Raw genomic sequence first — 54,275 nt, forward strand, 5'->3', positions numbered from 1 at the left:
CTTGCGTGTGTAGGTGAAGGTGTGCACGTAGGTGGCCAGCCCGTCGGAGGCGAAGTGCATGGTCGCGACGAGCGGAGCGCCGTTCGGGGTGACGACGGCCAGGGCTCCGATCTCCTCGATGCGCAGTAGTTCGACGATCTCTTGCTCGACTTCGGCGGGTGTGGGTTCGTTCAGTGTCATGAGCTGAATTCCTCTGTGTTACTTCGTTGTAGAGGCGATAGCTCCGATGGGGATGAGCAGCACAAGGCCGAGCAGGTACAGCACGGTGCCGAGCCGCATGTTGTCCATTCCGTCGATGACTGCGGACCAGGCGGTGGCGCCCTTCATTCCGTACGCGGTCAGGATCAGTTCCGCCAGGCCCATGAGGATGCACAGGCCGCCGAGAAGTCGGCTCGACCACCGCGTCGCGAGGAGGGCCAGGATTGTCGTGATCAACGCGAGTGCCCAGGCGATCCATCCGAAGAACGCCTGCTGCAACCCGGACGGGCTCTGGCTGGCACCCGCGGCCATCTCCGCGAAGTTCAGGCTTACCGCGGGAATCTGCATTTCGGGTCGGGCGGGAATGTACGTCCAGGCCGGGCCGAGTAGGGCAGCCCATAGTGAGACTGCGCAGAGCAATGCAAGCCGGTGGGAGGGGCGGGCGGTGGCAGTAGGGGTCGTTGTCGTGGGGTAGTCGTCTTTGTCGGCGTTGCGTTCATGGTCGCGTCTGCTCTCGGGTCGATCTCGGTGAGGGCTGAGTCGGGTGTTCGACCTGGGTGGATACGACACACCGCTAGCTCACCAAGTATTATGTAGCGCGATGCGGAACAGTGGTTCGCATCGCGAGCCGTAGATTAGCAAGGGGTGAGCCCGCGGGGGTCGAATTACGCACAATCGAAATCCGCGTGACCGTGAAACGAGTTCGGTGACCTCCGCGTGAACCCGATGGTTCGCGAAGGTCACCGAAAGTGGCTGGTGGTGCAGTGTTGTCGGCTACCCGATCCGGCCGCTGAGTTCGTCCGCGATACGGACGGTGGCCGCGGCGGTCGCCGTCACCCACTCCTGGTCGACGCGCGAACGGGGTGCTGTCACGGAGATCGATGCGCGTGCCCGCCCGGCGCGGTCGCGCACGACGGCGCCGACGGCACTGACATCGGTTTCGCTCTCGGCGTTGTTGATCGCGTAACCCCGGTCGCGCGTCTCGGCCAGTTGAGTGATCAGGGCGGCTCTGCTGTTGAGCGCGGTGTCGGTCGGCGCCTCGAGTTTCTCGTTCGGATACAGCGCCAGTAGGTCGTTCTCGTCGAGTTCGGCCAGCAGCGCTTTGCCGCTGGCGGTCGCATGGGCGGGCAGGGTCCAGCCGATGCGGCTGCCGGTGCGCACGATCTGCTGGCTTTCGATGCTGTCGAGGAACAGCACCTCGGGTCCACGCAGGATCGCCAGATGGACCGTCTCGTTGGTCTCGGTCCACAGCTTGGTCAGCGCACTGCGGGCGATCACTCGGATGTCCATGTTCTGCACGACGGCCAGCCCGATGTCGACCAGGGCCGGTCCTGGCTGATAGGCCCGGGAGAACTCGTCCTGTTCGACGAACTGGTGGTAGCTCAACGTGGAGAGCATCCGGTGCACGGTCGAACGGGACAGGCCCATTTCGCGGCTGACCTCGTTGACCCGAAGCTGTTTGCTGTTCTCGAACAGTCGCAGTAGGCGCAGTACGTTGTCGACCGCTCCGATCAGGCCGGCGGGTCGCTCGTCGGATTCCTCATCCGAATTGTCCGCTCGCGCAGGCCTGGTGGTGCTGTCCGGCTGATCGAGGCGATTGACATTCATGGGTTCACGGTATCCCACAGCCGTGCGATTCCTGGTGGTCGCCACCTGAGCGATGTGATCCAACTCGTTTCACGATAGGGAACAGAGGCCCTCGTAGTGCAACCGATGCCCTTGTGATGCACCACGCATCGTGGCACCATATGGAACATAGTTCCTCATTGTGAGACGCGAGGGCTTTGTGTGAAGTTCCTGCACCCTGCTCGATGTCCTGATCGCTCCAGACGGCCGGGAAGAGGAAGTTCTCGCCGGTTGGATCGCGCACTCCCCCTATATGAAGACTCGGCCGGGATTGATTGCCGCGCAACAACATCGCGGCATATCCGGTAGTCATGTGTTCTTCAATCTGGCGGTGTGGGAGTCGCCTGCGGGTCGCATCGGGCAGTGGACTCATCCGGATTTCGGGAGTTCGTCGTGGACTACCCGGAGGGCGCCGTCTGTATGCGCAGTCTCGTGTGGCCCATCGCCATCCCCGGCATCTGTGTCGCATGGCCGCTGGACCAACCGCTATCGCCGTAGCTTTCTTGCAGTGTGACCCACAGCATGTCATGATGAGGCACAGCGTTCCACATCGTGACACCAACGTAGGAGATTGATATGCCCCTCTTTCTGAGCCTCCATCAGGCCCCCGGACTGTCCGCCGAGGAAGTCGCCGGCTTCGGGCCCGAGGTAGCCAAGGGCGTGCACGCGACGTTCAAGCGGTTGGAAGCCAATACCGATACGGGGTTCATCGTGACCCTGTACGAGGCGGCCGACGCGGCGTCGGTCGAGAAGGAGTTCGAGCGGGTCGGATTCCCGTTCGACTCCATCACCGAGATCGACCTGCCCCTCGATGAGGCGGGTCTGAGCGCGCTGGTCGCGGAATGACAGCGGGAGTGCGGGCGGCGGCCGAACCTCGGATCGAGCGGGACATCACGCTGCAGTTCCGCGCGGACTGGGGCCAGGCGAACATGACCCGCATCTGCGGGTGGCTGGCCCAGGAGATCGGTGACAGGTCCGGCGTCGGTTCACGTTTCGCCACCTGGGCGGGGCGCGGCGGCCGCGATCAGACCGATGCTCTGCTCGCGGGCGAGGTCGACATCACCGTCATGACCCCGGCCCCGGCCATCCGGCTCGTCTTCGACGGATCGGGACCGATCGGGGTCGGCCCGCAGCCGAACCTGCGGGCGCTGGGCTCGATCGCTCACCGTGACTGCTTGGTCATCGCGGTCGATGCGAGCCTGCCGGTGCATACGGTGGCCGACCTCGCGAAGGTGGCCGACCAACTGGTCATCGCGACCTGCGTGGAGGACGGGATCAACACCATCGGTATGGCCGCCCATCATGGGTTGCGGCTGGCCGCGGCGGACCCGGAAACGCTGGTGGCCAACGGCGCCCGTTTTGCCTACTGGGAGCGGCCGTTCCCCGCACTCCACGCTTTCACCACCGGCCAGGCCAATGTGCTGATCAACGAAGCGATCATGATGCCGGTATGGCAGCACATCGCCGACCGGCGGCCGGTCCGCTACCTGGACTGGGGAGACGAAGTCCTGGACGGCTTCGCCGAACTCGGCTGGGGCACGGCCACTGTCGACGCCGGATACCTTCCTGGTCTCGAAAGTGATCTGCGCACACTGGATTTCGCCGATCTGGTGGTGCTGTGCCGCGACGACCTGCCCGACGACATCGCCTACCTGGCGGCCTGGTGCATGGTCCAGCAGCGCAAGGCCCTCGAGGCCCAGTACATGCATATGGCCCCCGACCACACACCGGTCGGCTACCCGCTGGATCCGGCCGCGATGGCGAAGACTCCAGTCCCGCTACATCCGGCCGCTGCGCGGGCATACACCGATCTGGCGCAAGAGAAGCCCGCCACCGACGGGTTGATCTGGAGCTGACCCATGATCGAGACAGACCTGCTGATCACCGGGGCCGGCCCGGCCGGACTGTTCGCCTGCTACTACGCCGGCCTGCGAGGGCTGCGCGTCACCCTCGTCGACAGCCTCCCACATCTGGGCGGGCAGACCGCCGCGCTGTATCCGGAGAAATACATCTACGACATCGCCGGATTCCCGGCGATCCGCGGCAGAGAACTCATCGATCGGCTGGTCGAGCAGGCGAGGACCGCCGACACGACCATTCTGCTGAATCAACAGGCCACCACCCTCGAAGACCAGCCCGACGGTTCGCTGATCATGACCACCGCGACCGGCACCAGCATCCATGCTGGCGCGGTCCTGGTCACCGCGGGCATCGGCCGCTTCACCCCGCGACCTCTGCCGGCGTTGGACGGATTCACCGGGCACGGCGTCGAATACGTCGTCGCCTCGCCCGAGCAATACGCAAACGATCACGTGATCGTCGTCGGCGGTGGAGACAGCGCGGTGGACTGGGCCAATTCCCTTGTCTCGCACGCTCGCTCGGTCACCGTTGTGCATCGGCGCAACCGTTTCCGGGCGCACGAGAGCGCGCTGGCCCAGCTGTCGGCCACCTCGGCGCGGATGATCATCAACAGTGAGATCGCCCAGGTGCACGGCAACGGCTCCCTGCGCGCGGTGACCGTCCGCGATTGCGTCAACGACACCACCGAGCAACTCGACGCCACCATCCTCATTCCCGCCCTCGGTCATATCGCCGCGCTCGGCCCACTGACCCAGTGGGGGCTGCGGATGACCGACAAACAGATCGAAGTCGATACCACCATGGCCACCAGCCGATCTCGCGTATTCGCCGCCGGTGACATCACCACCTACCCCGGCAAGGTGCAACTGATCGCGGTCGGATTCGGCGAGGCGGCCACGGCCGTCAATAACATCGCGGTGACCCTGCGGCCCGGAGAAGCTCTGTTCCCCGGCCACTCCACCGAGATGTCAGCCCAACCGGTGGCCTGAAAGCGCCACCCCAACCGGCGGACAGCGGAACCCAGCCCGGCTAGCGGCCTGAAAGGAGGCCCGACATGGCCTATGTCATCAACGACGCCTGCATCAACGAACTCGACGGTTCTTGCGTCGACATGTGTCCGGTGGACTGCATCTACGAGGGTCTCACCAAGCGATACATCAACCCGAACGAATGCATCGACTGTGGCAACTGCCTGTCCGAATGCCCCGTGTCGGCGATCCAGGGCCCCAAGGACATCACCGACCCGACCTGGCGGCAGGACAATGCCGCGTTCTTCGCATTACCGCTACCCGGTCGCGAAGAAGCCCTCGGCGATCCCGGCGGCGCGGTCGGACTCGGCGCGGTCGGTGTGGACACCCCGCTCGCGGCCTCATGGATCAAGGAGTAGTAAGTCATGCGTGTTCCCTTTCTGATCATCGGCGGCGGCATCGGTGGTATGACCACCGCGTTGGCCCTGGCACGGGCGGGCTTCGCTGTGCACATCGTCGAACAGGCCCTGGAGTTCGGTGAAATCGGTGCCGGTATTCAATTGGCGCCCAACGCGATTCGGATCCTCGATCAGCTCGGGCTGACCGGCGAAATCGAGCGGATCGCGGTCCGGCCGAAAAACCTAGTCTTCCTCGACATCGACTCCGGTGAGCACCTGGCCACCGTCGATCTCGCGGACCAGTTCGTCGAACGCTACGGACAGTCCTACTCGGTGCTGCACCGCGGCGACCTGCTCGACGCGCTGCTCGACGCCTGCCGTGCGCAGACGGACATCACCCTCGAGACCAACAAAACGGTCACCGGGATCGCCAACCGCGAGAACAACACGGTGGTGGTCGATTTCGCTGACGGCACCCAATACGTGTGCGACGCGGTCGTCGGCGCGGACGGCCTGTGGTCCAAAACCCGCACGTTGCTGTCCGACGACGCCCCCATCTGCTCGGCCTACGTCGCCTACCGCGGTGCGCTCCCGATGCGCGAGGTCAGCGTGCCCGTCGAGAACGACGACGAAATCATCTGGATCGGACCGAACAAGCACCTCGTGCAGTACCCGATCCGGGGAGGCGACCTGTACAACCAGGTCGCGGTATTCCGCAGCGATCGTTTCGATCCCGCCATCGCCGGGACCGAGGAGTGGGGCACCCCCGACGAGCTCGACGAGCATTTCGGCACCGCCTGTGGGCAGGTACGCGGGTCCATCTCCCAGTTCAAACGCGAGAAGCGCTGGCCGATGTACGACCGTGCGCCACTGGCCAACTGGACCGTCGGGCGGGTCACCTTGCTCGGCGACGCCGCGCACCCGATGCTGCAATACCTGGCCCAGGGCGCGTGCCAGGCCATCGAGGACGCCGAGTGCCTGACCCGGTTCATGGTCAAGCACAGCGGTGACGTCGACGAAGCCTTCGCGACATATCAGGCCGAACGTAGTCCGCGCACCGCACAGATCCAGTCGGTCGCCCGCATGTGGGGTGAGATCTGGCACACCGAAGACCCCATCGTGCGAGAACTGCGCAACCGGGTCTTCGCCCGCGACACCACCGAGCACTACGCCGACCTGGACTGGCTATACCAGGTCCGCGTCGGATAGGAAAACTGATGAACGACGTTGTGCGCGAGATAGTCCAGGCCAGCGGTGCACTCGCCTTCGCAGGCCTCAGCGACATGGTGTGGGGCCACGCCTCGGTCCGCGACCCCGAAGGCAAGGGCGTGTGGATCAAGGCCTCCGGCTGGGGATTCGAAGAAATCGACGCCGACAAGGTCCACCTCGTCTCGCCCGAAGGTGCGGTGCTGACGGGGGAGGGAAAACGACACCTCGAATTTCCCATCCACACCGAGATCATGGCGCGGCGCACGGATGTGGGCTGTGTCGTGCACACCCACGCACCCGCACTCGCCGCCTTCGCATCGTTGGACGTCGAGCTGCAACCGATTTCGCACGACGCGGTGCCGTTCACCTATCCGCAGCTGCCCCGCTTCGCCGAAACCGGTGCCCTCATCGCGACCCAGGACCTGGGCCGCTCCCTCGCCGAGACACTCGGTGACGCGCACGGCATCTTGATGCCCAACCACGGTGCGGTGACGGTCGGACCTGACGCCGCAAGCGCTGTCATGTACGCGGTACTGCTCGAACGTGCCTGCCGCACACAACTTCTCGCACTGGCTGCGGGTGGACCGAAGGTATGGTCGGATGAGCAGGAGACACGCTTCAAACGGGACCAGATCTGGAACCCGGGTCAGCTGGGTGCCGGCTGGGAGTACCTGGCCAGACGCGCGGCGCTGGCCGATGTCCACTGATCGGCTCCTCGATTGGCTCGGGTCGGAGACCGAACGCCTGCTCGAAACCATCGACGAGTACTGGGAATCGGATTTCAACGAGCAATCCACACTGCCCGGGTGGACCACCGGGGCAGTGGTCACCCACCTGGCAAACCACGCCGACAGCGTGAACAACCAGCTGACCGGCCGCGATTCGGGCCGACGATGGACCATCGACACCGGTGCGGACCGGCCCGGCGCGGTACTGATCACCGACGCGTTCGACTCGGCGGACCGGCTCGCAACGACGGTGTCCGGGCTGCGCGCCGCGGACTGGGGGCGCTTGATCCGCACTCCCACAGGGGAACTGGTCACCGCCACCGGCTTAGTGTGGTTGCGGCTGCGTGAAGTCACCGTCCACCACGTGGACCTGGGTGGTCGCTTCCAAGACCTGCCCACGGATCTGATCGACGAGCTGTTGGCCGCCGCGGTACGAGCGGTACGACACCGAGGTGACTGGCCCGCACTGGTGCTGCGACCGACCGGATCAGATCAGGCATTGCGCACCCGGCCCGGGAACTATCCGGGGCCCATCGAGATCACCGGAAGCCCAGCCGGACTGCTCGATTGGGTGACCGGTCGCAGCGACGGGGGCTTACTCGAAACCCCGGACGGAAGCCTTCCAGCCCGCCCGTTCTGGATCTGACCCATGGAAACGAGAACAATGAAGATCACCCACTTCGGGCATGCCTGCGTGCTCCTCGAGATCCCCGCGCCCGACGCCGAGATCCGCGTCCTCATCGATCCCGGCACCTACTCCACCGGATTCGAAGAACTCCGTGGCCTGACAGCGGTGCTGATCACCCACTCGCACCCCGACCACATCGACATCGACCGATTGACGGCACTGCTCGCGGCGAATCCCACCGCCGACATCGTGGCCGATTCCGCCAGCGCCGCACTGCTTTCGGGCCTCGACCGGACCGTCACCACAGTGAAGCCGGGCGACAAACTGCGGGTCGCCGGTGTACGGGTGGACGTGATCGGCGGCGTGCACGCGTGCATTCACACCGCGCTGCCGAACGTCCTCAACAACGGCTACGTCATCGACGGATCGATCCTGCATCCCGGCGACGACCTCGAGACCTTCCCCGATGGGCATGCGATCGAGGTGTTGCTCATCCCCGCCGGCGGACCGTGGATGAAGATCGGCGAAGGCATCGACTTCCTGCGCCGCGTCGCGCCCCGCGTCGCGATCCCCATCCACCAGGCCGGACTCGCTCGGATTCATCAGCAACTGCACTACCAGCTGTTGAGGAATCTCGGTCCCGACGGTTGCGAGCTCGTCGTTCTGGAACCAGGCACCGCGCACGCGGTCTGAACAAGGCGGAAAGCTATGAGCACCATCGAAAACGTCGACACCGCGACCGCGCCCGACCCGGCGCTGGAGCAGCTTTACCGGGATTTCACAGCCGAACACCTGAACCCGCTCTGGACACAGACCAACGACCTCATGCCGATGACGCCGGCGTCCAAGGCGATTCCCTTCGTCTGGAAGTGGTCCACGCTCTATCCGATCGCACAGCGCGCCGGCGACCTCGTCCCGGTGGGACGCGGCGGGGAGCGGCGAGCGATCGCGCTCGCCAACCCCGGTTTGGGCGGCGTACCGTACGTCACCCCGACGCTGTGGGCCGCGATCCAGTACCTGGGCCCGAAGGAAACCGCACCCGAGCATCGCCACGCGCAGAACGCTTTCCGATTCGTCGTGGAGGGCGAAGGCGTGTGGACGGTCGTCAACGGCGATCCGGTCGCCATGCGCCGCGGCGACTTCCTGCTGACCCCGGGCTGGGCATTCCACGGCCACCACAATGAGACCGATCAGCCGATGGCATGGATCGATGGCCTCGACATTCCGTTCGTCAACTACACCGACACCGGGTTCTTCGAATTCGGTTCCGATGGAGTCACCGACGACGCCACACCGGATATCTCACGCGCCGAACGACTCTGGGCGCATCCCGGGTTGCGCCCACTGGTCGGATTGGGCAGCAAGACCAGCTCACCGATCGCCGCCTACCGGTGGGAGCACACCGACGCGGCACTGCGCGAACAGCTCGCCCTCGAGGACGAAGGCCACGCCGCCACCACCGATCCAGGGCATGCCGCGGTGCGCTACACCAACCCCACCACCGGCGGCGATGTCATGCCGACCATTCGCGCCGAATTCCACCGCCTGCGCGCCGGCGCACACACCCGCCCGCGCCGTGACGTCGGCTCGTCGGTCTACCAGGTATTCGACGGCACCGGACGATTCCACCTGGGTGACAAGGTCTCCGAGATCGGGAAGGGCGACATGATCGCCGTCCCGTCCTGGACGGAATGGTCCATCGACACCGACCACGGCCTGGACCTGTTCATGTTCTCCGACGCCCCGATCGTGGAACGCCTGCATTTCGACCGCACCCAGATTTCCGAAGGAGCCTGAACCTATGCGATTGGCCACTGTGCGTCTGAATTGGAACGTCACCGCCGCAGTCCGGGTGGACAATGACGAATTCGCTACTGTCATCGATGGATACACCGACTTGTCCGAGCTGCTCGCCGCGCCGGACTGGCGGCAGATCGCCGATTCGGCGGACGGTCTCTCGGTCGACCTCGACGGCGTCGAATACGCCCCCGTGGTCCCGAAACCGAGCAAAGTCATCTGCGTCGGCCTCAACTACGCGACCCATATCAAGGAAATGGGGCGGGAACTGCCCGCCTACCCGACCTTGTTCGCCAAGTTCCGGGAGGCGCTGACCGGGCCGTACGACGACGTCATCGTCCCGTCCTACGCCGCGACGCAATGTGATTGGGAGGGTGAGCTCGCCGTCGTCATCGGCAAGACCGCCTACCAGGTGGACGAAGCCGACGCCGAGGCCTGCATCGCCGGTTACTCGGTCATCAACGACTACACGATGCGCGACTACCAAACCCGCACGCTGCAATGGGACCAGGGCAAGTCCTTCGAGAAGACCGCCGGTTTCGGTCCGTTCCTCACCACCACGGACTCGTACACCCTCGGAAGCACGCTCGAGACCAAGCTCGAAGGCCGTACCGTGCAGACCACCACCACCGACGACCTGGTATTCAAGCCCGCCAAGTTGATCGACTACATCTCCCACATCGTCACCCTGCAACCGGGTGACGTCATCTGCACCGGGACTCCCGGCGGTGTCGGCCACGCACGCAAGCCCGAGGTCTACATCCAGAACGGGGAAACCGTCGAGGTCACCATCGAGGGCCTCGGGACCGTCCGGAACAAGACGATCGTCAAATAGGAGTCTCACGCTGATGGGATTCCACGATCTCACTCGCACCGAACAACTGCTTCTCGCCCGCCGTGGCACCGCCTATTTCGCGGAGCGGCTCGCCGCGCTCACCGATGACGAACTCGGGGAACCGACCCTGCTGACGGGCTGGACCCGCCGCCACCTCATCGCGCATGTGAGTTACAACGCGGTAGCCCTCGGTAATCTGCTCGACTGGGCGGCAACGGGTATCGAAACATCCATGTACACCTCGCCCGAGCAACGTGGGCGGGATATCGAGGAGGCCGCCACGATGTCGCCCGCCGCCCTGCGGAACTTGTTCGACCATACGGTCGCGCGGCTCGACGAGAAGTGGCGAAACCTCCCGGACGCGGCCTGGGACACGAAAGTCCGTACTGTGCAGGGGCGTTCGGTTCCGGTCGTGGAGACACTGTGGATGCGCAGCCGTGAGGTGTGGATTCACGCGGTGGACCTCGCCAATGGTGGTCGTTTCGACGTGTTCCCCGACGTGATCTCGAGCAGCCTGCTAGACGATGTCGTCAGTGTCTGGCGCAAACGCGATGTCGGCGCGGGTTTGGCCTATCGGGTCGATGATCGATCGCCGGTCGCTGTTCTACCCGAGAGCTCGACCGATACTACGATCACGGGATCGCTTGCCGCGGTGACTCGCTGGGCGACCGGCCGTGGGGCGATCGGCATCACCACGACGGGTCCGGCGGTTGCCGCGCCCAGCTGGCTCTGAACGCGAAAGGTGCCCAGTGGCAACTGCCAAGAGAATCGCCGAGCGCATCGACATGCCCATCGGTCCAGGCGAGATCGTCGACCACCGCAGCGATGGGATCCGCGAGTTGCTACCGCTGATGCACTGCATGCTGCTATTTCTCGTCGACGTCGCGGACTGCTCGTAGTGCCTGCTCATAGGCTCGAACCAGAGGACGCTCGTCGTTCGCGCGGCGGGCGAGCGCAAAAAGTAGCGGGGGTAGATCGCGGACCGGGCGGAAGGTCACCCCGCCACGGTCGAGCAGCGGGATGTCGCCCGCGGCGGTCAGGATCACACCGAGGCCGGCCGCCAGAGCCTCGTTGACCTCGTCGATACCGGCCACCTCGGCGCCGACGCGGACCGGCCGCCCGGCCCGCTTCTCCATTGCCAGCCAATAGTCCCGCAGTGGTCCCGCTGCGTGCGGCAGGGCCAGGAACGGCTCGTTCAGCAGGTCCGCGAAGTCCAATGCCGTCGTGCCCGCCAGCTGATGTCCAGGAGGCAGCGCGATCAGCCGGGGCTCCTCCGATACCACCGTGGTGGCGTAGCGCTCCGGATCCGGCAGCGGGAGCCGAATGTAGGCCAGATCGCTGCTGCCGTCCGACAGTCCGGCGGTCGGGTCCTGCCAGCCCACCTGACGTAACTTCAAGGTGACTTCGGGGTAGGCCGCGAGGAACCGCGACCGCACCGCCGGCAGCAGTCCGCCGCGCCCCGGGCTGGCGCCCATCCCGATCACGAGGGTGCTGCGCTGGATCGCTCGCGCCTGCTCCACCGCCGCGGTCGCGGCGTCGAGTGCCTCCAATACTGTCCGTGCGTGCGGGAGCAGTGCCTCACCAACGGGCGTGAGTATCACCTGCTGTGGAGCCCTAGTGAAAAGTGGTGCGCCCAAATGTCTTTCGAGTGCCCGAATCTGCTTGCTCAGTGCCGGCTGCGATACATAGAGCCGTTCGGCCGCGCGCGTGAAGTTCAGCTCTTCAGCGACAGCCAGGAAGTAGCGCAGATCGCGTCCGTGCAGGTCCATAACCAATGGTTATCACGACAGGTCTTGGACGCACCCCTGAACCTGGCCGCACGCTGAAGAAATGAACGAGATCTGGATTGTCACAGGCGCCAATTCCGGCTTCGGTCGGGCCATCACCGAGGCGGCCGTCGCCGCCGGGAACATTGTGGTCGCGGCCGCGCGACGACCCGAAACCCTGGACGATCTCGTCGCCGCTCACCCGGATCGGATCGAGGCGCTCAGCCTCGACGTCACCGATCAGACCGCGATCGCGACCGCTGTCGCGGACATCGCAGCCCGCTACGGCCACATCGACGTCCTGGTCAACAATGCGGGCCGCAGCCATATCGGAGCTTTCGAGGAGACCTCCGACGCGGAACTGCGGGATCTGTTCGAACTGCACGTCTTTGGTCCGGCCGCAGTCGTACGCGCCGTCCTGCCGCATATGCGCGCTCAACGATCGGGAGCGATCATCCAGGTCAGCAGCCTGCGCGGCCAGACCTCCCGGGCGGGCTTCTCCGCGTTGAGCGGCAGCAAGTTCGCCGTCGAGGGCATGTCCGAGGCGCTCGCGCGGGAGGTCCGGCCGCTCGGCATCAAGGTGATGATCGTCGAGCCGGGATCGTTCCGCACCAGCCTGCCCGGCAACACCACGGCCAGCGCCGAATTGTCCGACTACGCCGCCACGGTCGGCGGCATGCGCGCTGTCATCGCCGCAGGTGGCGGAGAACAGCCCGGCGACCCGGCCCGCGGCGCGGCCCTCATGCTCGCCGCCCTCGATGTCGATCGGCCACCACTGCGACTGGTGCTCGGCGCCGATGCCGTCGACGGCATCCTCGCCCACCTCGACCAGGTCCGCGACGATATCGAAGCATGGGAGGACGCCTCCCGGGAGACCGCGTTCCAACGCTGCCGAGTTCTGCAATTCGGATGACATGTTCAGCCGTGGACTGAAGGTTTCAGGAATCCGATAGGAAAGAGGCAACGAGATGCGTGCGGTGGGAGGGAGCCCGAGGTGCTGACCGTGAACGACGTACCGGACGCGGTAGTAGGACCGGATGAGGTCGTGGTCGAGGCCGCGGCGGCGGACATGACGTTCCTGGACACATTGCTGCGGTCCGGCGGCGTTGCGACGAAGGTCCGGTGCAACCGCGATACGTGCAGGGTGGCGCAGTAGCGGGCACCGTGACGGGCGTCAGATGTGGAGTCGATCCGAGCCAGATCGGTCGGCGTGTGGCGACGGAAACCGCGGCCAGCAGTGCCGAGGGTGGCGTGCCGACCGGCGGCTACGCGGAAACGCAGTGCATCACGGGACACTTCGTCGCAAACACGGCATCGACGCACACCTCCGACACCTCAGGATGTTCTTCTGTCCAGAATCTATGGTTCGATGGCGGCGACGTCAGTTGTCCAACTCATGGACGAACGGGTCGAACTGTTCGCGGGGCATCCGCCGGTCGCCGGGCCAGGATTCGGCGACCGCGAGGTCGTCGGGCCTCAGGTATAGCTGCGCCAGCGTCTCCCGGCCCAATTGGGCCAGCAAGATCTTCCCGCCGGCCGTGCGTTCGGCGGCGAGCACCTGACCTTGGCGATCGCCGACGCGCAGCTCCTACGGCATCCATCCGCAGCATGACGAACGCCTCGCGGCTTATCTCGCCGAGGCCCTCGGCGGACCCGCGCTCTACAGCGCCGGGTACGGCGACGAGACCTACGTGCAGCGCATTCACGCCGGAATGGGCGTACACATCGAGCTCGACGAGGTATGCCTTCGGCTGTTCGACCAGGCCCTCGCCGACATGGGGATGACCGGTGCGGCGGGCCGTCAGCTGTCACGCTACTTTCGGGATGCGACCGTGGCCATGCGTGCCTACGGTGACAGTGAAGACCTCGTCCCCGAGGGTCTGCCGTTCAACCTGGCGTAAGTGCTCGTTGCGCGTTTCGTCGACTGCCACCATACGGCGCTTCTCTCCGAGGTCAACTGTGTCTGTGCGTTCACTCGCTATGGCGTTGGCGGGTTGGCGACTCGGGACAGCAAGTCGGCGAGCGTGATTCGCTCCTCGGGGGTCAGCCCGGCGAAGATGTCCTGGGCTGCGGTATCGGCCAATTCGCGGGCTGTGTCGAAGGCCGTCCTGCCGGGCTCGGTCAAGCTCAGGTGGTATAGCCGCCGGTCGTGGGGTGACTGGGAGCGGACGATGAATCCGCGGCGGTCCAATTCGTCGACTGTGCGTACCATGCCTGCCTTGTCGCTGCCCAGGTCGGTGAGCAATTGCTTCTGTGTCGATGTGCCGTCTCGGGCGAGCAACAGCAGGACGCCGAAGTGTCGACCACTGAGGCCGAGGGACGCTAACGCCGTTGCCGCGACCGCCGCGGCTCGACGCTGCGCTTGGCGCAGCAGTAACCCCAGACGTAGCTCAACCGAACTCGCATCGCCGCTAGACATTCCGCAATCCTATGATAGATTCATTTGAATCCGATTCATTAGAATCTATATGGAGTTGTCATGACCTCACTGACCAACACTAAGCTCGCGACTTCCGCCCGGGCGATACCGGTTGTACGTCTGGCGGCGGTGCTTACCAGCGGTGTGCTCGCGGGTGCGTTCGCCTATGGGTGGTTGATTGTGTTTCCCACGTTCTTCGATGTTCCCACCGACGTCCAGCTCGAGTTCCGGGTACCGCTGATGAACCGCAACGCCCCACTCATGCCGCCGCTGATGGCAGCAGTTCTGCTCAGTTGTGCGGCCTTGGCGACGATCGGCCGGGGACGGGAGCGGCTGCTCGCAGCGGTGGCCGGTGCATCGGCGCTGGCCTGCCTGCTTGTCACGTACTTCGGCAACGTACCGCTCAATAAGAAGATCAAGACGTGGGACCCGGAAGCGCTGCCGACCAACAGCACGAGCGTGCTGCACCAGTGGAACATCTACAACGATATTCGCTCGATCGCCGCGCTCGCCCCATTCCTGTTGGTCGTAACCGTCCTGCTCCCCGCGATCACGCAGTCCGCTTCCGCCGAGAAGAGCTGAGCGAGCGAAGAAGTCGCGAAGACCACCCCGCGCGAGGTGGCAGTGAGCGGCCAGCGCGGCTAGATCGAGTCGTTCTGCGGCAACTGCCACCTCGCCATCTGGGCTCGGAACGTCGGGCACGTCACGATGTCCTGCTTGCTGCACTGGACGGCGTCGCTGGGCCGTCGGAATCGAATCCCTAACTGCGCCAGCACCTCTTCCGGTGCGGTGCGCGCCCAAGTGGAGATCCCGGCCACCGACGGCATTCCGGCGGCGGCCAGGATCGCGATGGCCAACCGACTCCACAACGGGTAGCGCACCCCGCGACGGGCACGCGGATCGGGCACCGACCGCAGCACTTCCAGCAAATCGGCAGGGACCGAGTCGACAGCGGCATCGACACGCCGACTCAACACCTCCACCGCTGACGGAACAGGCAATACTGGTGCAGCATTCCAAACGGCGTGTCACCCAAACTATTTCAGCAGCTCACAGCGCTACAACCGACAACGCCGTAGCCCTGGGTCAGGAAACTCAGCACCTGCTGTGGCCGGTCCTCGATGAGGCGACCACCCGGTATTGGAGTCCGGGGTCGATTCGATTCAGATTCAGTTGATGCTGCAGGCCATCAGTTTGGTCGGCAGAAAATGATCGGCCGGGACGACGTTCGGGCTGATAGCCTCCGGGAGACCGTGACATCACGCGAGGAGGTGAGACCCATGAACGCTGTATCGATGTGGGTGCTCCCCCTCGTGTCCACGGTTGGGCGATCGACGTAGGTGTCGGCGGGAGTGCCTGAGCAACAAAGCAATCCCGAAAGGCAACAACCTATGAATTCTGTGAACTTCACTTCGGGTATGGGGCAAGCCCTCCGCCGATCGTCAGCGACTCCGGCCCGAACCCGCCCCGCCCTCGGGCGCGAACGGATCGTCGGGGAAGGAGTCGGGATCGGTGTCGGTGAATCCGGCGGCGGTGATGATGGCGTCGCGGGTGGTGACCTCGGTGGCGGCCGATACAAGACCCTCGGGTTGGTGCAGCTGGTCAGGACAGCGGTGGCCTGCACGTCATCGAGGGAGGTGACCGTCACCCCTCACGTGTTGACCCGGTCAACATCTCCCGCCGGGGGATCACACTCGCCCACAAGCACTTTCGATACTCATCCGATGCCCGGCCCCGTTGACCGGATGCCCGTTCGGCCAATCGGGCGCCAGCAGGTATGCGGTGGTCGCCAACCGAACGGTCACCACCGAGGCATGAAGTCGTCGGGCAGGGTCAGCAGCGACGGTGACGATCGAGGTGTCGAAACGCGCGTCTGTGGCTCACCCGTCACCTTCGAAAATCATGCTCGGTTTCGCGCGATCGATCAGCGTGCACATCCCGCTCGGTGTCACCATCATCATGCTTGCCACCGCTGCACCACGATCAAGCCGAGGATGCCGAGGTAGGCCAGAATCGGCCACCAGGGGCCGCGACCGGGCCACCACGCCAGCACGGCTGCGACGACCGAGACCATGACCGAGATTCCGGCGAAGGTCGCGTTCTCCCGATGGGTGTGCAGCGAGGCGTAGGTGCCGGAGAGGAACTGACCGGCGAAGACGGCCTGGTTGAACAACATGATCGCGGCGAACGTGCTCATTATTCGGAACGCCCAGCGCGGCCAGCTCGGCGCGGGCGCGCGTTCGGTGGCGGTGTCCGTTGCTGCAGGTGTTGTCACTGGCGAGCCTCAATCCACTAGATAGATTCAATTGAATCGGATTCATTTGAATCTAACATAGAATGGGAGGGTGGTGAAGCCGCTCGGGGTCAATCTCAAACTCGGTCTATTGCTGCGCCAGTCGCACCAACGTGCCGCTGGATCGCTCAATGACGCCCTATCCGCACTCGGCCTGACCGGCCGGCATTTCGGCGTGATGATGCTGCTGCGCCGCGACGGCGTCTCGACTCAGCGTGACTTGATCCGACAGACCGGCAGCGACAAGGCGGGCATGGTCCGCACTGTCGAAGATCTCGAAACACTCGGCTACCTGAGCCGAGCCCAATCGGCCACCGACAAGCGCGTCGCCCACCTCACCCTGACCGATGCAGGAAACCGGGCGTTCGATACGGCCCAACGCCTCGCCGCGAGCGCTTCTGAAGAACTGTTCGGAGCATTCACCCGAGCCGAACTGGAGACCCTTGAAGCGCTCCTGACCAAGCTTGTCTCACCCGGCAACCGGTCTCCCCCACCCTGATGAGCCACCTCGTCGCCCACGGCCACGAACGCCACAGCCCACAATCCGAACAACTCCTGCGCTACCGCAACGGCAAACCCATCACCAGACGGCGCTACGACCACCTCTGGCACCGCATCAGCCAAGAACTCCCCTGGGTGGCCACTCAGGGCGTCACCACGCATTGGCTCCGCCACACAACCTTGACTTGGGTCGAGCGCACCTTCAGCTACGCCGTAGCCCGCGAATACGCCGGGCACTCAGGCAAGACCGGCGGCACCACCGCCACGTACGTCAAAGCCAATATTCCCAGTGTCGCGAGGGCGTTCTGGGTGGCTTCGGGGATCGTCGATTCCTCCGGCAGCCAGGAGGAGAACGTTTTGCCGGTGGGGAAATTCGCGGTCTTGCGGCGCATACGCCGGGTCGCGGAATCGCGACCGGAGACCTCTTCTGACAGCAGCACCCGCAGCACTTCGGCGGGGTCCCAGCGTTGGGCTCGGGCGGTGGCGATCACGTGGGCGCGGCTTTGCGCAGATAGGGCAGAGAACCTGGCCAGATGATCGAGGATCGAGGCCAGGTCACCGTCATCGAAGCGGCCCGCGACCGCGGCGACACCGAGCGCTTCCTCGACCGCGTCCGTACCGGTGAGCGCCGCGAGCTCGAGGGCGCGGGTCATCTTCGCTCGAATCCGGGCGACTCCGGCCGCGGAGGCTTCGGTCAGCCAGCGGCGAGCACCCTCACCGAGATCGAGGAACGCGATCTCCTCGACGGTCCGCGGGCGAAGTTTGCGCACCCGCGGCAGATCCCCGCCCTCGTGATGCGGGTAGTGCTCGTCGAGGATCCGCGGATTACCCGGCGTCGAGAGCCGATGACGGGCGATCTCGGCCGGCCCCAACGGATTCCGGCCGGTGATCACCAACTCCTCACCGGAGACACGGCACCACACCTTCTGTCCTTGATGCCCGTCCGGGGTCGAATACCGCACCGATCCCCACCGGATCGTCTGATCGTCACCGACGAGCCGTTCCTCACCGAGGGCCATCGCATGCGGTTCGGCGGGCAGCACATGCAGATGCTCCCGCTCGATCCCGAGGCGCACGATCGGCGCAACGCCGGTCTCGCGATGCGGGCGGGCGTTGACCCGCTCGCACCACGACCAGCACGCATCGGCCAGCTCGGCGAACGAGGAATACTCCGGCAGCAGATTCGCCGTCGTCGGCACCAGATCCGCCTTGGCGATCTTCACCGTGTGTTCCGCGCCGCCTTTGGACTCCGGGTCGAACGGCTCACACGTTTCCACCTTGCAGCCGTAATGCCTTCCGGCAGCAATGATTTCCGGATGCCGCACCGGCAACCCAGCGATCCGGTCCACCGTCACCGTTTTCGCGTTGTCGGTCAGCAAATACGTTGGCGCACCACCGATCCGGCGCAACGTCACATCGATCCCGAGCACCAGCGAGCCCAGGGTTTGATCCCACGACGGGATCACGACCCGGAACCGCGACCACGACAGCCACGCGCAGAACAACTGGGTCCGCCGACCATTCACCCGCGGGCCTTCGCCCCAGTCGAATTGCAACCACATCCCCGGCTCGGGCAGCCACGGCCGGTATTTGCGTCGGTGACCAGCCTTGAAGGCCACTTTCGCCTCCGCGACCGCGCGTCGGGTCGAGCGGTCGGTGCCACCGAACCCCATCGCCTGCAACCGCTGATGCACTACATCCGCTCGGATCTTGCCGCCGGACTTGTCGACCCACTCCTCGGGTTGAGTCCAGCAAGATGGTGTACCAGCGGCGTGCTCAGTGCGCCACTACCGAGAGAACTCCTCAGGCTCGAGCGAGGGGTTTCGTTCCAAGAAGGTAATACGGTGCAGCATGAGGCCTCCTTCCATCATGCGGGTATGGCGCCCGCTGGTTGAGTCACTGCGGTTGCGCAGTGACGACTCCGAAGCCGGCGATGAATTCCGGGATCGGCCGGTAGTAGCGGAAGCTCATTTCATAGCGTCCCGCTGCCGCGAGCGCTGCGAAGGCGGCGAGCCAGGTGCGGACCTCGTGCGCCGAATTGCCGGCGTCGTCGGCCATGCGGTCGGGCTCCATCGCATCCCAGGCGCTGAGTTCGCCGGATGCACAGAGGTCGAGGAATCGGTTGTCCCACTCCGGATTCAGGTCCCGGATATCAGCCTCACCCCGGGCGAACAGCCGCGCCGCCTCGATGACCCGGCGCTGCCGCGCATCCCGGGCGGCGGCGGTCGGGTTCCGGCCCGCCAGCAGCATGTCACGTTGCTGCGGCGTCGCGGTGGCCCACTGCGGCACCGGCGGATCGTGTGACAAACCGCCCGAACCCACCAGCAGGACCCGCTCCGAGCGGCCGGCTACCCACTCGCCGATCGCCGCGCCCATCAACCGAATTCGGCGCATCGAGGTAAACGGCTGCGCGACCCCGTTGACGAAGATGGGGATGACCGGATGAGTGTCGATGCCACCGAGTAACACCTCGAGAGGCTGTACGGCACCGTGATCGATCTCCATGCGTCGGGAGATCGCCATGTCGATGTCGCTGTTCAGGACATGCTGCGCCAGCTCCGCGGCGAGGTCGCCGGGCACCTGGAGCGGACCTGCCTGGGAGCCGTAATCGCCGACGGCCTCGGCGGCGTATCCGACGCAGAACGGGGGCATCAGCTCGTAGAAGAACCCGTTGTAGTGGTCCGGAGCGAACGAAATGATCAGCTGAGGATCGTAATCGCCGACGAAGGCACGAGCCCGCGCGAACGCCCCGTCCACCTCCTCCCGCACCTCGGCAGGCGGGTCCGCGTACTCCAGCAGCGGACTGTGGGACATGCAGACAAGGGCGACGGAAATCTCAAACTCCCTGTTCGACAACGGATTCAACCGACGAACCAGACGATCGATTCTCGGCGGCCGAGATGTCCGCCGAATCCACGACACCCGCGTCGATCGGGGCAGCCGCGACATACGACATGGCCTCGAGTACCGCGGCGAGCGCGGCCGGGGTTTGCTGCGCGAGGCAAGCGGCGGCGACGAAACGGTCGGGACGCAGGAAGAGCACCCCGACGGGGCGGTCATCGAACCAGCGTTTGATGGCGCCATCCGCGTCGCCCACGACCGTGACCGGCGTCGGCGAATCCGCATAGGCGCCTTCCGCCCAGGCGCGCTGGCTCTCCGGCACGAAACACACCAGTCGCGCACCGAGTCGTCGGACCCGTTCGAGATCCTGCGCGCCGAGCAGGCGAGCCGGACTATTGCCCCACGCGGCGATGGTCCACCAGTTGCCGATGACATCGTCGAGCAGTTGCCCTCTGGCTCCAGCGGTATTGACCCGCGGCTGAATGAACTGCGCGCCGACCGGCGATTCATCGTTCGGCGCGTCGACTGAGGGCAGCAGGTCGCCCGCGAGCCGTGCTTCGGCTCGCCCGGCGGCGAGATCGCTCGGATCCACAACAACACCGCGGTCGTAGCGCGGCATAGGTTTGAAACGCATGTCTGTGAAGTAGGACTTCGCCGAGGGCACCAGGTTCAACACCGCGGCGGCGGCATCGCGGACGACCGCGATTACCTTGTCCGACTTCATAATCGAACCCGCGGTCATATTGAGGTCGATGAGCGCGCGGGCGTGATGGCGCCGCTCGATGTCATAGGTGTCGAGCAGATCGTCTCCGGCCAGTCCGCGCAGCACCGACGACAGCTTCCACGCCAGATTGGTGGCGTCCCGTATCCCGGAGTTCCAGCCTTGTCCGAGCCACACCGGCATCAGGTGGGCCGCATCGCCGGCGATGAGCACGCGGCCTTTGCGGAAGCGCGACGCGATGCGCCCGTGGTGGGTGAACACCCGCTGCCCGATGATGTCCAGCGCGGTGGGGTCCGGCACATGCCGGGCCAGCAGCTTGTGCATGAACTCCGGCTTCTCCACCAACTCGGTGGGCTCGTCGTCGAAGAGCATGAACTCCCAGCGCCGGATGGCATGGGGTAGCCCGATCGACACGTAGGGCCGACGAGGGTCGGCGCCGAGGTAGACATTGGGTGTGCCCAGAGGGTCGTTGTCGACATCGATCACCAGCCACCGGGTGGACGGCGACTTGCCCTCGAAGTCGACACCCATCCAATCGCGAGTGCGCGAGCGTCCACCCTCGCAGCCGACCACGAAGCGGGCCTTCAGCTCGCGCGTTCGCTCAGTGCCGTCGGGACCGGGACAGCACACGGTCGCGACGACATGGTCGGCGGCCTCGGCGAGGTCGGTCATTTCGTGCTGGAACAGCACGTCCACCGACTCGTAGCGGTTCAGGCCCGCCAGGAGTTCCCGGTCGACCAGCTGCTGGACGAAGCCGCTCTTGCGCGGCCAGCCGAATTCCTCGACGACCGGGTCGTTGGTGACCAGTACCTGCCCCTTGCCGTTGACCAGCCGCATGATGTGATGCGGGACGGTGTGCTGTCCGATCTCCTGGACCAGGCCCATCGTTTGAATGGTCCGGAACGACTCGTCGTCGAGGCCGACCCCGCGCGGATAGTCGATCAGTTCGGCCCGTGACTCGAGCAAAGTCACGCGGTGCCCGTAGGCACCGAGCAGGTTGGCCAGGGTAAGCCCGACCGGTCCGGCTCCCACGAGCAGGACGTCGGTGTCCAGAGATTTGTTCATCGTCGGTCTCTTTCGTCCGGGGCGGTCAGCCGTTGAGCAGGAAGTCGAGGTGGATGCGGTTGAATTCCTCGGTCTGCTCGTATTGCGGCCAATGTCCGGCGTTTTCGATGACGGCCAGGCGACCCTTGGGAATGAGTTCGGCGATCCGGCGGCCCTCGTCGACCGGGCCGGACGGGTCTTTTGTGGTCCAGATGACCAGGGCCTCGGCCTGGATCGAGCGGAGGTCGTCGTCGCTGATCATGTTTCGCTTGCGGGTCTCGAGGTCTTGAAGAGCCATATTCGAGCGGCAGGCCTGTTTCCAGTCGGCCTGCTGAAAGATCGCCTGCCGGGTGCGAATCAGGTCGTCGGTGACCATGTCCGGGTCGGCCATCAACCACTCCAGTCGCGCGCGAACCCGCTCCCACGAAGGATCTTCGGCTGCCTCCATCGACAGGGTGTATAGCCGTTCCATCACCGCGGGATTGGCCATCGTGCCGCCCATAGTGTTGAGGACGATGCGCTCGACACGGTCGGGGTGCGCCTGCGCCATTCGCGCGGTCACCCATCCGCCCAGCGACTCCCCCGAGAAGTAGCCGCGTTCAACGCCCAAAGTGTCCAGCACATATCGGATTTGGTCCAAGTAGTGCGGAATCTCGAGGGGATGGCCGGGCTTGCTGGAGTACCCGTGCCCGATGAAGTCAATGGCATAGGTGTCGAAGTGCTCGCTGTGCGCTGCGAGGTTGCGCACGTACGCCTCGGCATGCCCGGTGATGCCGTGCAACAGCAACAGCAACGGCTTCGAGCTGTCTCCCGTATGCAGGTAGCGGGTGCGGTACGGACCGGCCTGAAGAAACCCCTGACTGAACTGCACCTCCCGCAGGTCGGACCAGACGCTCGCGTATTCCCGTGTCGACATCGCGTGCACCTTTCAGATCGAGTCGCTTCTTGTGTTGTCTAACAATTGGATTCGGATGTCTGCGATCGCTACCGCTGCTCTCGATCCAGAATTGGCTACGCTGCACCGCCGACTCCGAGGACTAACTCAGTTGCGGCGCTGGGCTTTCCAGTCGTGTCGACGGGCTTCGCGGATCGCCGGCGCGTCCGTGCCCGGGACGACGGTGTTGCGAATCGTGCCGAGTGTCGCGACGGTCATCTCGACCACGTCCCCGGGCTGGAGCGGCTCCGGCGTGCGCTCACCGGAACGACCCCACAACTCGCCGAGACATCCGCCATTGCCCAGCGTTCCGGATCCGAGGACGTCTCCCGCCCTGACCCACGTCCCGCGTGACGCTTGGGCCACAAGCTCGCCGAACGACCAGCTCATGTTGCGCAGGTTGTCCCGGCCGATGACTGTGCCGTTCACCGACACAGTCCCGTCGATGTCCAAGAGGCCGTCGGCGGTCAGAAATGGATCGAGTTCATCGGCTGTGACGAGGAACGGGCCGAGCGTGCTAGCGAAATCCTTGCCCTTGGCCGGGCCGAGGCCGACCTTCATCTCCCCGGCTTGGAGGTCTCGGGCCGACCAGTCGTTGAAGATTGTGTAGCCGAAGATGTAGTCCCGAGCCTGCGCCGGTGCGACGGACGATCCGTCCCGCGACACGATGGCTGCGACCTCGAGTTCGTAGTCCAGCACCTGGCATCCCGGTGGCACGGCTACGTCGTCATGGGCACCGATCATCGCGTAGGGATTGCCGAAGTAGAAGACTGGCCTCTTGTACCACTCGGGTTCTACTTCGGCCGCAGCCGTCACCGACCGAGCGACCCCGTCCACGTGCTCTTCGAAAGCTGCAAAGTCACGGACGGTGGGGGGCTCTATCGGCGGGAGCAGCCGCACCGCAGCGAGATCGACGGGACGTCTACCGAGTGCGGCGGCACCGGCTTCGAAGGCCACCGGAAGTCCGGCGCGAACAAGCTCGAGGATCGTGGTCTGCCGGTCGAACGCGTGCAGGCCGTCGTCGCTGGCGACGCCGGTCGTGACCTGACCGTCCTGAACCCACGTGGCGAAACGCATGGGTGAAGCTCCTATCGTGTTGGTACGTCGGCTCAGATCGCCGGTCGAGTCACTTGATCGCGACGGGGTTGACCGGCGCACCGACGGCGCCCGTCACCGGAATGGGCGCGGCAGTCAAGAAGAAGTCGAAGATCCCGTCGGAGGCGCAGTCTGCGGCAAGCTTGTCGAGATCCCACATCTCCCCGATGAAAAGCCCCATGTGCGGGATCACGACCTGGTGCAGCGGTTGGAAGGCGTTCTCGAATTCGTTGGGGCGAACTTCGAAGCCCCACGTATCGGTGGCGATCGCGGCGATCTCCCGGTCGTGCAGCCAATCCGCGGTCGTGAAGGACAACCCGGGGGCGTCACCGCCGGCGTAGCTGCCCCATCCGTCGCGACGGACCCGGGACAGCTGCCCGGTGCGGACGAGCATGATGTCGCCACGCCCGACGACGGACGATTCCCCCTGCGCAGAGATGGTGTTCTCCAGGTCCTCGACGGTGATCGCGTAGCCGTCGGGCAGCTCCCCGTCTTCCCTGAGCGCGCGACCCACGTCGAGCAGCACGCCGCGCCCCGCGATGCGGTCGGCCACGGTCTCGATGCCCGTCAGAAGATCGCCCTCGCTGGTGACGACCTTGGACGCGGGACGTCCGTTGTAGGCGACACCGTGGTCGAAGATGTGGCCCAGCCCGTCCCACTGGGTGGAGGCTTGCAGCGGCATCACCACGTAGTCATCGGCACCGCCGAAGCCGTGCGGCATCTCGGGCGCACCGAACTCGGCATCGAGGCCGCTGACCAGCATGGTGTGCACCGGGTTGTTGCGCCGTCGCCAGCCGCGCTGCGGGCCGTTGCCGTCGAAGCTCTGGGCGAGCGAGAAGACTGCTCCCCGCCGGATTCGAGAGGCGCCCTCGACCCGCTTCGCGTCATCGAGGAAGTTCATGGTGCCCAGCACGTCGTCGTCGCCCCACCGTCCCCAGTTCGAGCAGCGCGATGCGGCTTCGGCGATAGCGTCCTCGGCGGCGGGACTGTAGAGCGGGCTGGTCGTGTCGACATTGCGGTTTGTGGCAACGCCGTTGGTGTCGGGCATGTGGGATCCTCACCGGATTGATGGGCGGACGATGCAATCGGCTGGCTCGAGTACTAACCAGTCTGTTGCGGGACCATGGCCGCGAAGGTGTCGGTGACCCAGTCAGCGATGTAGGCGCCGACGTAAGGGAGGTGATCGATCCCGATGTGCTCGGCACCGCCCTCCTGCCGGGTGAAGATGCGCAGATCCCGAGAGGGTGCGTTCACCGCCTGCTCATAGGACCGGTGCGCATACTCCAAAGGAATCTGCCGATCGTTCTCGCCGTGCACGATCAGGAACGGCACCGTGATCTTTTCGACGACGCCATCGAGGTGGATGGAGTCGGCGAACTCGATGAACTCGTCGAGATCGTCATAGCCCCAGACCCATTTGACATGGTCCCAGTAGTGCGGCACCGGGTTCTCGCCCTCGCGGTCGAGCCGACGCCGCTGCACGGCACCCCAGTTGTGGTTGGCTCCCCACGCGACGCACAGGGCGAAGCGCTTCTCGAAGGCCGCCACCCGGGGCGCGTAATAGCCGCCCAACGACCAGCCCACGACCCCCATCCGGGCTGCGTCGACATCATTTCTGGCCGCCAGCCAGTCGACGACCCAGCTGGCCCAGGTCTCGGACTCGCGGCGTGCGATCAGACCTTGTAGTCGAAGCGCTTCCCCGGTGCCGGGTTGGTCGAGCATGAGACACGAAATGCCCCGAGCCGCCAGCTCTGCCCAGAATCCCGAGACGTACATGTGCTCCTTGGTCGAGTCCAGGCCGTTGATGAGCATGATGACCGGGGCCGGCCCCTCCGAGGTCGCCGGCGCCGCTGAGAAGTAGGCGGGCAGCGTCGTGTCCTCGAACGGGATGGCGACCCGGGTGATGCTGTGGTCTCGGAGATCGAAACCCTTCTGTGCCAGCTCGAGCACCCGGCGGTAGGTGGGCACGCGGTCCGGGTGACCCGCCGAGAGCATCCGCTCGGCGGTGCACAGATAGTTCGCGGCACGGGCGTACATCCCGCCGGCGGTCCGGTCGTGGCCCGCTTTCTCTTCGGCCCGGGCCGACTCGACCAGCGCATCCGTGAGATCGGTCCAGACACGCAGGAACTCGTCCGTGCCGGCATCACTACCGGCTTTCGCCGCCTCGAGCAACGGGCGGCAGGCGCGGTCGACCTCGTCGATCTGGCCGCCGGAGTTCAAAGCGCCCACCACGGACAGGTTCCAGACGTAGTTGCCCGGGAAGTATTCGAACATGACTCTACTTTCTGCTGCGTGCAATCTCCGGTGTGATGGGTGGGCGCTCAGGCGCCGGGCATCGTGGCCATGAGTTCGGCGGTGCTCATCAGTGCCCGGTTCAGAGCGCCCGAATCCGCCAGTACCGTCTGCCCGGTCATGACCCTGTTGTGTCGTGACGCCAGGAATGCGTAGAGCGGGCCGTACTCCTCTGGAGAGGGCATGTGCTGAAGCGGAGCGAGCCACTCGAATTGCTGCCGGAAGGCGTCCGCCGGGATGTCGGACTGTAGGGAGTCCTGTAGACCGAGGGCGGCAGGGCCCCGCAATTGGCTGTTCGCGATGCCGCTGGGCGCGACCGCGTTGACGCGAACCCGGGGTGCGAATTCGAAGGACAGCTGATTGACCAGGGCGCGGATGGCCCCCTTGCTGGCGGTGTAGGCCACTCCTCCCCCGTCAGCGGCGAACGCCGCCTGCGAACAGGTCAGCACGACAGCACCCTGCTCGGCGTCGAGCAGGTCGAAAAAGATCCGTGCGGTAAGGGCGTAGCCCTTGACGTTGACGGCGAAGATTTCGTCCAGGAGGGTGTCGAGACGTTCCACCGGGATGTCGGCCAACCGCACGTTGCCGTCGTAGATGCCTTGGGCTCCCACGATGGCCGTCAGCCGGCCGAAGCGCCCGACGACCTCGTCGCGGCAACGCGTCAGGTCAGCAATGCTGCGGACGTCGCCGTGTACCACCAGTACGTCGTCGCCGAATTCGTCCCGGAGCTTCGAGACCTTTGATTCGTCGTACTCGAACAGTGCCAGCGTCGCGCCCTCGTCCCGAAAGTACCGGGCGATGCCGAGTCCGAGGCCGGAGCCGGAGCCGGTGATGAGAACGACGTGGTCATCGAGCAGTTGCATTCTTTGTAGTCCTTCATGGGATGTGGTTTGCGCTGGGGCTGCAGACACCGATCAACGGGCGGCTGAGCGTGCCAGATCGGGGTTTGACGCATGCGCGAGATCGAGGGCGTCGTCCCAGGTGCCGCCCCTCGCGAGAAGCTTGCGATAGCCGCGCAGCGACCGTGACAGCCCGCTGGCGAAGACAGCGTGGAATTCACCGTCCCGGCCGAACAGGACCAGGAATTCATCAGTGCTCAGCGATCCCTCCGCGACGAAGGTCTCGTCACCGGGGGCCCGCCGCCCGTAGCTATGGAACCGGCGTCCGAACTGATCGCTCCAGAAGTAGGGCACGCCGCCGAAGGACTCTTCGGTGCCGCGGGCGATGTTGAGCCCGACGTGCCTGCCCTTCTCGACTGCGTGTGTCCAGTGCTCGATGCGCAACGGCTCGCGGAACATGGGGTGAGCGGAGCGGGCGACGTCACCGGCCGCCCACACTCCGGGCACGTTGGTTCGACCTGCCGCGTCGGTGAGGACGCCTCTGTCCAGCGCGACACCCGAGTCGAGAAGCCAATCCACTTCGGGGTCGACCCCGATGCCAACGACTACGTAGGGCGTCTGATGGGTCGAGCCGTCCACCAGATGAAGTGTGTAGGCGCCCAGTCCACCCGTCACGGACGTGACAGCACTCGAAATCTTCAATTGCACACCGTGCTTGGAGTGCAGGTCGGAGATCACCTGGCCGAGCTCGGGCCCGACGATACCGTCCATGGGGCGCTCGGTGTCGTGCACAACCGTGATGGACACGCCGTGGGCACTGAGTCCGGCTGCGATCTCGAGCCCGATGAGCCCCGCGCCGACGACAGTCACGTCTCCGTGGCGGGCAGCGGCCCGTCGCAGGGCCCGGAGATCCTCCGGTGTGCGGAGCACCGGAAGCGCTTCACCTTCGACCGTCGTAAGCACCCGCGCGCGACCACCACACGCCAGAACCACGGCGTCCCATGGCAGCGTCTCACCGTAACTGGTGATAACGAACTTGCGATCGATGTCGAGACCGACTGCTTGGTGCCCAAGCAGAAGAGTGATCCGGTTCTGCCTGAGTCGCTCTGCTGAGCGAATCTCGAGGAGCTCCGGCTCGCCCTGCCCGAGCAGCAGACCCTTCGATAGCGTCGGACGGTCGTAGGGATGGTGCAGCTCTGAGCCCAGGACCGTGATCGGACCTTCGAACCCGCCTTCACGCAGTCCGTCTGCGGCCGCCAAGCCTGCCGCTGACGCTCCGACCACGACGACGTTGTCGGTCCCCTTCAGCCCGGCCGTCACGTCGGACCGGAACCTTGGAAAATGGCTTGGGCCGGGCACGCCCGTACTGCTTCCTCGAGATCTTCGACGTCATCGGGATCAACCTCGCGACGCAGCAGGACTGCCGACTTCGCGTCCGGCGGAAGATCGAAGACATCGGGCAAGATGCTCACGCAGATCCCGTAGGAACGACACCGGACTCCGTCCAGCCCGACGACGGTTTCGTCACTCATCGAAGCCATCCTTTCCTCACAGAAATAGTCCGAGGTTGGGAGTGGCGATCGCCACTTCGGTCAAGAGGATCTCCCTGGACAGGAGTCGTGGCCCGTCAGCCGTGATGCGAAGCTCGTCATTGCGCCGGTAGGGGATGAGGTCGAAGTGCGGATCGATCCCACGCTGTCGATAGAGAAGCACGGCGCTCGAGACTGCAATGACATCGTCTCGGTCCGTCTGTCGGGCCAAGACGGACCCGACCAGACGCATGGTGCGAGAGGGCGGAATCTCCGAGTAAGCCTTGGCAGTGCTCAGACGGTCGATGCGTAGACGTACGTGGGCCAGGGTGTCGCGGACCCGGAACGCGGCGCGATTGACCTCGTCGGATCGCTGCTCGGTCGCCTGCCTGATCGGGATCACGTACAGCAGTTCGGGATCCAGGAGTTGATACCAGTCTTCTTCGCGAGCTTCATCCAGCAACTTCGATTCGAGAGCCAGGAACTGGGTCGCGATGTTCTGCAGTTCGGTATCCGCCAAGGGGCCCTGGTGCACAGCTGCTGGCGTGTGCTCGGTCTTGTCGGTGGTGGTCATCATGAACGGCGCCCCTCGGTCGTCGTGGATGATGCGTCGCCACGCATGACGGCAAGCCAGTGCCGGTAGAAATTCAACTGATTGAATTCCCCAAAGCCGGTGGGACGCTTGATGCCTGGACCGTGATAATCAGGGTCTGGCGTGACGTCGACCGTGGTTCGACCGGCCTGCTCGAAGTTGAAGCTCAAATTCTCGCGTTGCATCCACGCGCTCTTCGCCGCGCGAGCGGCGCCCTCCCAGGCGACGGTGTCGTCCGCTTCGAAATTACCGGCGGATCCGAAGGTCAACTGGCCCGTGACATAGGAATCGAGTTTTTCCTGATCACTTTGGCACTCGTAGACGAACTGCCAATTCCACAACTCCATCTTTCCCGGCGCGATCGGCTGCCATATCCGGAAAGAGGTGACGACCGCCGGAGGGCCGCCCGGAAGCGTAGGGGAGCCGACGCGGAGGTAACTGAAGTTCGGGAAGATGGTGCCAATTGTCGGAGGGTTGGTCTCGAGGACGTACCGCTGAGCGTCGTCGAGGACCGAGAGGTCGAACTGAGCGACGGTCTCTGGTGAATAGCCCCACAGGGGCAGGCCGACCTTCGCCCATCCCATGCCGAGCGTCGCGTGGCCGTTGCCGAGTTCGTAGGCGTGCATCATCTCGGCGTTGTCCCCCAGCCCCTGGATCATCTGTATCTCTTCGTTACTCCAGTGCAAACTGTCGGCATGGTAGGCATCACCGGAGAAGTTCTCGGCGCCGGCTTTCCAGTCCGCATTGATCTGATACCGCTCGGGCGGGCCCGCCACCTTCATACCGCCGGGTGCCAAGTTCACCAGGATGTCGAGCATCCAGCCTCCCCCGCCCAGATACTCGTCGAGCGACGGACCTTCCTGCGCCAGCGACGCGAAGATGAAGCCGGACCGGACGTCGACCCGTGGGGCCCTCTTCAGACCCCATTCCTTCGGGTCCAGCCGCGTTCCGTACGCCTCGCGCATGTGTGGCGTGCCGACCAAGTCGCCGTTGTTGGAGTAGGTCCAACCGTGGAACGGGCATTTGAAGAAACGTGAATTCCCGGTGTCGGTCTGGCACACCTGGGTGCCACGGTGGCGGCAGTAGTTGGACAACACGTTGATGCCACCCGTCCCATCGCGCGTGACGATCACCGGATCGAGGCCTATGCGGCGCTGGACGAAGTCACCAGCCTTCGGGATTTCGCTCTCGTGCGCGACGAAGACCCAGCAGGTGCCGAAGACCTGGTCCAATTCAGCGCGGAAGATCGCCTCGTTGTTCCAGATCTCGGCCGGTACCCGATTCTTCTCGAGCTCCGTCTCGACACGGTCGAGGATCGGCGTGACTTCCGAGGCGAGGGTAGGTGTGATGACAGTCATGTAACTCCTTGCAAAGCACCGCGCGGACCGGTATGACGCCATTGACAGTTGGCCCATCGTATGACCGCGATCACAGTGGTTGGCCCATCGTATGACCGCGATCGCAGTGTCGGAAGGCGTAACTTTCGATGCCTGACAATTGATGGCATCGATGGAAGACCACACTCGAGCCAGCGCCAAGAGAGCCCCGGATCCACACGCGGTATCGATGTCGTCGATGGTCGAGCATTCACGGGAATTGTTTGTCGCGAATCGCGGGTCGTCTTAACGTGACGTTGGCGCAGCGGGTCTCCCGCATATCCGTGTTCGCGGCACGCCGCCGCGACCCCGATGAGGTGGTTCCAATGAATCGATTCGAACGCATCAGTCATGCCGGTGGCAGACACGTTGCACGCTCGGCGCACCTCCGGGTGCGCACGCTCAACCTCAGGGCGTCCGCCTCATGACGCTATTACTCGACGACCAGGCCGTCCGAGATTCATTCGGCTGGGCACGGGCAATCGATGCGCTCCGTGCTGCGTACGCCGGCGATGTCGCAGACTCCCGCTACCCCGAACGGTCGATGGCTCGCGGTGACGGCAGCTGGCTCCGGACGCTCACCGGGGTATCGGCCGACAACGGTCTCATGGGCGCCAAACTCATTGCGGCGTCCATGAAGACCCGTCAGGTGTCCTACCTGATCCCCTTGTTCGACGAGCACACCGCTGAGCTCGTGGCTCTGATAGACGGTCAGTCGATCACCGGATTCCGCACCGCCGCGACCTCGGCGGTCGCCGCTGACCTCCTGGCGAGCCCCGGCGACCTCGACGTTGCCGTAATCGGCTCTGGCTTCGAGGCCAAGAAGCACCTTCGCGCCATAAGGGCAGCACGCGCCCTGTCCTCGGTCAGCGTCTGGAGCCCCCGTGCGGAGAGCCGGTCTCGGTTCGTCGCGGATCTGGATGATCTGGAACTGCCCCTGAGCGCTGCCCAAGATGCCGAGAGTGCAGTCGGCGCAGCCAATCTGGTGATCTGTGCGGCCCGTTCGCGCGACGAATCACCCACCGTCCGTGGTGCGTGGCTCCGGCCCGGAACCACCGTTATATCCGTCGGATCGACCCTCCCCGAACAACACGAGGTCGACGTCGAGCTACTGGATCGCGCTGAGCTCATCGTCGCTGACATGGTCGATGAGGTTCTGCACGACACCGGGGATGCATTGGCAGCCAAAGCAGCCGGCGTCGATCTCGGGTCGAAGACCATCTCACTGGCAGACCTCGTGGCGGGCCGGCATCCGGGCCGCACGAGTAGCGACCAAATCCTGGTGTACAAGTCGGTGGGCTCAGCCGTGCAGGACATCGCCGTCGCAGCCATGTGTCTGGCCGAGGCCCGGCGCCTTGGACTCGGCGTCCCGCTCCCCATCTCGATCCCCCCCGTCCAAAAATAGAGGCGCAGCAATGACTTCTCAGATGACCACACAGAGGTCCGGCCTCGGTCTCGCCGACCCATCGCTGTTCAGGTCGTCCTCCTACGTCGACGGGCAGTGGCTCACCCGCGACGGCGGCGAACGCCTCGTCGTGCACAATCCGTCCACCGGCGAACCGATCGCCGATCTGCCGTCGGCCGGCGCGGACGAGACCCAGCTCGCCGTCGAGGCTGCCCAGCGCGCGTTGCCCGCCTGGCGCGGACTCTCCGGCAAAGAGCGTTCAAAGGTCATGCGTCGATGGTTCGAGCTGGTCCGGGACAACACCGAGGACCTGGCGCGGCTCATCGTTCTCGAAGAGGGCAAGCCCCTGGCCGAGGCCGTCGGCGAGATCAACTACGCGGCGTCCTTCATCGAGTGGTTCGGCGAGGAGGCCAAACGCGTGCGCGGCGATATCTTTCCCGCTCCCGAGTCGTCTCGACGAGTCGTGGTGCTCAGGGAGGCGATTGGCGTGTGCGCTGCCATCACACCGTGGAACTTCCCAGCCGCCATGATCACTCGCAAGGCTGCCCCCGGACTCGCCGCCGGGTGCACGATGGTGGTCAAGCCCGCCGAGCAGACGCCGCTGACGGCACTGGCCCTCGCCGAGCTCGCTGAACGAGCCGGCGTGCCGGCTGGAGTGCTCAGCATCGTGGTCGGCGATGCCCGCGAAATCGGTCCGGTGCTGACTGGCAGCCCCATCGTCCGCAAGGTCAGTTTCACGGGGTCGACCGAGGTTGGTCGGCTCCTGCTCGCTCAATCGGCGGACACCGTCAAGAAGACCTCGATGGAGCTCGGCGGCAACGCGCCGGTCCTCGTCTTCGACGACGCCGATCTCGATCAGGCGGTCGCCGGCACAATCGCCACCAAGTACCGCAATACAGGCCAGGCCTGCATCAGCGCCAACCGGGTCTATGTCCAGTCGCGGATCTACGATCGGTTCGCCGAAGCGTTGACACGTAAGGTCAAGGACCTCTCGGTCGGTGACGGATTCGACGCAGGTGTCCAGCAGGGCCCGCTCATCGACCTCGACGCGGTCACGAAGGTCGAGGAGCACGTGGCCGACGCGGCCAGCCTGGGTGCGCGCGTGCTCTGCGGCGGTCGGCGTCACGATCGCGGCGGCTTGTTCTTTGAACCGACGGTTCTGGCCGATGTCGACTCCACGATGCGCATCACACGCGAGGAGACATTCGGACCCGTGACCCCGCTCATCCGGTTCGAGGAAGAATCCGATGCGATCCGCATGGCCAACGACACCGAGTTCGGGCTGGCCGCATACCTCTTCACCCGCGACGCTGAGCGTACGTGGCGGGTCAGCGCGGCTCTCGAGGCGGGAATGATCGGCATCAACACCGGCCTCATCTCCAACGAGATCGCGCCCTTCGGTGGCGTGAAGCAGTCGGGTCTGGGCCGAGAGGGATCGGTCTACGGAATCGACGAGTACATGGAAATGAAATACCTCGCATGGGAGGGCGCTGGAGCGTCGTAGAAATCGCTTCCCGAACAGAAACAACTTGGCCCTTGAACAACCCACCGAGAGGAAACATCATGGCTGCTTACACCCGCACCGAGGCCCGCGAATGGGCCCGCGAGAAGCTCATCGGCGCCGTCAACTGCACCATCCCGTCGTTCACGAGCGACCTGAAATCCATCAACGAGGCAGGCATCCGCCACGACATCCGTCTCGCGAAGGAACACGGCTTCCTCGGGACGCTGGGCGTCTCCGAGGTCAACATCACCCTGCCGGAATACTTGGAATTCCTTCGCATCATCCGCGATGAGGCCGGCAAGGACCTGGTCGTCGTACACCACGGAAGTTGGAGCACCCTCGCCGACAACATCGAGGCCGTTCGCGGCGCCGAGGAGGCCGGCGCAGATCTCGTGCTGCTGTCCTACCCGCCGAACTTCTACCCGGAGACTGAGCAGGAGATCTACGATTATACGAAGGCGGTGTGCGACGCCACCGATCTCGCCGTCATTCTCTTTCCGATGTACCTGTGGGGATTCAGCCCGCGAATCCACCCGTCGGACATCCCCAGCCGCCTCATCCGTCGCCTACTCGACGACTGCCCCAACATCGCCGTCATCAAAGCTGAAGGCGGGTTTCCCTACATCCAGGGAATCATCGAATGCCATCGTCTATTCGGCGACGAAGTCGTCATCTCCGTGCCCATCGAGGCCGATCTGATCCCACTTTCACAGATCATCCCCATCCAGCTCTCGGCAACCAGTGACCACGAGTACTACGGGCCCATCATTCCGCGGGCCATGAACCTGCTCGCTGACGGCAAGAACGATGATGCTGCCGAATTGTTTTGGCAGACGCATCCCGCGCGCAAGGCCAAGGCGGCCCTGGCGCCGACGCTCAATGGTGGCGCGTTCATCAACCGCCAGGCGTGGAAGTTCCAGGGCTGGCTACAGGGATACAACGGTGGTCCGCTGCGTCAGCCCACCCAACGAATCCACGACGGTCAAATGCTCGCTCTCCGCAAGGGTCTCATCGACTCCGGCCTCAACCCGTCCATGGACCCGCTCCGCGAGTTCTTCGTCGGCCGCAACCCTGCCTGACGCACGCGAATCAGCGACCGGGCGTAGCCACCAGTGCGGCTGCCTGCGCCCGCAATCGGTCACGGAACCACGCCTGGGCGGGATCCGCGTCGAGGCGGCGCAGCCAGATGAGCGTTTCGGTGATCGGCTCTAGCTGCATGGGTGGATCGATGAACTGCAGATTGGCGGCCTTGGCCACGCGTGTCGCGAGTGTCCGCGGGATCAGCGTCACCAATGTGGTGTCGCGCAACATGAAGGGGGCCACGGCGATGCTGGCACTGACCTCGACTCTGCGCGGTATGCCGAGGACATCGAGGTTCGTGTCACCCAAAGTGGGCTGCCCGTCGGCGAAGGTTGCCGCAAGGTAGGGCATGGCGCTGAACTCCTCGACCGTCATCGCCGAACGAAGCGCGCGGTTGGCGGCATCGGCCGCCAGCACCCAGCGATCACGATAGAGCACCTCGCGACGGACGCCGTCTCTCCAGAGAGCGGGGAACGACGAGATGGCCTCTCGCGGCAGCACGATCACGTCGACACGTCCGCGCAGCATCTCAGCGGGAATGTCGTGCGAGACCGTTCGAATCTGCACACGGATGTTCGGGTACGTCGACGAGATCTCGACCAGCAGCGGGTGAAGAAGCGCGGCCGCCGCAAAGTCGCTGGCGATCACAGAAAACGCATGCTCATCGACCTCCGGGTCGAACGAGCCCAGGGAGGACAACGTCACCTGGAGCTCGGCCAATGTGCTGCTCACCGAGTCGGTCAGCGCGTTCGCGAGCGGGGTGGCGATCATGGTTCGGCCCTGCCGCACAAGAATTGGATCCTTGAAGAGCCTGCGCAGCCGCGCCAGGGTCGAGCTCATCGCAGATTGTCCGATCATCAGGCGCTCAGCTGCCCCGGTGACGCTCCGTTCGGACATCAACGCCTCGAACGCCACCAGCAAGTTCAGATCGACACGCCCCAGCTGTGCGAGAGAAAGGTGTGGCAAAGAGCCAGTTTCCGACGCGATCGGCGTGTTCACCGCGCGACACCCGGCATCGAAGACCACGTTTTCCGGGAAGCGATATCGACCAGCCGTTCTCGCAGCCAGCGATGGCTGGGGTCGTCGTGGTTCCGGTCTGCCCAGACCATGGCCTCGACCATCGGCTCCAGCGCCATGGGTGGCGTGAGCAACTTCAACCGCGCACCCTCGGCGACCGTCGACGCCAAACTGGCGGGAAGAATGGTGACGAGTGAGGTGTCGCGCAGCAGGAATGGGGCAATGCCGAAACCCGTAGTCACCTCCAGGCGCCGCGCAATGCCGAGTCGGTCCAGTTGCGTCTCGACGAGCGTAGGGGAATGTCCATTGCCGCTCGCGAGATAGGGCAGCGACGAAAACTGTTCGAGCGTGATCTCGCTCGAGACCAACGGGTTGGCCGCATCAACGGCGACGACGTAGGGGTCGCTGTACAGCGTCTGACAACCGAACAGATCGGTGATCGAGTCCGCGGCCAGCGGAACGATCGTCAGATCCACGGTGTCGGCTGTCATGTCGTCGAGGAAGGTCGCAGAAACCGGTCGGATGCGCAGCTCGACGTGCGGCGCTGCATTCCGTAGCTCGACCAGTAACGGCTGGAGCACGGCCAGGGCAGCATACTCACTCGCCATCACAGTGAAACTGCGACGGTCCCGTTCAGGGTCGAAGACGGGCGGTTCGGTCAGAATCGAATCGAACCGACTCAGCGCCTCTCGAACCGGAACTACGAGTGCCTCCGCCAGCGGAGTCGGGAACATGGTCCGGCCCCGGCGCTCGAGCACCGGATCATTGAGCAACGCCCGCAACCTCGACAAGGTCGAACTCATCGCCGACTGTCCGACCGAAAGTCTGCGCGCAGCTGCCGTCACATTCTGCTCGGTCATGAGGACGTCGAACGCCACGAGGAGGTTCAGATCGACCTGCCGAAGATCCATGGGCTGATGGTAGGCCGTCGAATTGATCGGGTCGATAGCAAAGCATCGCCAAACATTGTTGGTGCCACGTGATTGGCGCCACTACCGTTACTTCGACGGTGTCCCACCCGGGATGCAGTGAAGAGGTGAGGAGTTCGCCGATGGCTTCCGGATTCAGTCCGATCACGCATCTGCGGCATGTCGGTCTTGCTGTGCCGAACTATGACCAGGCTGTGGAGTTCTACACGAAGGTGTGGGGTCTACTGCCGATAGCCAGCGATTCGGGGGTGACGTTCTTCGGGACGCCCGCTGATCCAGAGCACTACATCCTGCGCGTACGAGAGGACCGACTGAAGCGTCTCGACCTGATTGCCTTCGCGGCGGAGTCGATCGGTGAGGTCGACCTCCTGGCTGAGCGCTTGGGACGGGCAGGGGTGAAGATCGATCGCGACCCGGCCGTGTTGACAACCCCGGGAGGCGGGTACGGTCTGCGGTTCTTCGACCCGGACGGCCGTCTCATCGAGGTGTCTGCGGACGTGGAGCAGCGCCCATTCCGATTGCTCGAGGAGCGGGAGTCGATACCGCGCAAGCTCAGCCACGTAGTGATCAATTCGACGGACGTCCACAAGACCAAGGCGTTCTACGAAACGCATCTGGGATTCCGATTGTCGGACTGGTTGGGCGATCTGATGTGCTTCATGCGCAGCAGTTCGCAGCATCACATTCTGGCGATCTCACGGGCGCCGTCCACATCGTTGAATCACATCTCGTTCGAGATGCGTGGGCTGGACGAGTACATGCGGGGCACGGGCCGGATGATTCGCAGTGGCTACCGGCCGCTGTGGGGCCCGGGTCGCCATAGCGCCGGCGACAACACGTTCTCCTACTTTTTCGATCCCCTGGACAACGTGATCGAATACACGACCGAACTCGAACTCGTTGATGAGGCCACCTGGGAGCCAACAACATACGATCCGATGGCTCCTGACACCCAGGATCAGTGGGGCACCGGTGGGGCCATGACCGAGGTAATGCTCCCGATCATGCTGAAACAGCGCGATGACAGCGGACTCTGGACCCCCTCACCGGTCTAGCCGGGCCCGTCATCCCAGCACCGCCCATTGATTCGGCCCACCGCCGACGAAAGGAAACACTCATGTCTGATCTTGACGGCAAGGTGGCTGTCGTCACCGGCGGCGCCAACGGCATAGGCCTGGCCTGTGCGCAGAAGCTGAGCGACGAGGGGGCGAACATCGTGATCGCCGACATCGATCTCGCAGCGGCCCAAAAGCGAGCCGACGAACTGCCAACCGACTCACTCGGCGTCCACCTCGACGTCCGGGACTCCGCCTCCGCGAATGAATTGGCCTCGACCGTGCTGCGCGAATACGGTCGGGTCGACATCCTCGTCAACAACGCGGGCATGAACATCGGAGCCCGCAACACCACTGACGTGACCGATGAGGAATTCGACCTCCTGATGTCGATCAACGTGCGGGGCACCTTCACGACGACCCGGGCACTTCTGCCGGCACTCATCGAGCAGCGCGGCGGCAGCATCATCAACATGTCGTCAATATGCGGCCAACGAGGCATCGCCCTGATCGCGCCCTACTCGGCATCGAAGTTCGCCATCGTCGGCATGACCCAGAGCCTCGCAGCCGAACTCGCCCAGTACGACATCACCGTCAACTCCGTCCACCCCGGCATCGTGGCCACCGATCTACACGTCAAGGTGGTCGAAGAGTTCAGCGGACTCAAGGGCCTCAGTTTCGAAGACGGATGGGAAGGCTTCCTTTCGAATATCCCGCTCGGCCGGTTCCAGACCACTGATGACATCGGCGACATGGTGGCCTTCCTGGCGTCCAACAAGGCTCGGAACATCACCGGATCAGCGTTCAACGTCGACGGTGGCCTCATGTTGGCCTGACCAAGGTCTACGCGTCACCTCTTGTAGCTCGCCTTTTCCGCGATAAGAGTTGTGCGGAATAGCGCTGAGGCCCATCAACCAGCGCATCGCTCGCCTTGGCCGGCACTTGGCCGTAGTCAACGCCGGTGCCGGCTTGCGGACCCGGATACCGTCCAGTGCGGGATCAGTCGTCGTCACTGAGGCCGTGGCCGGGCGCTATGACCGCGGTTTCCTGGCGAATTTCAGCGCGGTGCCAGCGGTTTTCAGCCATGACATGCTGGTGAAATTCGGCGCGATGTCTGCCACTCGGAGATACACCGTCGGTGCCTTCGCACCGACGGACCGGGCATTCATAGCGGCCGGATCATGCTGTACGGCAGAGACATTGGTGCTGTCCTCATGCTGCGTAAGCTATTGGTGTCTGGATGCGCTCCGCTGAGCCCGCGCTGGAATTAGTCGGCATCGACCCTGTCCGATTTCGGGGGTCGGCTGGGTTTCGCCAGGAAACCCGCTGGGATTCACCAGCGAATCCAGGGTAGAGGCCGATTCGACGCTGAACGAAGTCGCCGGGCTTGGGGATTTCGCTCTCGTGGGCGACGAACACCCAGCAGGTGGAGAAGATCTTGTCCAGTTCGGCCCCGAAGACCGCTTCGTTGTTGAAGATCTCCGCGGGAACAAGATCGTCGCCGAGGGCTGCCTCTACCCGATTGAGGATGGGAGCGACACTGGTCGACTCCGGAATGGTGGCTGTCATGGGGCTCCTTTGCCTCATTCGCGCTCGCCTCGGTCAGGCCCGCTCGTGCCGACGCCGCACACGGCACCTGTGCTCGCGGCAGACGGGAAGTGTAGGAGTGATCGGGCATAGCGGGAAACGGTTCCTGTCAAAAGGGTCGCATTGATTGCGTCGATGGAATCCGTTCGCGCACGGACGTTGGGTTCACGTCTGTGCAAGGCGGAAGCGCGAGCGCAACCGCGATAACGTTCGCGGGTCGGTACCTTCGGACAGCGGTGCAGACGCCCCAAAGCCACAGGTGAGGGCGTGCAGGCGCCGGCGGAGCCACCTGTGCCCCGAGTCGTCGTCGAGGCGCCTGGTCCAGAGCATGGACTCGTTGAGTGGGTTCAGCTTTGAGTGCTCATTTCGGACTCCGTGCCAGACGTCCTGCCATGGCCAGGCTTCGGGTAGGCGCCAGGTGATCTCGTCACGTCCGGTGCGGGCGGGACGAGCGGCGACGGCGATCAGTTCGGTGCGGATGGTGGCGCCGCGGGCCTTCGCATGGCGGGCCGAGGCCAGTGCCCCAGTGCTCGGGTCAGCGTGTGCGCGGTGACCGCGCGCTGGACCCAGGCGGCATTGGCGTTGAACGCGGCCAGGGGCAGGTGGGCCTACGGGCCGTCGATCAGGTCGGCGAAGACCTGCTCAACGACGGCGTGGCCGCGGTGGTCGGGCTCGGCGCGGAGGAGTGGGAACGGGCTGTCGGTGAACAGCGCGTGATACCGGTAGGTGGCGAACAGCTCGCCCGCGCCCTGCGCGGCGGCCTTGCGGTTCAGCCGCTTCACCCGCCGCACGATCAGGTTGCCGTCGGTGCGGTGCGCGGCCTTGGAGACGAACGGTGCAAGGCACTTCGGCGATCTCGGCGTCGGAAATCCAGGTGTCGGTGGCTTCGTCATGAATGGCGTTGGGGTAGTTGATCGCGGTCCATGCGTCGTCGGCGATGCCGGTGATCGCGTGTTTGACCTTGGGATCCATCCGCACGGTGACCGAGAAGTGTGCCCCGTTGCGGCGGCACGCGGCCACGAACGCCCCGGCGAAGTAGGCGCGCACCACGATCGTGCCCGTCGCGCCGGCCTGGCGGGCGGTGCTGATGGCTTCGGCCACCTGGCCGCGCCCCGGGCGGCGCCGGCGGCGTGGACACGGTGGCCGCCAGCACCTTCAGCCCGCACACCAGCAGCGACTTAGCTCGATCTTGGCGTGGCCGAACGCCGCGCCGTGCTTCGTGCCGCCCGACCACCCGCCGTTGAAGGCGGTCGCTTACACCTCCGACGTCTGCGCAGTGATCCCCAACTGGTGCATCACGCTGAAGCCGCCCAGGACCTCGCACACCGTCGAAATGCTCGCAATGGACGCACCGGAGAATCGAATACGGTCGACGGTACGAGCTGCGAAGTGCCTGCCGGTCGGCGGAACCCCGGCGAACTCACCCCGCCAGGTTCCTGACCCAAGCAGGAAGCACACTACCTCGTCCTCGCGGCTGATCTGGTCGGTAACGGAGATTGTGAGATCAGGGAAGGCGGTGCAGATCCCTTGCAACATCGAAATGATCTTGTCGCGCCCCTCGATCGGGCTTTCATGTTCAAAGACGACATCCGGGGCGAGCAGGTTTGTCAGTGTTTCGAAATCCCGCCGATTGACCGCGGCAAAGTATTCCTTCGCGACAGCATCCACCTTCGCGACTGCATCCGTTGAAGTCACAAGCTTCTCCTCACGATTGTTGTGTCGACGCCGCACGCGGCGCCGTTGCTCGCGGTTGTACAGTGAGCGTAGGAGCGCTCGGGCGTAGCGGGAAACGGTTCGTGTCAATAGGCTCGCATTGATTTCGTCGATGAGATCAGCTCGCGCATGGACGCTGGGTTCACGTCTGCGCAGGGCGGTCGCGACAACGTTCACGGGTCGGTACCGGGTTCGTACCGCGACGCGCGGGCTGTGCAGCAGGGCCAGCTCGGCGGCGATCCAACCGGCATCGTAGGCTCGAGCAGGCGCAGGTCGGCCGCGCGCTCGGCCCGACGGGCGATCAGCCGCGGAAGCAGCGTGATCAACCGCGTGTCGCGCCTGCCCGTGCATCGGCAACGTCCGCGCACAACGACTCCGGGGTAAGGGCTTGTGCACGGACCACAGGTCGCCCAAGGTCTGCCGGCGCCTATCCAAGATTGGCGGTTCTCGCTGACGGGTGCTCAACGTCGTAGACGACATCGGCGACATGGTGGCCTTCCTGGCGTCCAACAAGGCTCGGAACATCACCGGATCAGCGTTCAACGTCGACGGTGGCCTCATGTTGTCCTGACAACGTCGCGAGCGCGTTCTGGGTGGCTTCGGAGATCGCGGATTCCTCCGGCAGCCACGACGAAAACGCCTTGCCGGTGGGGAAATTCGCGCGCTTGCGGCGTTGGCGACGGGTCGCGGAGTTGCGGCCGGAGACTTCCTCGTTGAGCAGCACCCGCACCACTTCGGCGGAATCCCAGCGTTGCGCGGGCGGTCGCGAGCACGTCGGGTGCGGCCTTGCGCAGATAGGGCAGCCGCATCCGGCGGCAGGTCGCGTCCAACTCGTCAGGCGGCGTTGGGGCTTTCGGATGCGTCATGCGCCGAACCTCCCCCAATTGCTGGTGCCGGGCTGGACCGAGTGCGCCTCGTCGGCGCGCACGGCATCGGAAAGACTGGAGAACTTGGCCTGGTGATCGAGGATCGCGGCCAGATCGCCGTCGTCGAAGCGGCCTGCGACCGCGGCGGCGGGGTCCGCGTCGATAGCCCTTCCCTCAGTAGCTCTTCGGCAGACCGAGGCTGTGCTGGGACACGAAGTTGAGGATCATCTCGCGGCTGATCGGCGCGACACGGGCTATGCGCACGACACCGAGCATCGAGGCGAGGCCGACATCGGCGGTCAGACCCGAACCGCCGAAGGTCTGCACGGCGGTGTCCAGTGCGGCGATACTCGCTTCCGCCGCCGCGTATTTGCCCATATTCGCGGCCTCCGCCGCCCCGGACTCGTCACCGGCGTCGTAGAGGCTCGCGGCCTTCTGCATCATCAGTTTGGCGAGTTCGAGTTCGATCTTGGCTTTGGCCAGCGGATGCGCGATGCCCTGGTGCGCGCCGATCGGGGTCTTCCACACCTGGCGCTGCTTCGCGTACTCGACCGCCCGCGCGATCGCGTATCGGCCCAGGCCGACGGCGAGAGCCGAGCCCATGATCCGCTCGGGATTCAGGCCCGCGAACAGCTGCGCGATCGCGGCGTCCTCCGCGCCGACGAGGGTGTCGGCGGGCAGGCGCAGCTCGTCGAAGAACAGGGTGAACTGGTTGTTCGGTTCCGCGAAGTCCATGTCCTGCTTGGTCTTCACCAGGCCGGGCGTGTCGGTGGGCACGATGAACAGGGCCGGTTTGAGGTTGCCGGTCTTGTTGTCGGCCGTGCGCGCGACGACCAGGATGGCGTCGGCCTCGTCGACGCCGGAGATGAAGATCTTGCGGCCGTTGAGGATCCAGTCGGAGCCGTCGCGGGTGGCGGTCGTGATGATCTTGTGCGAGTTGCTGCCCGCGTCGGGCTCGGTGATGCCGAAGGCCATCTTCGCCGAGCCGTCGGCCATGCGCGGCAACCAGTTCGCGCGCTGGGCGTCGGTGCCGTAGCGGGTGATGATGGTGCCGCAGATGGCGGGCGAGACGATCATCAGCAGCAGGCTCGCGCCCTGGGCCGACAGTTCCTCGAGCACCAGCGACAGCTCGTAGATGCCCGCCCCGCCGCCGCCGTATTCCTCGGGCAGATTCAGCCCGACGAAGCCGAGGCCGGCCGCTTCCTTCCACAGCTCGTCGAGGGGCTCACCGGCCTGGGTCTTGGGCCGCACGTAGTCGATGTAGTTGTACTTCTGCGCGAGCTTGGCTACGGTCGCCCGCAGCGCCTTCTGCTCGTCCGATTCGATGAAACTCATGGCTGTTCCTCCACCACGGCCAGCACGGTGCCGACCTCTACCTGTTGTCCGGCAATCACATTCAGTTCCGTGAGCACGCCCGAGGCGGGCGCGGCGATGGTGTGCTCCCTCTTCATCGCCTCCAGCCATGGGATCGGCTGACCCTGGGTCACTTCCGGCCCGGCGTCCACGCCGACTATCGAGACGGCCATCTCTCGCTCAGATCGCGGACCAGCTCGGCGTCGCCCACACCACGGTGATGACCGAGATCGACGAGACCACTCGTGGCAGCAGCCCCGCACGTCTTGCCGCGCCGTGGTTGCCTCGGCCATGTCGGCTCTCCTTGATTCGTTGTTGATCTGCGCAGTCGTGGGCCCAGGTGAACAGCGCGTTCATCCTGGGTGGGAACAGGGTCAGGGTGGCGATGGCCCACCCCGGCCAGGAGTGGGGGGCGGGGTGGGCCATCGGTGTTAGTCGGGAGGTCAGCTGCCGGGCGTGAGCTGCTTTTCACCGACGAGATCGAGGGCGATATCGACGATCATGTCTTCCTGGCCGCCGACGAGCCGTCGACGACCGACCTCCAGGAGCAGGGTCCGAGCGTCGACGCCGTAGCGCTGGGCGGCCAGCTCGGCGTGGCGGAGGAACGAGGAGTACACACCGCCGTAGCCGAGGGTGAGGGTTTCGCGGTCGACCTGGACCGGTCGGTCACGGAGCGGGCGCACGAGGTCGTCGGCGGCGTCCTGCAGGGCGAAGAGATCGCAGTTGTGTTGCCAGCCTTTGATATTCGCGACCGCGATGAAAGGTTCGATCGGGCAGTTTCCCGCACCGGCCCCCTGACCGGCGAGGGAGGCGTCGACGCGAGTGACGCCCTCTTCCACGGCAACGGCGCTGTTGGCCACCGACAGCGACAGGTTTTCGTGGGCGTGGATGCCGATCTGGGTGCCGGCGTCGAGTACGTCGCGATAGGCGCGGATGCGCTCCCGCACGTCGTCCATTGTCAGTCGGCCACCGGAGTCGGTGACGTAGACGCATTGTGCGCCATACGATTCCATCAGCTTGGCCTGGGTCGCCAGCTCCTTCGGCTCGGCCATATGACTCATCATCAGGAATCCGGACACGTCCATGCCGAGTTCCCGGGCGGTGCCGATGTGCTGGGCGGAGATGTCGGCCTCGGTGCAGTGGGTGGCGATCCGCACCGATCGCACGCCCAGGTCGTGGGCGCGCTTCAGTTCCGCGATGGTGCCGATGCCGGGCAGCAGCAGGGTGGTGAGCACGGCGTCGCCGATGTTGGCGGCGGCGGCCTCGATCCATTCCCAGTCGGTGTGGCTGCCGGGGCCGTAGTTGACCGAGCCGCCCGCGAGCCCGTCACCGTGGGCGACTTCGATGGCGTCGACGCCTGCGGCGGCCAGCGCCGCCACGATGCGGCCGACGTCAGCGGGGTCGATGCGGTGACGGATGGCATGCATGCCGTCACGGAGGGTGACGTCTTGGATGTAGAGCTGGCGGGTCATCGTGCAGCCTCCGTGGCGAGACGCGAATCAGCGTCGGCGGCAGTTGTTTTGCGTCGAGCGATGGACTCCGCGACGCGCAGCGCCGCGGAGGTCATGATGTCGAGGTTCCCGGCGTAGGCGGGCAGGTAGTGGGCCGCGCCTTCGACTTCGAGGAACACCGAAACCCGAGTGGTCACCGGCCCCGCACCGGCGGGCACCAAGGTGTTGACCGGCTCGTCCGCCGGAATCGGTGTGAACTGGACTTCCTGCTTGAGCCGGTAACCGGGCACGTATTGGGATACCCGGTCAGCCATTTCAGCGATCGAGGCCCGGATCGCGTTGTGGTCGGCGTCGCCGATGAGGCAGAAGACGGTGTCACGCATGATCAGCGGCGGTTCGGCTGGATTCAGGATGATAATCGCTTTGCCGCGCGCCGCTCCGCCGACGGATTCGATGGCGTGGGAGGTGGTTTCGGTGAATTCGTCGATGTTCGCGCGGGTGCCGGGCCCGGCGGATCTCGACGAGATGGAAGCGACGATTTCCGCATAGTGCACCGGCGTGACAGCGGAGACTGCCGCGACCATGGGGATCGTCGCCTGTCCGCCGCAGGTGACCATGTTGACATTGCTCACCCCGGCGTCGAGGTGCTCGTCCAGGTTGACAGGTGGCACCACGAACGGGCCGATCGCGGCCGGGGTGAGGTCGATCAATGTCTTGCCGTACGGCGCAAGCTTTTTCGCGTTCGCGATGTGCGCCTTGGCCGAGGTCGCATCGAACACGATCTCGATGTCGTCGAAGCCGGGCAGGCTGGTCAGCCCGTCGACCCCCTCGTGGGTCGCGGGCACCTTCAGGCGCTTGGCCCGGGCCAGGCCATCCGATTCGGGGTCGATGCCGACCATCGCCCCCATTTCGAGGGTGTCGGACAGGCGCAGGATCTTGATCATCAGGTCGGTGCCGATATTGCCGGAGCCGATGATGGCCACCTTGGTCTTGGTCATTGCCCCTCCTTCGGGGAGAACGTGGCGGACACCGAACCGAGCGGGCCGATGTCGGCGCGGATGCGGGTGCCGGGCGGGGCGGGCACCATGGGGCCGAGCGCACCGGAGAGGATGATCTGCCCGGCTCGCAAGGGGTTTCCGTACTCGCGGGCGGTGCGAGCCAACCAGGCCAGGGCGTTGAGCGGGTCGCCGAGGCATGCCGCGCCGGTCCCCTCGGACACGAGTGCGTCGTCGGCGTACATCCGCATGGTCACTTCGCGCGGGGTGAACTCGTCCAACGTGAGCGGCTTCTCGGCCAGCACGAACAGTCCGCTGGAAGCGTTGTCGGCCACGGTGTCGCTGATGGTGATGTCCCAGTCCGCGATGCGGGAGTCCACGATCTCGAGCGCGGCCACCGCGTAGTCCACCGCGGCGCGGATCTGTGCGTCGTCCAGTTCGCCTTCGGCCAGATCCGATTTCAGCACGAAGGCGACCTCGGCCTCCGCCTTCGGCTGCAGCAGCTTCCGCGAAGGAATCTCGGCCGCACCGGAGACGTCCATGTCGGCGAGCAGCACGCCGAAGTCCGGCTGGTCGACACCGAGCTGCTGTTGCACCGCGGGAGATGTGAGTCCGATCTTCCGGCCGACGACGATACTGCCTGCCGCTTCACGGCGGCGAATCAGCTCTTCTTGAACGGCGTAGGCGAGTGCGATGTCGCCTACGCCGATCAGGTCACGCACCGGCGGGACCGGCCGCAGTTCACGGATCGCGCCGGTGATGCGGTCGGCAGCCAATCCGACGATGTTCGCGTCGATTTCGGTTGTGCTCATGGTGGTTTCACGTCCTTCCGATGGCTTCATCGCCGCCGTGCCGTCGTTACCGCGAAGCCGGCGATCCACGCCGGAATCGCCTCGTAGAAGCGGTGATTCATCTCGTACTCGCCACCGGCGGCGAGGGCCGCGTACGCCGCGATCCAGGTACGCACTTCGTGTGCGGAGCCGCCACCGTGCTCTGCCATGCCCTCCACGGTCCAGTCGTCGAATTCCGCGAGGGCGCCGGTTTGGAGCACGTCGAGCAGGTGATTGTCCCAATCCGGATTGATCGGGATCATCGTCGAGGTTCCGGCGACGTAGTCACGGCCTGCCTGCACGACTCGTTCCTCGCCCTTGGCACGCTGGACCGGCGTGGGCGGATGGCCTTCGATGAGTGCGTCGGCCACGCGCGGTGGTGCGCCTTCCAGCACCGGCACGGGCGGATCATGGGAAAGCCCGCCGGAGGCCAGGTACAGCACCCGGAAGTCGAGCTCGTTGGCCGTGTCGCCGATGGCGGTGCCCAGGGCCCGGATCCGGTGCACCGGACCCAGCGGCGTCGCCACCCCGTTGACGAACACCGGTACGACCGGCACCTCGGCGATTCCGCCGAACAGCATCTCCAACGGCTGGACGAAGCCGTGGTCGACGGTCATTCTCGACGACACGGTCAGATCGATGCCCCGATCGAGCACCCCTCGCGCGATGAGCTCGGCAGCACTGGAGTCCACTGACAGCGGCCCGGCGGTGGTGCCGAAATCGCCGACCGCGTGTGCCTCGGTGGCCAGGCAGAACGGCGGCATCTCCTTGTAGAAGAAGCCGTTGTAATGGTCGGGCGCGAAGAGCACCACAAGTTCCGGATCGAATGCCTGGATGAATTCCCTTGCGGCCGTGATGGCCTCGCCGACGCGGGCTAGTACATCCGGCTCGGGGTCGTTCTTGCCGATGAGTGGCGAATGGGACAGCCCCACAGCTGCTGCGGTCATGAGTGGTACCTCGGAGGTGAGTAGTGCCGGGCGGTCAATGCGCCGTAGCGGGAGGATTGATGACGACCTTGCCGGTGAGCTCGCCGTCGATCATGAGCTGGAAGCCCTTGTGAATATCGGTGAGCGGGAACGTCCGATCGATGACGGGGCGCACGCCGGTGGACTCCATCATGCGCAGCATGGATACCAATTCACCTCGGGTGCAGCCCGTGGAACCGAGAATGCGCTGCTGCAGATAGAAGATCCGGGCGAGATCGGCCGGCGGCTGGGCACCGCTGGTCGCCCCGGCAACGACGACCGCTCCGCCGGGCCGCAATGAGCGCGACGAGTGCTCCCACGTCGCCGCGCCAACGGTCTCGATGACAACGTCGACCTTTTCGGGCAGCCGCTCACCGCTCGGGAGAGCCGCGTGTGCACCCCACGTCAGAGCCTCGCGCCGCTTCGCGGCGCTGCGGCTGGTCGCGTAGACCACGGCACCCGCACCGACGGCGAGTTTGATTGCAGCAGAGGCGACTCCCCCGCCGGCACCCTGCACGAGCACCCGGTCCCCCGCGCGAATGCCCGCCTTGGTGAACAACATCCGGTATGCGGTCGTCCACGCGACGGGCAGACAAGCCGCCTCCTCGAAGGACAGCCACGTCGGCTTCGGCACGAGGTTGCGTGTCGGAACGGTGAGGAATTCGGCGAACGTGCCGTCGTGAAGTTCCGACATCAACGCACGGTTCGGGTCCAGCGTTTCGTCGCCATCGCCCGCGTCCGGATCAGCGATCACCGGGTGGACGATCACTTCGTTGCCGGCGGCGTCGTAACCCGCCGCATCACAGCCGAGGATGATGGGCAGCCGTTCGGGTGGATGGCCGACACCGCGCAGTGTCCATAGATCGTGCATGTTCAGCGATGTCGCCACCACGCGGACGAGCGTCCACCCGGGCTTCGGGATCGGGACGGGAATATCGCGCACTACCAATCCTGAGAGCGGATCGGTAGCACTCTGTGCGATTGCCTGTGCTGCGAGCATGCCAGCCACAGTCGCGTGCGAGGCACGTCGCTTCATAGCGCGCGTGCCGTCCAATGGAACGAGGTGGGAGGATCCGACTTCACGGCTATCGCGCCCGGACGCATGTGCCGCCCTGCGGAACGTGCGGTGGAGATCGGCCCGGCCCGACCGCTTCCCTGGTACACATGACCTCCACCATCGAACCCGCCACCGGCCGCGGAGCCGCATGTGCCACACCGTGTGGCGCATTGCGCCGCCCGGCCGCGCTGGTCCGCAACATCGATGTCTCGGGGCTGGTCGACAGCGACACCGGCCTGCTGGATCGGGCCATATTCACGGATGAGCAGTTGTACCGGCAGGAGCTGAGGCGCGTCTTCGCTCCGAACTGGCTGTTCCTCGCGCACATCGACCAGTTCCACAAACCGGGCGATTTCTTCACCACCTACATGGGCGAGGACCCGGTCATCGTCACGATGGACAAGGACCGGCGCATCCGCGCCTACCTGAATTCCTGCCGCCACCGCGGTGCCCGTGTCTGCCGCGCCGATGAAGGGGCGACCCGCAACTTCACCTGCACCTATCACGGCTGGGCCTACGATCTCGACGGCAAGCTCGTCTCCATTCCGAACAAGGACGGCTATCCGGAATCGTTCGACACCGCCGACTGGGGCTTGGTCGAGGTGCCGCACGTAGAGACCTACCGCGGGCTGATCTTCGGCACCTGGAACCCACAGCCGGCATCGCTGCGCGACTATCTGGGCGATATGGCCTGGTACCTGGACGCCATGCTCGACCACGACGACGAAGGCACCGTGGTCGTCGGCGGCGTGCACAAATGGGTGCTGGAGGGCAACTGGAAGCTCGCTGCGGAGCAGTTCGCCACCGACTGGTATCACGTCAACATGAGCCACGCCTCGGCGCTACAGGTGCTGGCGCCCAACAAGAACCCCAAGTCCGAGATCGTGCACCGCACCGGCCGACAGTTCGTCGACCCCCAGGGGCACGGGCACGGCTTCCCGGTGCACCCGAAAAACCGGTTCAACGCCCAGAAGGTCCACGAGTGGATCGACTACGCGGCCCTGCGCGAGCGGCTCGGCGACGCCCGGGTGGAGGGCCCGCTCACCGATGGCCATGCCACGGTCTTCCCGAACTTCTCCTACCTGCCGGTGATCGGCACCATTCGCGTCTGGCATCCCAAGGGGCCCGACCGGATGGAGGTGTGGTCCTGGACCGTGGTCGACAAGTCTATGCCGCCGGAAGTCCGTGAGGCACAGCGGCTGTACAACCTGCGAACCTTCGGCCCCAGCGGCATCTTCGAACAGGACGACGGCGAGAACTGGAGCGAGGTGCAGGCGATCTCGCACGGCTTCATCACCAACTCGGTGCCCCTGAACTACCAGATGGGGATCGGCTCCGAGCGAGAGGATGGCCGCCACCCCGGCACCACCAGCGAACTGTACAGCGACGCGGCTGGCCGGGCCTTCTACGGCCGCTGGCGCGACCTGATGAACACCCCGGCCTGGCACGAGAGGGAAACCCGATGAGCAGCAATGGAATCCGCGTCGCGGCATTGGACGAGATTCCGGTGGGCGAGGGTATCGCGATTGGCAAGGCCGTCACCGGCACCGACGACGACGTCGCGCTCCTGCGCGACGACGATGGCAGCGTCTACGCCCTCGATGACACCTGCCCGCACGAGATCGCGTCCCTCGCCGAAGGCTGGGTGGAGGGCGGATTCGTGGAATGCCCAATGCATTCGAGCAAGTTCTGTCTGAAAAGCGGCGAGGTGCAATGCCTCCCAGCTACCCGGGATGCGCGTCCGCACCGCGTCGAAGTCCGCGACGGCGAGGTCTACCTGTTCCCGAACGAGGCGCCATGATCGGCAGCGTCGTGATCGTCGGCGGCGGCATCGCGGGTGTCAGTACCGCCGCCTCACTCCGCACAGGGGGATTCGTCGGCGACGTCACCATCGTGGACACCGGTGAGTTTCCCTATGACCGGCCGCCGCTGTCCAAGGACTTCCTCAGCGGTGCCAAACAGCTCACCGAGATCGCATTGCAAACGCCGCAGTGGTATGACGACAACAAGATTCGACTAATTCCAGCAAGCAAGGTCACCGCATTGCACGCTTCCACCGGTGAGGTGGAGCTGTTCGACGGCACGGCGATCACCGCCGACCGGGTCGTGCTCGCCACCGGCGGCAGTGCCACTCGTCCCCCGATTCCAGGCAGCACCAGCACCCGGGTACACGTGCTGCGCACAGCCGACGACGCGACGCGGCTGCGAGCCGCCTTGACGCCCGGCGCCCGGGTGCTGGTTGTCGGCGCGGGTTTGATCGGGGCCGAAGTCGCCTCCACCGCAGTCGATCTCGGATGCGAGGTCACACTCGTAGATCCGGTCCGCCCGCCATTGACGTTAGCCGTCGGCGCCGAGATCGCCCAATGGATGCATGAGCAGCACAGCGCCCGCGGTATCCGCACCATATCTGCCGGTGTGCAGACGTTGCGCGACAACGCTTCCGGCATCGAGGCACTGCTGACCGGAACCGACCGAACCGACAACTTCGACGTGGTCGTCCTCGGTGTAGGTATGACACCCGAGACCAGGCTCGCAGAGGCCGCCGGACTGGACGTCGACCGGGGCATCGTCGTCGACCACACGCAGACCACCTCCAATCCCGCAGTGCTCGCGGTCGGCGACCCCGCCCGCACCCGCCGCGACGGGGACCTGTCGCCACGCACCGAGCATTGGGAAGCCGCACAGCGTGACGGTCAGCGCGCTGCGGCGACCATCCTCGGCATCGCCGCGCCGGCCGACAGTGCCTCATGGTTCTGGACCGACCGCCACCACCGGCACATCGAGGTTGTCGGCGCGCTGGGCGGAGCCGAGCGCACCGTACTGCGCGGCGCACTCGGCGATCCCGCTTTCGCTGCCTTCGGCCTGGTCGGTGACCAGATCGTCGGTGCGGTCGGTGTCGACGATTCCGCGGCCGTCCGTGCGGCGCGCCGCCTCATCGATCGCGGAATCGCCGTGGATCCGGACCGGCTCGCGGACTCGTCGGTCGGGCTTCGAACACTACTGCGCGGATGATGTGCCGTCCTGCGGCACAACGGCTTCGACGGTCTCCTGAAGAAGGGATGGAATAACAGCGTGAGCACCACGACGGCGCAGTCGCTCGCCGGACAACGAGCAGACCGCGATATCCACTTCGAGGTCGAACAGTTCTACTACTTCGAGGCAGAGCTGCTCGACGACGGCCGGTTCACCGACTGGCTGGAGTTGCTCGCCGACGATCTCGACTACTGGATGCCCACCCGCACCAACCGGCTACGACGGCAGCAGGCCCTGTCGATCGCCGCGCGCGGTGAGGCCGCCTATTACGACGAGTCCAAGGAAAGCCTGGCCTGGCGCATCCGCCGTTTCGACTCGGGCATGGCATGGGCCGAGGACCCGCCCTCGCGCACCCGACACATGATCACCAATGTGGTTGTGCACCACGTCGATCCGGATGAGCACGCGGGCTTCACCGCCGACGACCTGCTCGTTCGGTCGGCATTCCTCGTCTACCGCAACCGGCTCGAACGCGAGGAGAACATCTTCGCGGGTGGGCGTACCGACATCCTGCGCCGCGACGAGGCCGGGCTGCGCGTGGCCCGCCGCACCATCCTGCTGGACCAGAACATCCTGCAGGCCAAGAACATATCCACCTTCTTCTAACGGGAGGGACCCGATCGTGTCCACCGCAGAACTCGATACCACCGTGCAGCAGAACGACGTTCAGCTCACTCACCACACCGTCTCGACCACGCTCGGTCCGATCGCCGTCGCCGAGGCGGGATCGGGCCCGGTGCTGGTCATGCTGCACGGCGGCGGCCCGGGGGCGTCCGGAGTCAGCAACTATCACCAGAACCTGGCCGCGCTGGCCACCCGCTTCCGCGTGATCCTGCCCGACCAGCCTGGATTCGGCGGCAGCTACCGACCCGACGAGGCCGCGCTCGACGCGCGCTCGATCACGCAGATCACCGTCGACGCCCTCTTCCAGACCCTGGACTCGCTCGGCATCGACCGGTTCAATCTGCTCGGCAACAGCCTCGGCGGTGCGGCCGCGATCGCCATGGCGCAGTCGCAGCCCGAGCGGATCTCCGGTCTGGTGCTCATGGCCCCCGGCGGCGGCTGGCTGCCGTTCGGCCCTACTCCGACCGAGGGCCAGAAGGAGATGTTCCGCTACTACAACAGCGGCGGGCCCAGCGAGAAGAAGATGGCCAACTTCATCCGCGCCATGGTCTTCGACCACAAACAGTTCGGTGCGGAGGTGATCAAGGCCCGCTACGAGGCGTCGCTGGACGACAGCCACATCGAGTTCTACCACCGCTACAACGCCGCCTTCGCGAATCGCCACGGCATGGATCCGCTCTGGCGCGAACTGCACAAGATCAAGGCACCGACGCTGCTGCTGTGGGGCCGCGATGACCGGACGATCACCCTCGACGGCGCGCAGATCATGCTCAAGAACATCCGCAACGTGCAGCTGCATGTCTTCGGCAACTGCGGGCATTGGGTACAGCTGGAACGCGCACGCGAATTCGAACGACTCGTCGGCGACTTCCTGGCCGATCTGGCATGAGCGGCTGGCTCGACGGCTACGTCGCACTCATCACCGGCGGCGGCTCCGGCATCGGTCGCGCCGTGGCGGAACGCTTTGTCGCCGAAGGCGCTTCGGTCACGATAGTTGGCCGGGACCTCGACCGGCTGAAGGAGGTATGCGCGAACTCGCCGGACCGATCCCGCATGCACGCCGTACAGGCCGATGTCCGCGATTCCGAGCAGCTCCACGCGGCCGTCGGCGAAACCGTGACCGAATTCGGCAAACTCGACACCCTGGTGACGAACGCCGGTATCTGGGACTACCAGCGCCAGCTCACCAGGCTGACCGCCGAGGAGCTGTCCGCCACCTTCGACGAGTTGTTCGCGATCAACGTCAAGGGCTACATGCTGGCCGCCGAGGCCGCTTGGCGCGAACTGGTGAAGACGCGCGGCAGCATCATCATGACCCTGTCCAACGCCTCTTTCTATGTCGCCGGAGGGGGACCGATCTACACGGCGAGCAAGCATGCCTGTCTGGGTCTGATGCGTGAACTCGCCTACGAACTGGCACCAAAGGTACGCGTCAACGGCGTCGCCTGCGGCGGCATGAACACCGACCTGCGCGGACCGGAATCCCTTGCCCTGCGCGATCGTTCGATAGCGACGTCGTTCGCCAAGCGGACCGCCGATACGCCGCCGCCCCCCATTCCGCTGCACGACTCCAGCACCGATCCCCGTGACTTCACCGGTTCCTATGTGCTGCTCGCGTCCCGTGAACAGAGCGGCCCCATCACCGGCCAGGCAATCGAGGTCGACGGTGGCATCCGCGTGCGCGGTTTCGCCAGCGCAGCCGGCGGCGACCACCTCTGACACGCCCGGCCGCGAGCCAAAGGAGTTTCGATGACCATGGCGCATCCGGTGAGTCCCGGTGCCACAGTAGATGTCAATCCAGCATCCGCGATCGCGGTGACCGCCCACCACCACCCGGGCAAACTCGCGATCCGGTATGCGGGAGGCGATCTCACCTTCGCGCAGCTCGACGTTCGAGCCGCACGACTCGCAGCCGCCCTCGCCGACCGCGGTGTGGGCGCCGGAGACCGGATCGCCTATCTCGGCCTCAACAGTCCCGCGTTCCTGATCACCATGCTCGCCGCCTTCCGATTGGGTGCCATCTTCGTACCCGTCAACTTCCGTCTCGCCGAGCCGGAGTTGGGCGCGGTGCTGCGCGGCAGCGGCGCCATCGCCGCGGTCTGTGAGCCCGGTCATCGTGAGTTGTTGGACGCGGTGCGGCATGAAACCGCTGTGCGTCTCCTTCTGCTCGTCGACGACGACACCGAAGTGCCGGCGGAGGGCTCGTCCCTGGGGTGGGAGCCTTGGAGCCCGCTGCTCACCACCATGGGAAAGCCGACGACGGTCCCGCTACGACGGGTTTTCGACCAGCCCGCGATCCTCATGTTCACTTCCGGCACAACC

61 protein-coding genes and 4 pseudogenes (2 of these 65 only partly in view) are annotated in these 54,275 nt (G+C 65.2%); 30 read left to right on the plus strand and 35 right to left on the minus strand.

All coding sequences use genetic code 11. The features are described from left to right. The 3 genes from ACFYOW_RS15680 to ACFYOW_RS15690 form a co-directional block, all read right to left on the minus strand. On the minus strand, positions 1–180 hold the 5' end (the start) of the coding sequence (locus tag ACFYOW_RS15680; RefSeq protein ID WP_387288358.1) for a pyridoxamine 5'-phosphate oxidase family protein. It extends 369 nt beyond the left edge of the window; 180 of the gene's 549 nt are visible here — the first part of the coding sequence; it begins with the start codon at positions 178–180; its stop codon lies beyond the left edge, outside the window. Between the two features lie 18 nt (positions 181–198). Continuing rightward, a complete protein-coding gene (locus ACFYOW_RS15685; RefSeq protein WP_387288360.1) occupies positions 199–546 on the minus strand; it encodes a hypothetical protein in 348 nt (115 codons plus the stop codon). 426 nt (positions 547–972) lie between these two features. Further along, positions 973–1,806, minus strand: a complete 834-nt coding sequence (locus ACFYOW_RS15690) for an IclR family transcriptional regulator (protein WP_387288362.1) — start codon at positions 1,804–1,806, stop codon at positions 973–975. A gap of 594 nt (positions 1,807–2,400) precedes the next feature. Between ACFYOW_RS15690 and ACFYOW_RS15695 the strand changes: the two genes are divergently transcribed. From ACFYOW_RS15695 to ACFYOW_RS15750, 12 genes are all read left to right on the plus strand, one after another. After that, the gene (locus tag ACFYOW_RS15695; RefSeq protein WP_387288363.1) at positions 2,401–2,670 is read left to right on the plus strand and encodes a nickel-binding protein; all 270 of its coding nucleotides are present in this window, start codon (positions 2,401–2,403) and stop codon (positions 2,668–2,670) included. Further along, a complete protein-coding gene (locus ACFYOW_RS15700) occupies positions 2,667–3,680 on the plus strand; it encodes a TAXI family TRAP transporter solute-binding subunit (RefSeq protein WP_387288365.1) in 1,014 nt (337 codons plus the stop codon). Before ACFYOW_RS15695 ends, ACFYOW_RS15700 begins: the two co-directional genes overlap by 4 nt. Before the next feature lie 3 nt (positions 3,681–3,683). Beyond that, complete coding sequence (locus ACFYOW_RS15705) at positions 3,684–4,673, plus strand: NAD(P)/FAD-dependent oxidoreductase (protein ID WP_387288366.1); 990 nt, start codon at positions 3,684–3,686, stop codon at positions 4,671–4,673. Between the two features lie 65 nt (positions 4,674–4,738). Further along, positions 4,739–5,071: an indolepyruvate ferredoxin oxidoreductase subunit alpha gene (locus ACFYOW_RS15710; RefSeq protein WP_387288368.1), complete on the plus strand. Its 333-nt coding sequence runs from the start codon at positions 4,739–4,741 to the stop codon at positions 5,069–5,071. A gap of 6 nt (positions 5,072–5,077) precedes the next feature. Next, a complete protein-coding gene (locus ACFYOW_RS15715) occupies positions 5,078–6,259 on the plus strand; it encodes an FAD-dependent monooxygenase (RefSeq protein ID WP_387288370.1) in 1,182 nt (393 codons plus the stop codon). A gap of 8 nt (positions 6,260–6,267) precedes the next feature. Next, positions 6,268–6,966 (plus strand): class II aldolase/adducin family protein, encoded by a 699-nt coding sequence (locus ACFYOW_RS15720; protein ID WP_387288372.1) that lies wholly within the window; start codon positions 6,268–6,270, stop codon positions 6,964–6,966. Continuing rightward, positions 6,956–7,633: a maleylpyruvate isomerase family mycothiol-dependent enzyme gene (locus ACFYOW_RS15725; RefSeq protein ID WP_387288374.1), complete on the plus strand. Its 678-nt coding sequence runs from the start codon at positions 6,956–6,958 to the stop codon at positions 7,631–7,633. The genes ACFYOW_RS15720 and ACFYOW_RS15725 overlap by 11 nt, the downstream gene beginning before the upstream one ends. 3 nt (positions 7,634–7,636) lie before the next feature. Then, positions 7,637–8,308, plus strand: a complete 672-nt coding sequence (locus tag ACFYOW_RS15730) for an MBL fold metallo-hydrolase (RefSeq protein ID WP_387288376.1) — start codon at positions 7,637–7,639, stop codon at positions 8,306–8,308. Between the two features lie 15 nt (positions 8,309–8,323). Continuing rightward, the gene (locus ACFYOW_RS15735; RefSeq protein ID WP_387288378.1) at positions 8,324–9,412 is read left to right on the plus strand and encodes a cupin domain-containing protein; all 1,089 of its coding nucleotides are present in this window, start codon (positions 8,324–8,326) and stop codon (positions 9,410–9,412) included. Positions 9,413–9,416: 4 nt separating this feature from the next. Continuing rightward, a complete protein-coding gene (locus ACFYOW_RS15740) occupies positions 9,417–10,247 on the plus strand; it encodes a fumarylacetoacetate hydrolase family protein (protein ID WP_387288380.1) in 831 nt (276 codons plus the stop codon). Between the two features lie 13 nt (positions 10,248–10,260). Beyond that, entirely contained in the window at positions 10,261–10,980 is a 720-nt protein-coding gene (locus ACFYOW_RS15745) for a maleylpyruvate isomerase family mycothiol-dependent enzyme (RefSeq protein WP_387288382.1), read from the plus strand. A gap of 16 nt (positions 10,981–10,996) precedes the next feature. Further along, positions 10,997–11,146 carry a hypothetical protein gene (locus tag ACFYOW_RS15750; RefSeq protein WP_387288384.1) on the plus strand — a complete coding sequence of 50 codons (150 nt, stop codon included), beginning with the start codon at positions 10,997–10,999 and terminating at the stop codon, positions 11,144–11,146. On the opposite strand, the gene ACFYOW_RS15755 is transcribed toward ACFYOW_RS15750, so the two are convergent. Continuing rightward, a complete protein-coding gene (locus tag ACFYOW_RS15755) occupies positions 11,114–12,016 on the minus strand; it encodes a LysR family transcriptional regulator (protein WP_387288386.1) in 903 nt (300 codons plus the stop codon). The two genes, ACFYOW_RS15750 and ACFYOW_RS15755, sit on opposite strands and share 33 nt — an antisense overlap. A 61-nt stretch (positions 12,017–12,077) precedes the next feature. On the opposite strand from ACFYOW_RS15755, the gene ACFYOW_RS15760 reads away from it, so the two are divergent. Both ACFYOW_RS15760 and ACFYOW_RS15765 read left to right on the plus strand, forming a co-directional pair. Next, positions 12,078–12,926: an oxidoreductase gene (locus tag ACFYOW_RS15760; RefSeq protein ID WP_387288388.1), complete on the plus strand. Its 849-nt coding sequence runs from the start codon at positions 12,078–12,080 to the stop codon at positions 12,924–12,926. 90 nt (positions 12,927–13,016) lie between these two features. Further along, entirely contained in the window at positions 13,017–13,169 is a 153-nt protein-coding gene (locus ACFYOW_RS15765) for a hypothetical protein (protein WP_387288390.1), read from the plus strand. Between the two features lie 234 nt (positions 13,170–13,403). Here ACFYOW_RS15765 and ACFYOW_RS15770 read toward each other — a convergent pair. Beyond that, positions 13,404–13,598: pseudogene (locus ACFYOW_RS15770) on the minus strand (IclR family transcriptional regulator); the annotation flags it as partial. 10 nt (positions 13,599–13,608) lie between these two features. On the opposite strand from ACFYOW_RS15770, the gene ACFYOW_RS15775 reads away from it, so the two are divergent. Then, a complete protein-coding gene (locus ACFYOW_RS15775; protein ID WP_387288828.1) occupies positions 13,609–13,914 on the plus strand; it encodes an oxidoreductase in 306 nt (101 codons plus the stop codon). A gap of 77 nt (positions 13,915–13,991) precedes the next feature. Here ACFYOW_RS15775 and ACFYOW_RS15780 read toward each other — a convergent pair whose 3' ends face one another. After that, positions 13,992–14,432, minus strand: coding sequence for a MarR family winged helix-turn-helix transcriptional regulator (locus ACFYOW_RS15780; RefSeq protein WP_387288392.1), 441 nt, complete (start codon positions 14,430–14,432; stop codon positions 13,992–13,994). 60 nt (positions 14,433–14,492) lie between these two features. On the opposite strand from ACFYOW_RS15780, the gene ACFYOW_RS15785 reads away from it, so the two are divergent. Beyond that, on the plus strand, positions 14,493–15,014 hold the full coding sequence (locus ACFYOW_RS15785; RefSeq protein WP_387288394.1) for an anthrone oxygenase family protein: 522 nt from the start codon (positions 14,493–14,495) through the stop codon (positions 15,012–15,014). An 89-nt stretch (positions 15,015–15,103) separates the two neighbouring features. Here the strand turns inward: ACFYOW_RS15785 and ACFYOW_RS15790 are convergent. Together ACFYOW_RS15790 and ACFYOW_RS15795 are read right to left on the minus strand one after the other, a co-directional pair. Continuing rightward, positions 15,104–15,349, minus strand: a pseudogene (locus ACFYOW_RS15790) (transposase family protein); the annotation flags it as partial. Between the two features lie 1,040 nt (positions 15,350–16,389). Continuing rightward, a complete protein-coding gene (locus ACFYOW_RS15795; RefSeq protein WP_387288396.1) occupies positions 16,390–16,707 on the minus strand; it encodes a hypothetical protein in 318 nt (105 codons plus the stop codon). Positions 16,708–16,777: 70 nt separating this feature from the next. Between ACFYOW_RS15795 and ACFYOW_RS15800 the strand changes: the two genes are divergently transcribed. Continuing rightward, the gene (locus tag ACFYOW_RS15800; RefSeq protein ID WP_387288398.1) at positions 16,778–17,224 is read left to right on the plus strand and encodes a MarR family winged helix-turn-helix transcriptional regulator; all 447 of its coding nucleotides are present in this window, start codon (positions 16,778–16,780) and stop codon (positions 17,222–17,224) included. A 289-nt stretch (positions 17,225–17,513) separates the two neighbouring features. Here the strand turns inward: ACFYOW_RS15800 and ACFYOW_RS15805 are convergent. From ACFYOW_RS15805 to ACFYOW_RS15865, 13 genes and pseudogenes are all read right to left on the minus strand, one after another. Continuing rightward, positions 17,514–17,791 (minus strand): annotated as a pseudogene (locus ACFYOW_RS15805) (hypothetical protein); the annotation flags it as partial. 262 nt (positions 17,792–18,053) lie between these two features. After that, positions 18,054–18,899, minus strand: a pseudogene (locus tag ACFYOW_RS15810) (IS21 family transposase); the annotation flags it as partial. 223 nt (positions 18,900–19,122) lie between these two features. Beyond that, complete coding sequence (locus ACFYOW_RS15815; RefSeq protein WP_387288830.1) at positions 19,123–20,061, minus strand: 3-carboxyethylcatechol 2,3-dioxygenase; 939 nt, start codon at positions 20,059–20,061, stop codon at positions 19,123–19,125. A gap of 1 nt (position 20,062) precedes the next feature. Next, positions 20,063–21,853 carry a bifunctional 3-(3-hydroxy-phenyl)propionate/3-hydroxycinnamic acid hydroxylase gene (locus ACFYOW_RS15820; RefSeq protein WP_387288400.1) on the minus strand — a complete coding sequence of 597 codons (1,791 nt, stop codon included), beginning with the start codon at positions 21,851–21,853 and terminating at the stop codon, positions 20,063–20,065. Between the two features lie 25 nt (positions 21,854–21,878). After that, positions 21,879–22,748, minus strand: a complete 870-nt coding sequence (locus ACFYOW_RS15825) for an alpha/beta fold hydrolase (protein ID WP_387288402.1) — start codon at positions 22,746–22,748, stop codon at positions 21,879–21,881. A gap of 126 nt (positions 22,749–22,874) precedes the next feature. Further along, positions 22,875–23,843, minus strand: coding sequence for a fumarylacetoacetate hydrolase family protein (locus ACFYOW_RS15830; protein WP_387288404.1), 969 nt, complete (start codon positions 23,841–23,843; stop codon positions 22,875–22,877). A 49-nt stretch (positions 23,844–23,892) separates the two neighbouring features. Further along, a complete protein-coding gene (locus ACFYOW_RS15835) occupies positions 23,893–24,909 on the minus strand; it encodes a cyclase family protein (protein WP_387288406.1) in 1,017 nt (338 codons plus the stop codon). Positions 24,910–24,962: 53 nt separating this feature from the next. After that, a complete protein-coding gene (locus tag ACFYOW_RS15840) occupies positions 24,963–26,135 on the minus strand; it encodes an alpha/beta hydrolase family protein (RefSeq protein WP_387288408.1) in 1,173 nt (390 codons plus the stop codon). Between the two features lie 47 nt (positions 26,136–26,182). Continuing rightward, a complete protein-coding gene (locus tag ACFYOW_RS15845; RefSeq protein WP_387288410.1) occupies positions 26,183–27,016 on the minus strand; it encodes an SDR family oxidoreductase in 834 nt (277 codons plus the stop codon). Positions 27,017–27,067: 51 nt separating this feature from the next. Further along, the gene (locus ACFYOW_RS15850) at positions 27,068–28,312 is read right to left on the minus strand and encodes an NAD(P)/FAD-dependent oxidoreductase (RefSeq protein ID WP_387288412.1); all 1,245 of its coding nucleotides are present in this window, start codon (positions 28,310–28,312) and stop codon (positions 27,068–27,070) included. Then, positions 28,309–28,524 (minus strand): ferredoxin, encoded by a 216-nt coding sequence (locus tag ACFYOW_RS15855; protein WP_387288414.1) that lies wholly within the window; start codon positions 28,522–28,524, stop codon positions 28,309–28,311. The genes ACFYOW_RS15850 and ACFYOW_RS15855 overlap by 4 nt, the downstream gene beginning before the upstream one ends. A 16-nt stretch (positions 28,525–28,540) precedes the next feature. Then, positions 28,541–29,098 (minus strand): aromatic-ring-hydroxylating dioxygenase subunit beta, encoded by a 558-nt coding sequence (locus ACFYOW_RS15860; RefSeq protein WP_387288416.1) that lies wholly within the window; start codon positions 29,096–29,098, stop codon positions 28,541–28,543. After that, on the minus strand, positions 29,095–30,471 hold the full coding sequence (locus tag ACFYOW_RS15865; RefSeq protein ID WP_387288418.1) for a Rieske 2Fe-2S domain-containing protein: 1,377 nt from the start codon (positions 30,469–30,471) through the stop codon (positions 29,095–29,097). Before ACFYOW_RS15865 ends, ACFYOW_RS15860 begins: the two co-directional genes overlap by 4 nt. A gap of 442 nt (positions 30,472–30,913) precedes the next feature. Here ACFYOW_RS15865 and ACFYOW_RS15870 point away from each other — a divergent pair, with 442 nt between their 5' ends. Genes ACFYOW_RS15870 through ACFYOW_RS15880 form a run of 3 tightly spaced genes read left to right on the plus strand, consistent with a single transcriptional unit; the run spans position 30,914 to position 34,477 of the window. After that, entirely contained in the window at positions 30,914–31,894 is a 981-nt protein-coding gene (locus ACFYOW_RS15870; RefSeq protein WP_387288420.1) for an ornithine cyclodeaminase family protein, read from the plus strand. A 22-nt stretch (positions 31,895–31,916) separates the two neighbouring features. Beyond that, the gene (locus ACFYOW_RS15875; RefSeq protein ID WP_387288422.1) at positions 31,917–33,398 is read left to right on the plus strand and encodes an NAD-dependent succinate-semialdehyde dehydrogenase; all 1,482 of its coding nucleotides are present in this window, start codon (positions 31,917–31,919) and stop codon (positions 33,396–33,398) included. Beyond that, positions 33,374–34,477 (plus strand): dihydrodipicolinate synthase family protein, encoded by a 1,104-nt coding sequence (locus tag ACFYOW_RS15880; RefSeq protein ID WP_387288423.1) that lies wholly within the window; start codon positions 33,374–33,376, stop codon positions 34,475–34,477. Before ACFYOW_RS15875 ends, ACFYOW_RS15880 begins: the two co-directional genes overlap by 25 nt. 10 nt (positions 34,478–34,487) lie before the next feature. On the opposite strand, the gene ACFYOW_RS15885 is transcribed toward ACFYOW_RS15880, so the two are convergent. Together ACFYOW_RS15885 and ACFYOW_RS15890 are read right to left on the minus strand one after the other, a co-directional pair. Continuing rightward, on the minus strand, positions 34,488–35,477 hold the full coding sequence (locus ACFYOW_RS15885) for a LysR family transcriptional regulator (RefSeq protein WP_387288425.1): 990 nt from the start codon (positions 35,475–35,477) through the stop codon (positions 34,488–34,490). After that, positions 35,474–36,406 carry a LysR family transcriptional regulator gene (locus ACFYOW_RS15890; RefSeq protein WP_387288427.1) on the minus strand — a complete coding sequence of 311 codons (933 nt, stop codon included), beginning with the start codon at positions 36,404–36,406 and terminating at the stop codon, positions 35,474–35,476. The genes ACFYOW_RS15885 and ACFYOW_RS15890 overlap by 4 nt, the downstream gene beginning before the upstream one ends. A 140-nt stretch (positions 36,407–36,546) precedes the next feature. On the opposite strand from ACFYOW_RS15890, the gene ACFYOW_RS15895 reads away from it, so the two are divergent. Beyond that, positions 36,547–37,479, plus strand: a complete 933-nt coding sequence (locus tag ACFYOW_RS15895) for a VOC family protein (protein ID WP_387288429.1) — start codon at positions 36,547–36,549, stop codon at positions 37,477–37,479. A 62-nt stretch (positions 37,480–37,541) separates the two neighbouring features. Next, positions 37,542–38,315, plus strand: a complete 774-nt coding sequence (locus ACFYOW_RS15900; protein ID WP_387288431.1) for an SDR family NAD(P)-dependent oxidoreductase — start codon at positions 37,542–37,544, stop codon at positions 38,313–38,315. Between the two features lie 376 nt (positions 38,316–38,691). On the opposite strand, the gene ACFYOW_RS15905 is transcribed toward ACFYOW_RS15900, so the two are convergent. The 3 genes from ACFYOW_RS15905 to ACFYOW_RS15915 form a co-directional block, all read right to left on the minus strand. After that, complete coding sequence (locus tag ACFYOW_RS15905) at positions 38,692–39,048, minus strand: hypothetical protein (RefSeq protein ID WP_387288433.1); 357 nt, start codon at positions 39,046–39,048, stop codon at positions 38,692–38,694. Positions 39,049–39,674: 626 nt separating this feature from the next. Further along, positions 39,675–39,959 carry a hypothetical protein gene (locus ACFYOW_RS15910; protein WP_387288435.1) on the minus strand — a complete coding sequence of 95 codons (285 nt, stop codon included), beginning with the start codon at positions 39,957–39,959 and terminating at the stop codon, positions 39,675–39,677. A 361-nt stretch (positions 39,960–40,320) separates the two neighbouring features. Beyond that, a complete protein-coding gene (locus tag ACFYOW_RS15915; RefSeq protein WP_387288437.1) occupies positions 40,321–41,130 on the minus strand; it encodes an ester cyclase in 810 nt (269 codons plus the stop codon). 136 nt (positions 41,131–41,266) lie between these two features. Between ACFYOW_RS15915 and ACFYOW_RS15920 the strand changes: the two genes are divergently transcribed. After that, on the plus strand, positions 41,267–41,350 hold the full coding sequence (locus tag ACFYOW_RS15920; protein WP_387288832.1) for a hypothetical protein: 84 nt from the start codon (positions 41,267–41,269) through the stop codon (positions 41,348–41,350). Here the strand turns inward: ACFYOW_RS15920 and ACFYOW_RS15925 are convergent. The 9 genes from ACFYOW_RS15925 to ACFYOW_RS15965 all read right to left on the minus strand — a co-directional run bounded on the left by ACFYOW_RS15925 (position 41,312) and on the right by ACFYOW_RS15965 (position 48,239). After that, positions 41,312–41,503: a hypothetical protein gene (locus ACFYOW_RS15925; protein ID WP_387288439.1), complete on the minus strand. Its 192-nt coding sequence runs from the start codon at positions 41,501–41,503 to the stop codon at positions 41,312–41,314. The genes ACFYOW_RS15920 and ACFYOW_RS15925 overlap by 39 nt on opposite strands. Before the next feature lie 316 nt (positions 41,504–41,819). After that, positions 41,820–42,980: an acyl-CoA dehydrogenase family protein gene (locus ACFYOW_RS15930; protein ID WP_387288440.1), complete on the minus strand. Its 1,161-nt coding sequence runs from the start codon at positions 42,978–42,980 to the stop codon at positions 41,820–41,822. After that, positions 42,977–43,291, minus strand: a complete 315-nt coding sequence (locus ACFYOW_RS15935; RefSeq protein WP_387288442.1) for an acetyl-CoA carboxylase biotin carboxyl carrier protein subunit — start codon at positions 43,289–43,291, stop codon at positions 42,977–42,979. Before ACFYOW_RS15935 ends, ACFYOW_RS15930 begins: the two co-directional genes overlap by 4 nt. Then, entirely contained in the window at positions 43,179–43,424 is a 246-nt protein-coding gene (locus ACFYOW_RS15940; RefSeq protein ID WP_387288856.1) for a hypothetical protein, read from the minus strand. Before ACFYOW_RS15940 ends, ACFYOW_RS15935 begins: the two co-directional genes overlap by 113 nt. 17 nt (positions 43,425–43,441) lie before the next feature. After that, positions 43,442–44,470 (minus strand): 4-hydroxy-2-oxovalerate aldolase, encoded by a 1,029-nt coding sequence (gene dmpG, locus ACFYOW_RS15945; RefSeq protein WP_387288444.1) that lies wholly within the window; start codon positions 44,468–44,470, stop codon positions 43,442–43,444. Then, entirely contained in the window at positions 44,467–45,447 is a 981-nt protein-coding gene (locus tag ACFYOW_RS15950; protein WP_387288445.1) for an acetaldehyde dehydrogenase (acetylating), read from the minus strand. Before ACFYOW_RS15950 ends, dmpG begins: the two co-directional genes overlap by 4 nt. Then, entirely contained in the window at positions 45,444–46,256 is an 813-nt protein-coding gene (locus tag ACFYOW_RS15955) for a 2-keto-4-pentenoate hydratase (RefSeq protein WP_387288447.1), read from the minus strand. The genes ACFYOW_RS15950 and ACFYOW_RS15955 overlap by 4 nt, the downstream gene beginning before the upstream one ends. 26 nt (positions 46,257–46,282) lie before the next feature. Then, complete coding sequence (locus ACFYOW_RS15960; protein ID WP_387288449.1) at positions 46,283–47,221, minus strand: 3-carboxyethylcatechol 2,3-dioxygenase; 939 nt, start codon at positions 47,219–47,221, stop codon at positions 46,283–46,285. A 34-nt stretch (positions 47,222–47,255) separates the two neighbouring features. Continuing rightward, positions 47,256–48,239, minus strand: a complete 984-nt coding sequence (locus ACFYOW_RS15965; RefSeq protein WP_387288451.1) for a zinc-binding dehydrogenase — start codon at positions 48,237–48,239, stop codon at positions 47,256–47,258. Positions 48,240–48,403: 164 nt separating this feature from the next. Here ACFYOW_RS15965 and ACFYOW_RS15970 point away from each other — a divergent pair, with 164 nt between their 5' ends. The 7 genes in view from ACFYOW_RS15970 to ACFYOW_RS16000 are tightly spaced (at most 60 nt apart) and all read left to right on the plus strand, a layout consistent with a single transcriptional unit that may run on beyond the window. After that, the gene (locus tag ACFYOW_RS15970; RefSeq protein WP_387288453.1) at positions 48,404–49,762 is read left to right on the plus strand and encodes an aromatic ring-hydroxylating dioxygenase subunit alpha; all 1,359 of its coding nucleotides are present in this window, start codon (positions 48,404–48,406) and stop codon (positions 49,760–49,762) included. Then, positions 49,759–50,097, plus strand: coding sequence for a non-heme iron oxygenase ferredoxin subunit (locus ACFYOW_RS15975; RefSeq protein ID WP_327100384.1), 339 nt, complete (start codon positions 49,759–49,761; stop codon positions 50,095–50,097). The genes ACFYOW_RS15970 and ACFYOW_RS15975 overlap by 4 nt, the downstream gene beginning before the upstream one ends. After that, positions 50,094–51,308, plus strand: a complete 1,215-nt coding sequence (locus tag ACFYOW_RS15980) for an NAD(P)/FAD-dependent oxidoreductase (RefSeq protein ID WP_387288455.1) — start codon at positions 50,094–50,096, stop codon at positions 51,306–51,308. The genes ACFYOW_RS15975 and ACFYOW_RS15980 overlap by 4 nt, the downstream gene beginning before the upstream one ends. Before the next feature lie 60 nt (positions 51,309–51,368). After that, positions 51,369–51,935, plus strand: coding sequence for an aromatic-ring-hydroxylating dioxygenase subunit beta (locus ACFYOW_RS15985; protein ID WP_387288457.1), 567 nt, complete (start codon positions 51,369–51,371; stop codon positions 51,933–51,935). Between the two features lie 16 nt (positions 51,936–51,951). After that, complete coding sequence (locus ACFYOW_RS15990) at positions 51,952–52,842, plus strand: alpha/beta fold hydrolase (protein ID WP_387288459.1); 891 nt, start codon at positions 51,952–51,954, stop codon at positions 52,840–52,842. Further along, entirely contained in the window at positions 52,839–53,672 is an 834-nt protein-coding gene (locus ACFYOW_RS15995) for an SDR family NAD(P)-dependent oxidoreductase (protein WP_327100387.1), read from the plus strand. Before ACFYOW_RS15990 ends, ACFYOW_RS15995 begins: the two co-directional genes overlap by 4 nt. A gap of 30 nt (positions 53,673–53,702) precedes the next feature. Next, positions 53,703–54,275 carry the 5' portion of a long-chain fatty acid--CoA ligase gene (locus tag ACFYOW_RS16000; RefSeq protein WP_387288461.1) on the plus strand. 1,020 nt of this gene lie beyond the right edge of the window, so only the first 573 of its 1,593 coding nucleotides appear in the window; its start codon is at positions 53,703–53,705; its stop codon lies off the right edge, out of view.

Source organism: Nocardia sp. NPDC006982 (assembly GCF_042869435.1).
Classification (GTDB): Bacteria; Actinomycetota; Actinomycetes; order Mycobacteriales; family Mycobacteriaceae; genus Nocardia.

What these genes read in the sequence shown, in the direction of transcription:
- ACFYOW_RS15890 (WP_387288427.1), bottom strand. Translation starts at nt 36,406, where the DNA reads ATGGATCTTCGGCAGGTCGATCTGAACCTCCTCGTGGCGTTCGACGTC.
- ACFYOW_RS15785 (WP_387288394.1), top strand. Translation starts at nt 14,493, where the DNA reads ATGACCTCACTGACCAACACTAAGCTCGCGACTTCCGCCCGGGCGATA.
- ACFYOW_RS15860 (WP_387288416.1), bottom strand. Translation starts at nt 29,098, where the DNA reads ATGATGACCACCACCGACAAGACCGAGCACACGCCAGCAGCTGTGCAC.
- ACFYOW_RS15820 (WP_387288400.1), bottom strand. Translation starts at nt 21,853, where the DNA reads ATGAACAAATCTCTGGACACCGACGTCCTGCTCGTGGGAGCCGGACCG.
- ACFYOW_RS15830 (WP_387288404.1), bottom strand. Translation starts at nt 23,843, where the DNA reads ATGCGTTTCGCCACGTGGGTTCAGGACGGTCAGGTCACGACCGGCGTC.
- ACFYOW_RS15780 (WP_387288392.1), bottom strand. Translation starts at nt 14,432, where the DNA reads ATGTCTAGCGGCGATGCGAGTTCGGTTGAGCTACGTCTGGGGTTACTG.
- ACFYOW_RS15700 (WP_387288365.1), top strand. Translation starts at nt 2,667, where the DNA reads ATGACAGCGGGAGTGCGGGCGGCGGCCGAACCTCGGATCGAGCGGGAC.
- ACFYOW_RS15730 (WP_387288376.1), top strand. Translation starts at nt 7,637, where the DNA reads ATGGAAACGAGAACAATGAAGATCACCCACTTCGGGCATGCCTGCGTG.
- dmpG (WP_387288444.1), bottom strand. Translation starts at nt 44,470, where the DNA reads ATGACCCGCCAGCTCTACATCCAAGACGTCACCCTCCGTGACGGCATG.
- ACFYOW_RS15965 (WP_387288451.1), bottom strand. Translation starts at nt 48,239, where the DNA reads ATGCTCGCAGCACAGGCAATCGCACAGAGTGCTACCGATCCGCTCTCA.
- ACFYOW_RS15755 (WP_387288386.1), bottom strand. Translation starts at nt 12,016, where the DNA reads ATGGACCTGCACGGACGCGATCTGCGCTACTTCCTGGCTGTCGCTGAA.
- ACFYOW_RS15955 (WP_387288447.1), bottom strand. Translation starts at nt 46,256, where the DNA reads ATGAGCACAACCGAAATCGACGCGAACATCGTCGGATTGGCTGCCGAC.
- ACFYOW_RS15995 (WP_327100387.1), top strand. Translation starts at nt 52,839, where the DNA reads ATGAGCGGCTGGCTCGACGGCTACGTCGCACTCATCACCGGCGGCGGC.
- ACFYOW_RS15735 (WP_387288378.1), top strand. Translation starts at nt 8,324, where the DNA reads ATGAGCACCATCGAAAACGTCGACACCGCGACCGCGCCCGACCCGGCG.
- ACFYOW_RS15745 (WP_387288382.1), top strand. Translation starts at nt 10,261, where the DNA reads ATGGGATTCCACGATCTCACTCGCACCGAACAACTGCTTCTCGCCCGC.
- ACFYOW_RS15930 (WP_387288440.1), bottom strand. Translation starts at nt 42,980, where the DNA reads ATGAGTTTCATCGAATCGGACGAGCAGAAGGCGCTGCGGGCGACCGTA.
- ACFYOW_RS15740 (WP_387288380.1), top strand. Translation starts at nt 9,417, where the DNA reads ATGCGATTGGCCACTGTGCGTCTGAATTGGAACGTCACCGCCGCAGTC.
- ACFYOW_RS15865 (WP_387288418.1), bottom strand. Translation starts at nt 30,471, where the DNA reads ATGACTGTCATCACACCTACCCTCGCCTCGGAAGTCACGCCGATCCTC.
- ACFYOW_RS15825 (WP_387288402.1), bottom strand. Translation starts at nt 22,748, where the DNA reads ATGTCGACACGGGAATACGCGAGCGTCTGGTCCGACCTGCGGGAGGTG.
- ACFYOW_RS15950 (WP_387288445.1), bottom strand. Translation starts at nt 45,447, where the DNA reads ATGACCAAGACCAAGGTGGCCATCATCGGCTCCGGCAATATCGGCACC.
- ACFYOW_RS15900 (WP_387288431.1), top strand. Translation starts at nt 37,542, where the DNA reads ATGTCTGATCTTGACGGCAAGGTGGCTGTCGTCACCGGCGGCGCCAAC.
- ACFYOW_RS15910 (WP_387288435.1), bottom strand. Translation starts at nt 39,959, where the DNA reads ATGACGAAGCCACCGACACCTGGATTTCCGACGCCGAGATCGCCGAAG.
- ACFYOW_RS15870 (WP_387288420.1), top strand. Translation starts at nt 30,914, where the DNA reads ATGACGCTATTACTCGACGACCAGGCCGTCCGAGATTCATTCGGCTGG.
- ACFYOW_RS15685 (WP_387288360.1), bottom strand. Translation starts at nt 546, where the DNA reads ATGCAGATTCCCGCGGTAAGCCTGAACTTCGCGGAGATGGCCGCGGGT.
- ACFYOW_RS15840 (WP_387288408.1), bottom strand. Translation starts at nt 26,135, where the DNA reads ATGTTCGAATACTTCCCGGGCAACTACGTCTGGAACCTGTCCGTGGTG.
- ACFYOW_RS15705 (WP_387288366.1), top strand. Translation starts at nt 3,684, where the DNA reads ATGATCGAGACAGACCTGCTGATCACCGGGGCCGGCCCGGCCGGACTG.
- ACFYOW_RS15935 (WP_387288442.1), bottom strand. Translation starts at nt 43,291, where the DNA reads ATGGCCGAGGCAACCACGGCGCGGCAAGACGTGCGGGGCTGCTGCCAC.
- ACFYOW_RS15895 (WP_387288429.1), top strand. Translation starts at nt 36,547, where the DNA reads ATGGCTTCCGGATTCAGTCCGATCACGCATCTGCGGCATGTCGGTCTT.
- ACFYOW_RS15980 (WP_387288455.1), top strand. Translation starts at nt 50,094, where the DNA reads ATGATCGGCAGCGTCGTGATCGTCGGCGGCGGCATCGCGGGTGTCAGT.
- ACFYOW_RS15715 (WP_387288370.1), top strand. Translation starts at nt 5,078, where the DNA reads ATGCGTGTTCCCTTTCTGATCATCGGCGGCGGCATCGGTGGTATGACC.
- ACFYOW_RS15725 (WP_387288374.1), top strand. Translation starts at nt 6,956, where the DNA reads ATGTCCACTGATCGGCTCCTCGATTGGCTCGGGTCGGAGACCGAACGC.
- ACFYOW_RS15915 (WP_387288437.1), bottom strand. Translation starts at nt 41,130, where the DNA reads ATGCACGGGCAGGCGCGACACGCGGTTGATCACGCTGCTTCCGCGGCT.
- ACFYOW_RS15970 (WP_387288453.1), top strand. Translation starts at nt 48,404, where the DNA reads ATGACCTCCACCATCGAACCCGCCACCGGCCGCGGAGCCGCATGTGCC.
- ACFYOW_RS15720 (WP_387288372.1), top strand. Translation starts at nt 6,268, where the DNA reads ATGAACGACGTTGTGCGCGAGATAGTCCAGGCCAGCGGTGCACTCGCC.
- ACFYOW_RS15905 (WP_387288433.1), bottom strand. Translation starts at nt 39,048, where the DNA reads ATGACAGCCACCATTCCGGAGTCGACCAGTGTCGCTCCCATCCTCAAT.
- ACFYOW_RS15975 (WP_327100384.1), top strand. Translation starts at nt 49,759, where the DNA reads ATGAGCAGCAATGGAATCCGCGTCGCGGCATTGGACGAGATTCCGGTG.
- ACFYOW_RS15690 (WP_387288362.1), bottom strand. Translation starts at nt 1,806, where the DNA reads ATGAATGTCAATCGCCTCGATCAGCCGGACAGCACCACCAGGCCTGCG.
- ACFYOW_RS15760 (WP_387288388.1), top strand. Translation starts at nt 12,078, where the DNA reads ATGAACGAGATCTGGATTGTCACAGGCGCCAATTCCGGCTTCGGTCGG.
- ACFYOW_RS15855 (WP_387288414.1), bottom strand. Translation starts at nt 28,524, where the DNA reads ATGAGTGACGAAACCGTCGTCGGGCTGGACGGAGTCCGGTGTCGTTCC.
- ACFYOW_RS15875 (WP_387288422.1), top strand. Translation starts at nt 31,917, where the DNA reads ATGACCACACAGAGGTCCGGCCTCGGTCTCGCCGACCCATCGCTGTTC.
- ACFYOW_RS15940 (WP_387288856.1), bottom strand. Translation starts at nt 43,424, where the DNA reads ATGGCCCACCCCGCCCCCCACTCCTGGCCGGGGTGGGCCATCGCCACC.
- ACFYOW_RS15710 (WP_387288368.1), top strand. Translation starts at nt 4,739, where the DNA reads ATGGCCTATGTCATCAACGACGCCTGCATCAACGAACTCGACGGTTCT.
- ACFYOW_RS15880 (WP_387288423.1), top strand. Translation starts at nt 33,374, where the DNA reads ATGGGAGGGCGCTGGAGCGTCGTAGAAATCGCTTCCCGAACAGAAACA.
- ACFYOW_RS15695 (WP_387288363.1), top strand. Translation starts at nt 2,401, where the DNA reads ATGCCCCTCTTTCTGAGCCTCCATCAGGCCCCCGGACTGTCCGCCGAG.
- ACFYOW_RS15835 (WP_387288406.1), bottom strand. Translation starts at nt 24,909, where the DNA reads ATGCCCGACACCAACGGCGTTGCCACAAACCGCAATGTCGACACGACC.
- ACFYOW_RS15960 (WP_387288449.1), bottom strand. Translation starts at nt 47,221, where the DNA reads ATGACCGCAGCAGCTGTGGGGCTGTCCCATTCGCCACTCATCGGCAAG.
- ACFYOW_RS15845 (WP_387288410.1), bottom strand. Translation starts at nt 27,016, where the DNA reads ATGCAACTGCTCGATGACCACGTCGTTCTCATCACCGGCTCCGGCTCC.
- ACFYOW_RS15920 (WP_387288832.1), top strand. Translation starts at nt 41,267, where the DNA reads ATGGTGGCCTTCCTGGCGTCCAACAAGGCTCGGAACATCACCGGATCA.